The following is a 57,671-nucleotide window of genomic DNA, read 5'->3' as shown; positions in this document are numbered from 1 at the left end:
TTCCACGGCGGACCCGGACAATGCCGGTGCATATTTCGCAAACGCGGCGGCTGCGCGCGAAGAGATGGCAACCCTCTCTGCTGAAGTGAGTGCAACTCTGGAACCTGTCCGCGGAAGCAACTTCATCGTCTTCCACGATGCCTATCAGTATTTCGAAAACGCCTTCGACATCCCCGCGTCGGGTGCAATTTCGCTCAGTGACGCGTCGGATCCAAGCCCGGCGCGGATTTCTGAGATTCAGGGGCGCATTCGCGAAGAAGGCATCAATTGTGTTCTGTCGGAACCGCAATTCAACCCCGGTATCGTCGCCACTGTCTTGGACGGAACCGAAGCGAATACCGGTGTGATAGATCCGCTAGGTTCTGATCTTGAACTCGGGGCTAAGCTATACCCGCAAATGATCCGGAACGTCGCAAAAACACTGGCGGAATGTCTGTGATCTGACCGGGCAGCCCGTTTTGGCATGGAAATCCAGAACGGGCTGACCTGAATGATCGCCGGGTGCAGAAAAACCGGAGCGGCGGGATCAACTCCGCACACTCGCCCGGCGACGTGAGGTAACTGCCTTGATTTGTTGACGCAGGCTATTTGCCCGCATACGAACTTGCCCACATGCAGGAAACTCACAGCCGACGCGGCACAAATTCCGCCGGGCATCCAAGGAATAACGCCATGAGCGAACATATCATCGTCAGCACTCAGGATCGCGTCACCACAGTCACGATTTCTCGCACAGACAAGAAAAACGCGATCACTTTTGCCATGTATACCGCGATAGCTGAAGCCATCGAAGAATACGGTCAAACCGATCAAGCCCGGGCGCTGGTCATCACTGGTGAAGGCGATATGTTCACGGCCGGGAATGACCTGCAGGACTTTATGACAGGCGGTCTTCCGGCGGGTGACGCTGAAAATCCGATTATTCGGTTCCTGAATGCGATCCGGGATTGTCAGAAACCCCTGATCGCCGCAGTCAACGGATCTGCAATTGGTGTTGGCCTGACCATGCTGCTGCACTGCGATTTGGTCTATTCCGCGAACAGCGCTACATTCAGCGCTCCATTTGTCCAACTGGGTCTGGTGCCCGAGGCCGGTTCTTCGATGTTGCTGCCTGCGTCCCTCGGTATGGCTGTCGCCAATGACGTCTTGCTGGCCGGGCGGGTTCTGACGGCATCCGATGCTCTGAACCACGGGTTGGTCGCGCGCGTTTTTGCCGACGGTGAGTTGATGAACGAAGTCCAGGAGATTGCAAAAGCCATTGCAGCCTCATCCCCTGTAGCGCTCAAACAGTCAAAGGCCCTGATCCGCAATCAGCGTGACGAAGTGGCCGGACACATGGCCGCGGAAATCAAGATTTTTGCCGCGCAGCTACAATCCCCAGATTTCGCCGAAAGCGTTGCGGCCAAACTGCAAAAACGCGCACCGAATTACAGCTGAACCGCGCTTGAGCTATTACGGCTTTCCACGCTTCGAAGGCAGCACCGGTTATTTCGGAAACGGAAGCTGAGGCACAAAACGCCGCTGACGCAAACCCAAGCTGAAACCAACCGTCCGTAATTGGCCTACATCGCCAACAACGGAAGGATATCAACTTAATTTCATTACCGGGCTGGTCAATTCCGCCCGGCAATGGAATCAGTGCGCATCAACAAATTTTGATTCGCCCTGGCACGCTTTAACAAGCCGAAAAAGGGCGTGCCCTGTGGCTGTTGGATGGCGTTTCACCCGATAGCCGCGTGAAGTCAGAGGAAAAGCATGGGCCTAACCTGCTATGACGTGATGGTACCGCCTGAGGTACAAAAGACCATTCTGCCGGATGAAAGCATCGCCACGGCTTTCAACATCATCAGGGGCAGCCGGGCACGGTTTCTGCCTGTCGTGGCCGAAGACGGGACTTATGTTGGCGTCTTTACCGCCCCGACGCTGCTGAAACTGATTCTGCCGAAGGCGGCGACAATCGGTCTGAATGATGATGCGTCGCGCGTCGCGATCGACTCGCTCAGCTTCATGAACCTGACGCGGGATGATTTCGAACAACAGATGGAGCGGCTGAAGACCGAAAAGGTTCGCGACAACATGTCGAGGCCCTCGAACATCCCCGTTGCTGCACCTGATACGCCGGTGATGGAAGGTATCTTCCTGATCTACAAATTCAAACGGCACGTGATCCTTGTTGAGCCCGAAACCAACCGTTTCGTTGGCACCGTAAGCGCCAACTCGCTTTTGGATCGCGCACTCAGCTAACCCTATACAAACCGGACTAAAACCTTGGCTACGCATTCGACGTCACACGGAGAGGCCGCTCTCTCTGTTCCACAACTATTGGGCATTGATCCACTTTGGATCGCGACCGGAATTCTGATTTTGGTGTATGCGGTCCTGATCACGGAAAAGGTCAACCGCGCCATTCTGACGATGCTGGGCGCGTCCCTGATGGTCCTGTTTGGCATCATCAATCAGGAACAGGCCGTGGCGGGTGTGGACGCCAACACTCTGGCACTGCTTATCGGCATGATGGTCATCGTGGGGATCACCAGCAAATGCGGATTGTTCCAATACGTGGCGATCAAGGCCGCAAAAGCGGTGAAAGCCAATCCAACCGGCATCCTGATCATGCTGACGCTGATTACAGCGGTGTTCTCGGCCCTGCTGGACAACGTGACGACCGTTTTGCTGATCGCCCCGATTACGCTGCTGATCACTGAAGCCCTGGAAACGCGTGTGTTCCCGTTCTTTGTCGCCGAGATCCTGGCCTCGAACGTGGGGGGAACAGCGACGCTGATCGGTGACCCGCCCAACATCATCATTGGCTCGGCCGCAGGGTTGAGCTTCAACGATTTCGTGGTGAACCTGGCGCCTATCTCGGCCATATGTCTGGTTGTCCTGACCGGCATTATTTACCTTATGAACCGCAAGGAACTGGCCCGCATTCCGAAATCGGCCAGCGATCGGATTATGGGGTTCAACGAATCCGAAGCGGTTACTGATGTTGTCTTGATGATCAAGTCTCTGGCCGTATTGGCTCTGGTTTTGCTGGGGTTCACGCTGGGGCACAGCTACGGCATTCAGCCCGGTACGTCAGCGTTGGCCGGTGCTGGCCTGTTGATGCTGCTGGCCTATGGCCGCCAAAGCGGTGAAGAACAATCCGAGTCGGTTCACCACATCTTTGGTGAAGTTGAATGGGTCACAATCTTTTTCTTCGGCGGGCTGTTCGTCATTGTTGCCGGTGTTGAACATGTTGGCCTCTTGGCGTTCTTCGGTGAAAAAGTGCTGGAGCTGACCCAAGGCGACATGATGTGGACCGCGTTCTTCATCTTCTGGGCCTCTGGCATTCTGTCGGCCATTCTGGACAACATCCCCTTTGTGGCAACGATGATCCCCCTGATCGAGTCCACCGCAGACACATTTGGCGGCGAAGACGCGATTGAACCCCTGTGGTGGTCGCTGGCGCTTGGGGCCTGTCTGGGCGGCAACGGCACACTGTTGGGGGCAAGTGCCAACCTTACAGTGGCCGCTTTTGCGGAAAAGGCCAAGCAGCCCATCGGCTTCATCGCCTTCGCCAAAATTGCATTCCCGATCATGATCCTGACCTTAATGATCGCGAACGTCTATATTTGGCTGCGTTACTTCTGACCCTATGACCCTTTGAGCCAAACGTATTACAGGTTCAAAGGGCGTCCGACCCCGGACAGGTTTACTTGCCCTCATACGACACGCACTGCGCTGAGGCACCGAATTTGGTTGTCTTTCTAGCCAATCCCCCCTAGTGACGGCCTCACCTCGGGGAGCACGGCCTGCCGCGCTGAGATGCTTATCAAGCGAACCCGTAGAACCTGAACCGGCTAGAACCGGCGGAGGGAAGGGTTTCGGTTTCATCCATCCTTGCCCTCTCGCCGCAATGGAGGATGACATGAAACATCTGCTAATTGCTGCGGGACTTCTGAGTGCAACTTCGGCTATCGCCGCCGACAAGCCTCAGCTTACCGTTTACACCTATGACAGCTTTGTATCCGACTGGGGCCCCGGCCCGCAGGTCAAAGAAGCTTTTGAAGCAGTTTGCGACTGCGAACTGAACCTTGTGGGCGTTGAAGATGGTGCCGCGCTTTTGTCGCGTGTACGGCTTGAGGGTGAAAACTCTGACGCCGACGTCGTGCTTGGTCTGGATACCAACCTGATTGCCGCGGCCCGGGAAACCGGCCTGTTTGCGCCCAATTCCGTTTCTGCCGACTTCGCACTGCCGATCGAATGGACCGATGACACGTTCACACCGTATGACTGGGGCTACTTCGCCTTCGTTCACAAAGCGGATGCGACCGCGCCTGCGAACTTCCGGGAGCTGGCGGACAGCGACACCAAAATCATCATCCAGGACCCTCGCTCGTCCACGCCCGGTCTGGGTCTGCTGATGTGGGTCAAAGCGGCGTATGGTGACGAAGCACCCGAAATCTGGGCAGGTCTATCCGACAACATCGTGACGGTCACCAAAGGTTGGTCCGAGGCATACGGCCTGTTCCTTGAGGGCGAGTCGGACATGGTTCTCAGCTACACGACATCTCCGGCCTATCACCTGATCGCCGAGGATGACGGCAGCAAGGCTGCGTCTGCTTTTGACGAAGGCAATTACCTGCAGGTTGAAGTCGCCGCAAAACTGGCCGCGACGGATCAGGCCGAACTGGCGGATCAGTTTTTGCAGTTCATGGTCTCGGACGCGTTCCAGCAGATCATTCCAACAACCAACTGGATGTATCCGGCTGTAACGCCGGCAGAAGGTTTGCCGAAAGGGTTTGACACCCTGACAGTGCCGGCAAAGTCGCTGCTGTTCTCTCCCGATGAAGCCGCCGCCGTGCGGGATCAGGCCCTGGCAGAATGGCAGAACGCGCTCAGCCAGTAAGCCCATGGCCCGGTATCGGTGCGGCAGCTCTGGTCGCCGCGCTGATCCTGGGCACTCTTGCGGCGGTTGCACTGCGTGCTGAAACCAGCGGCGGGTTCAGTCCCGCCGACTGGGCTGCGCTGCGGTTCACGCTGACCCAAGCCACGCTGTCCGCATTGTTCAGCGTGGTGTTGGCCGTGCCGGTTGCGCGGGCTTTGGCACGTCGGAGGTTCCCCGGCCGACGGGCTTTAATTGCGCTTTTGGGCGCGCCCTTCATCCTGCCGGTCATCGTTGCCATTTTGGGTCTGCTGCAAGTTTTTGGCCGGTCGGGGTGGATCTCGGATTTCCTTGGCATTTTCGGCCTGCCGCCCATACGCATCTACGGCTTGCATGGGGTCGTACTGGCGCATGTGTTTTTCAACCTGCCTCTGGCCACACGCCTTGTGTTGCAAGCCTGGCAGGAAATTCCGGCAGAACGGTTTCGCCTGGCCGCACAACTGGGATGCAAAGGCATGGCCATGTTTCGGCTGATCGAGATGCCCATGCTGAAACGGACCCTGCCCGGGGTTCTTGCAGTAATCTTCGCCATTTGCCTGACCAGCTTCGCCGTCGCCCTCACCTTGGGCGGAGGGCCAAGGGCCACAACGATCGAACTGGCAATCTATCAGGCCTTCACCTACGATTTTGACCTGGGCCGCGCCGCCCTGTTATCCGCCCTGCAACTCGCCCTGACAGCTGCGACCGCCCTGGTGGCGCTGAAGTTTTCGCGCGGGGACGGTTTTGGAACAGGCCTTGATCGCGCCTTGCGCCGCTGGGACGGGGGTGCGCCGATGATAGATGTATTCTGGATCGTCGCAGCGGCCGTCTTTTTGCTACTTCCTTTGGCATCGGTCGTAATTTCGGGAGCTGCCGGGTTGTTTGACATGCCCGCAATCGTTTTTCGGGCTGCGCTGATCTCGGTCCTTGTTGCCGCTGCAAGCACCGCAGTCCTGCTTTTGCTTGCTTTGCCTATGGCCACCGCCGTCGCGAGCGGCCGGTACGGGATTGTGGAACTCAGCGGCATTTTGGGTTTGGCGGCATCGCCACTGGTGATCGGTACAGGCCTGTTCATCCTGATCCGGCCTTTGGCAAACCCGACGACATTGGCTCTGCCTGTCACTGCTTTGGTGAATGCTGCGATGGCCCTGCCCTTTGCTTTACGCATTCTGGTCCCCGCGGCGCGCGACATAACCGCCAGGCACGGGCGTCTTGCGCTTTCGTTGGATATGACAAAATGGACGTTTTTCACGCGCGTATTGCTACCACGCATGCGACCGCAGATCGGGTTCGCCGCGGGCCTTGGGGCTGCCCTGTCGATGGGTGATCTGGGCGTGATCGCACTGTTCGCCGACCCGCAAATCGCCACCCTGCCCTTGCAAATCTACCGATTGATGGGCGCCTATCAGATGCAGGCGGCCGCCGGCGGGGCATTACTGCTGTTGCTGCTGTCCATGGGCGCATTCTGGCTATTGGACCGAGGAGGGCGCTGGCATGCTGAAGCTTGACGACTGTGTGATTGAAAACGGGAATTTCACCCTAAACGCCGATATTCAGATCGGGGTTGGCAACAGCATTGCCATTATTGGCCCGTCCGGTGCGGGCAAGTCCACATTGCTGGAGACCATCGCCGGATTTAGGGACCTGAAAAAGGGCCAGATTTTTTGGGGTGGGCAACAGATTTCCAACCTGCATCCCGGTAAGCGTCCTATGGCGATGCTGTTTCAGGACGGAAACCTGTTTCCGCATCTGACGGCTGAACAAAACATCGCCCTGGGCCTGCGCCCAAATGGTCGGCTGTCAAGGGACGAAGATGCACAGGTTCAGTCCGCTCTGGGCCGGGTTTCTTTGCATGGTATGGGCGCGCGCAAACCCTCGGAACTGTCCGGAGGACAGCAAAGCCGGGTTGCCCTGGCCCGCGTACTTGTGCAGCGGCGCGAACTGTTGCTATTGGACGAACCGTTTGCAGCCCTTGGGCCAGCCTTGAAAGCCGAAATGCTAGATTTGGTGGCCGATCTGGTGGCCGAAACCCAAACGACCCTATTGATGGTCAGCCACGATCCGCAGGATGCACGCCGTATTGCCGACCAAACCGTACTTGTTGCAGACGAAACGGTGCATGCCCCCGTTCAGACAGCGGAACTCTTCGACAACCCGCCGCCAAGCCTGCGTGCCTATCTTGGCTAACGGTGATCCCGCCTCAGACGTCAACGAGGCGTTGTAACGGGTCGCCAAGCTAAATATCGTTCAAAGATGGTCAACGAAGACAAGCATACGCAGCACACTGGCGTGGTCGACAAAAGCGCCCGGGCGCAAAGCAACCGCCAGACAAAGTTGAAAATCCGGATTTCCACTCTGCTGGCGCTGACCATTGGCGGGCTGGTGGCAATATCGGCTGGCGCAGTGCTGTTGGTTTCGACATATGCCAATGTTCAGAACACGACGGAGTTGTTGAACACCTCTGCCGCGATGATCGTCGAATCCATCGAAGACGATATCTTCAGCCTGACAACACCGATTGAGGAATTGGCACAGTCTCTTCAACAAGACGCAAGCACGGGTGAAGTCGATCTGCACGACACCGATTTTCTGAAAGCCTATTTCAAAGGCGTGGTGGCTTCGGTCCCGTATCTGACCGACCTGGCCGTCGTGTATCCTGACGGCAGCCTGTTCATGTCAACACATATCACCGACGTTGAGGGGCCACGTTTTATAACGTCATACGAGCCTCCGGCTGCAGGAACGCTTCGGTATCTTAAAGATGTCAAAGGCTATGATGGTTTGTTCTGGAACGAACCCTTCTTTGACCAGGGCCGGACACATATCTCAGCGACTGTACCTGCCTATAAAGACGGTATTTTCCTCGGGGCCGTGCTCGTATCTTCTACCGTTCACCATTTCTCGGGCCTGGTCGACGAGTTAAGCGGGAAATACGGGGCAACCGGTTTTGTTCTGTACGGGGACAACCGCGTTCTGGCCCATCCCAAATTGCTGAACCTGTCTGCAAACACGTTAAGCTCAAACGCCCCCTTGCATTCGGTCGCTGCACTTGATGACGCGGTCATCTCACAAATGCTGATGCAACCACCCGAGTTTCAGGGCAACGATGGAACATTTGTCGGATATGTGGTCGAGGCGCTGGACGGAGAACACTTGGTTTTGACAAGCATCGTCAACGGCTTCGGATCTGAGCCGTGGGTGATCGGGCAGTATTCTCCACTGAGCGATTGGAGCAACCAATGGTCCCGGCTAAGTGATGCCGCCTTGGTCAGTCTTGGTTTACTGATCGCTTCGGTCATTGCGGCGCTTGTGTTGGCCAGACGATTGGCGGCACCCATTCACAGGTCGACTGAAGAGGCCATCAAAATCAGCGAGCTGAATCTGAACCAGATCGACCACCTGCCCCCCTCTCGGGTCTCAGAACTGAACCTTCAGGCTATGGCCTTCAACAAGATGCTTGACGGGCTGCGCTGGTTTCAAACTTATTTGCCCCGAACCCTTGTACGGCAAATGCTAAAGACCGGAGACCCTAACCTTGTGTTGCCACGCGAAGTCGAACTGACCGTCATGTTCGCCGACATCGTGGGGTTCACACCCGCATCCGAGGCCATGACGCCACAAGCCACGGCAGCAATGCTGAACCGGCATTTCGAGATCCTGAACCGCTGTATAGAAGCCGAGGGCGGAACGCTCGACAAATACATCGGCGACGCGGCGATGGCGTTCTGGGGCGCGCCCCAGGACCAGACGGACCATGCCGAACGCGCCTGCCGGGCTGCAATGGCAATCAAGCGATCACTAGCTGAGGCTGGCGTCGAGTACGGCGTCAAAATCGCGGTGCACACCGGGCCACTGATTGTCGGCAATATCGGGGCCGTCGACAGGATGAATTACACGGTGATCGGCGACACGGTGAACACCTGCGCCCGGATCGAAACCCTGGTAGGCGAGCTGCCAAGTGACGAGCAAACCAGGATTTTGATCAGCGATGCCACAGCCCGACTGATCAGCCCGGCTTTTCATCTGATCGACTGTGGCGAATTCACTGTCAAAGGACGTTCAAGGAAAGTGAATGTCTACCGCCTTTGCGATGCAGATAAGACCCTTGGCCCCTCAGCATAACCTGCAAGAAATTCCAGAGGCCATATAAAGGTCACTCCGTGCGCCGCAGTTGTTTTGGTGTTTTGCCGTATTCGGCCTTGAATGTCTGGGCAAGCGTAGAGGTTGATGCAAAACCGCAGGCAATGGCGATGTCAATAATCGGCATTTGCGAGTTCGAGACCAGGGTAAACGCTTTTTTCAACCTGATCTTTCTATAAAATTTTCCAGGCGATGTGCTCAGGTGCAGCATGAACTGACGCTCTAACTGCCGGGTGGATACGCCCACACGGCGGGCAAGGCTGGCCGTTGGCAACGGGTGTTCGGTGTTTTCTTCCATGATGCGGATCGCGTTTTGCAGCCGCTTTTCCAGGAAGTTCGGGTTCGCGCTCAGGCCTTTGGGTTGCTCTTGCGCGTGGCCCCGAACGTCGTTCAGCATCAATTGACAGGCCAGTTCAGCCCTGTCTTGAGGCTCAAGAACCTCGGCCAGAATGCCGATGATCGCCTCGGCGGTATGACCGTGCCCGGCGCAAGTCAGCACTGTTCCATTTCGGGCAACAAGACTTTCAGAAAGCATGGGGTAATCCCCAATCTCACGCAGCAAACCTATGTCGCGCCAATGTGCCGTGACTGGCCCGGATTGTTGCACTGTCGCCTTGATGTATTCGCGTGCCGCGTCCGAAAACAAGGCAACCGGTCGTTTGTGTTTTTGCATTGCCCGGACGCGTCGCAACCATGTGCTCACATCTCCCAACTGACCGCCCACGACACACAGGCAATCGCTCAGATACTGGTCAGAGATGGCAGGCGTTGCACGTACAATCAGGTCTGAGCAGCTGGACACCAGACCGGGCGTGTCCGACGTAATCTGCCACCGAAAGAGATCGCGGTTGAGAACATCGTTTGCCGTCTGCAAAACGGCAATGATGGACGACAGCTCCAAGTAAGCAAACTCCGCCTGAACAAAAATCTCGAAAGTTATCTGCTGTTCGGTCTGCGATTTGTCTGTGGGTGCTAACATTCGACGAGATCTTGTTGTTCTTTATCAGCGCGATAGCCCCTTATTAGACCCGCTTCGTCTTTAGGGCAGCCGAACATCAATTGGCGAGGGCTTAGTTTGAACCGATCACAGGAATGAAAGCAAGGAGCAAGTCCGCGTGCCCGATCGCAGAGGCTATCGCGACCGAACTCTTCCGACCACAACGGTACGCACCGAAATGCAGGAGCCGGATGGCTTCCGTGACAGGTGTGACCGGAGCAGCGAGCAAGGCGGGCTTGGAATTTCGCGACTTGGCGGTCGACGCGGCCATCCAACGTGGGGAACACTTCAGTTGGAAACAACAAGTTTTCAGCAGTCGGAATTGATAAATGGTGACGTTGCCGATCCTGCCGTTGGAAACGGTCGCCATAAGTCGAAGGTTTTTCGCGACACGCTCACACGGCACCAACGGATACAACATTCAACGTCGGTAATCGGCCAAAGCATAGGGTGCCATCGTAACGAGAAGTTTGTGTCCCTCATGGTGCGTGGCGCACCCATTTTTGGTGCCTAACCATATGCAATTCGCCGATGCTTTCCCAAGTATGTCATATTGATGGAAGACCGAGTTTTGGCGGGCAGTTAGCTTCGCTGCTGGATCGATTCGTGATCTAGTTTCTGACGAATTGGATTGCTCAGCCTGGAAACACTGGCAGCGATGCGCGGAATCCTTTGTGTCCGAATGGGAAACAGTTTTAGCCCAAATTCCCACATTATTCTGCGCCCCTAAGTTGAACGTCAGGTTCGGACACCGCCTTCGGGTGAAACCCGTCGGGACGAAGAGTTATTTTACCATTATTTTTCAATGCAATACACCTCAACCGATTTAGATCGACAGCCGTCAATCCGCGCTGATCCCGCCCCGGCATAGCCAAGAGTCGACAGCCTCGCAGGCATGCAATACCCTTATCTCAATCGAATTCGTTAATTTTTGCCGACGTGTTTCGCCTGAGGGGGTGTTTTGAAAATTTCGTAGGGCAAGTGTCGAAGGCGTGGAATTATCGCGTCTTGCGCTGCGAAATCCCCTCTGATTGTTGTGTGGGGTTGTTATGTTAAATAGTGTTGCTGAAAGCTCTTTGCGTTCATTGGAATTTGATCCGGCGCTGGACCTCTATCAAAGCCTTCTGCGGGTATGTGCAATTGTACCAGACTCTATCGCCCTTATGGGGGATGGTCGGCAGTATACGTATGCGGAAATGGCGGATGCGGCAGACAGGATTGCCTGTCACCTGATGGCTCAGGGCGTACAGCCGGGCGATAAAGTAGTCATGATCACGGGCCGCACGCCAGAGGCCATCCTGACGATGTGTGGCATAATGCGAGCGGGGGCAGTGTATGTACCATTGGATCCTGCCTGTGATTCAAAGCAGTTGAGTTATGTGGTGGCGGATTCAAAACCTTCGACACTCCTGTGGGAAAAGCCCTACGAAGACTTGGCAGTCGAGCTTGCATCAGTCGACATTCCGCGCCTGAACATTTGGGAAATGTTGAAATCTGACCCCGCAGCCAGTTACGACTTTCCGATCCGAGCAGGCGGAGATTCCTGCTGCGTTATGTACACGCCCGGATCAAACGGACAGCCAACAGGTTTGGTTCTGACCCACAAGGCCATTTTCCGCTTGGGATTTGACCAACCGACCGGCCAGATGAAACCCGGTGATGTGTCTCTGGCCAACTCGACCATTGCTTGCAACGTTTCGACCTGGGAAATCTGGGTGCCGCTTTTGAACGGTGGAGCGGTTGCCGCTGTCACCGATCCGAAACCTACTCTGGGCGTTCTGGCGGAAGCAATCTCGCGTTACGATGTCAACGTCGCCTATTTCCATACCGGGCTGTCGCATCTGATGATCGAGCATCACTTGGATGCGCTTGGCGCGTTGCGACAGTTTGGTGCCGTGGGCGATGTCCTGTCTCCTTCGCATGTGCGTCAACTGATGAATGCCTATCCGGAAATCGAAGTCATAAATGGGTATGGGCTGACTGAAAATTCCGTATTCACAACGATGCATCTTTTGACATCGAATGACCTTGACGATCGGCCCATTCCCAATAACCAGCCAACCGGCCATTGCGAGTATTTTGCGCTAGATGGGATCGAACACCGCCTGCGTGAATTACCGATGCTGGTCGATGCCACAGTTGGTCTTGTCACCGCGAAAACAGGTGATAAGCAGATCGCCGCATTCCTGAAACCTGCGGAGGGAATGCCCACTGATCATCAGGCCTTTATCCGCGATGTGATGGATGAGCTGGCCAAAGTCGTACCCGATGGTTGCCTGCCACAGGTAAACCGGGTGCTGACCGAATTTCCCTTGACCGTCGACGGCAAAATCGACCGCGAAGCGTTGGCGCGAAGTGTCGAGGCACTTGAGGACGAAGCCCAAACCGATACCAATGTTTCGTTCCGCTCGAGGCGAAACAAGATGGACCCGGCCGAAGTACAGGCTGTCATCGCCAAGGTCTATGATGAACAGCTTGGCTGCGGTCCATTGAACGATTCTGCAACTTTCTTCGAAGCTGGCGGCACATCACTGCAACTTATCAGCGTAAGCGCTGAAATCATGAAGCGCTTGGGCGTGACATTTGACGTCACCCTGATGTTTGAGACACCGCGATTGCGGTCGTTATCTCAGGCTATTGCGGACTTCGCGGTGAAAAGTCCTGCGGTTGCGGCGAATGCAGATCCTCAGCCGGAACAGCCGGAGAAAACCTCTGCCCAACCAGACCTGCCGGAAGATGCAATTGCCATCGTCGGCATGGCTACAAAGATTCCCGGCGTGAACACGCTGGATGAGTTTTGGACCCATATTCGAAACGGCGACAATTTGATCAGGCCCATCCCGGCAGAAGAGCTGGACGATAGCTTCTCGGTCGAAGAACGAGCGAAAGACAATTATGTTTCTGTCCGCCCAAGCCTTCCCGATGCAGGAATGTTCGATGCCAAGTTTTTTGGCATGCATGCCCGCGAGGCCGCCGTCACCGACCCGCAGGCGCGTATTTTCCTGGAGATCTGCTATCACGCGCTAGAGGACAGTGGGCACGATCCTTGGCGCATGGACCTGCCAGTGGGGGTTTATGCGGGGTGTTCGATGAACACCTATCTGATTCACAATGTTCTGGGTGACCGCAAGGGATCAGAAGACTTTACATCGAGTTTTCAGACCGGAAAATTTTCTGAAGTGACCGGTAATCTGGGCGACTGTCTGGCGACCCGTGTGTCTTACAAGCTGGACCTTAAAGGCCCTTCTATGACGGTTCTGACAACCTGTTCCAGTTCATTGACCGCGATATCCCAGGCGATGATCGCCCTTCGGTCCGGTCAATGCGACATGGCATTGGCCGGCGGGATCTCGATCACCTTTCCGCAAAATCGCGGTTACTTCACGCAGGAAGGCGGGCTTTCGTCTGATGATGGGATTTGTCGTCCGTTTGATACGCAGGCCAGCGGAACCGTATTCGGACATGGCGCCGGGGTCGTTGCCTTGCGGCGCTTGAAAGATGCCGTCGAGGACGGGGACCATATCCACGCCGTGATCCGCGGTGTTGGCATCAATAATGATGGGGCCGACAAGATCTCGTTCACTGCGCCCACCGTAGTCGGACAGGCGGACGCCATCCGCCGCGCCCATGAGGATGCCGGCATTGCACGGGACAGCATCTCGTATATCGAATGCCACGGAACAGCGACGCCGCTTGGTGATCCGATTGAAATCAAAGGTCTGCGTCAGGCCTTTGGGGATGCGCATCCCGAAGGTTACTGTGCGCTGGGATCGGTCAAAGGGAATATTGGCCACCTCGACGCGGCGGCAGGGGTGATCGGTGTGATCAAGACCGCACTGATGCTGACCCACCGCACAATCCCTCCGGTGGCGAATTTCAGCAAGCTGAACCCCAGGATCGAACTGGAAGGATCGGGGTTTAGAGTCCCGGATTCTGTTTCTGAGTGGGCCCCGAACGGCCAGTTGCGGGCGGGCGTCAGTTCATTCGGAGTTGGTGGAACCAATGTGCATTTGGTGATGGAAGAAGCACCGGACCTTCCGCGTGATGCACTGGAAGGCTGTATTCAGTCTATTGTTCTGTCTGCCAAGACCCCGGACGCGCTGGCTGAGATGCAAGAGCAGCTTTTTGACGCGCTAGAGCAGCCCAACGCGCCGCACTTAGCCGATGTCGCCTATACGCTACAGGAAGGACGCGCCGAATTTGAATACCGTCAGGCCGTGGCCGGATCTGATCGGGCAGAGGTGGTGAAAGCCCTGCGCGCGGCCCCGGTCGTGCGCAAACCAGTATTGCAGGGGAACCCGTCGGTTGCCTTCATGTTTCCGGGTCAGGGCTCTCAATACCCGGGCATGGGCAGTGGGCTGTATCGGTCCGAACCGGAATTTGCCCGGTGGATTGATCGGGGTGCGGAAATCCTGCGACCTGTTCTTGGTCTGGACGTCAAGACCATGCTTTGCTTTGGCGATCCCGACGATCAGGATCTAGCGCGCGCGCTGCGCGAAACCCGACTGACGCAGCCCGCTTTGTTCTTGACCCAATACGCCTGCGCACGTTTGTGGATGGATCGCGGAGTAGTCCCGGCGGCGATGATCGGGCACTCGGTTGGTGAGTTCACGGCGGCGGCAATTGGTGGCGTGATGGACTTTGAAACCGGCCTGTCGATCATCGCGAAACGTGGGCAGTTGATGCAGGATCAGCCCGAGGGCGCGATGTTGTCGGTTCGTGCGCCGCTTGACGAACTTGAGGCGCTTTTGGACGGATCTGTCGATATCGCTGCGTGCAACGCGCCGCGCCTGAATGTGCTGGCAGGGGATTTTGACGCGATTGCCACGATGGAGGATCGACTGAAGGCAGCCGACATACCCTGCACGCGCCTGCACACGTCTCATGCGTTCCATTCGCGCATGATGGATCCGGTTTGCGACACACTGAAAATCACGATTTCAGATTTTACGTTGCGACCAACGCAAATTCCTTATGTCAGCTGCGTCACTGGCGACTGGGTCACCGACGGTGAATGCACCGATCCGGACTATTGGGCCAATCAAGCACGGGCTGCTGTAAACTTTGGTGTGGCTGTCTCTAAACTTGCGACCGACGAACCGATCGCTTTGCTTGAAGTCGGTGCGGGGAACACGCTTTCGGCATTCAGTGCGCAAACCTTGTCCCGTGACGCATCAATTGCGATCGTTCAATCCCTGCCGGACCATACAAGGCAGCAAACCGACGAAGTAGCGATGGCAACAGCAATGGGCCGGCTGTGGAGCAGCGGTGTAACCGTGGAGTGGGACAAACTCGGCCCGCGCAGCAACAGACGTGTGCCACTGCCCACCTATCCGTTCCAGCGCAAACTGCATTGGGTGGATGCACCCGCACCAACGAAAATTGAGCCGCAAATCGCTGTCGCCACTCAGCACCCGATTCCAGTAAATTCTGTTTCCAGTTCCAGTGAGATATCCACAGTGTCAAATTCTACTCCTGCTAATCCGATTGACCGCAAACCGCGTTTGACCGACGAAATTCTGGCCATTTTGAGCGATGTGTCAGGTGAAGATCTTGGGCCGGACGATGCGTCGGCTACCTTTTTGGAACTTGGATTTGATTCACTATTTCTTGGGCAAGTCACGCAGCGCCTAAATGCGGACTACGGGGTCAATCTGACATTCCGTCAGTTGCTGTCCAATCACCAGTCAACCGCAGCTGTGGTGGATTATCTGGATAACTTCATGCCGGTTGAAACTGTTGTTTCGGAACCTGACCCGGTTATTCCGGCACCGCCTGGTGAAGCAGCGCCTGTCGCTCCTATGGCCGCAGCAACTTTGATCGAAGGTGCACTGCCGCCCAGCGATGGATCCGTTGCCTCAGTCCTGCAGGCACAGCTTTCTGCGATGCAGACGCTGTTTGCTCAGCAGCTTCAGATGCTGTCCAAGGTTCAGACAACAGCATCGGCAAATGCTGCCAGCGTGACACCGGCCCCACCCGCGACGCAAACCAAGGCCGTCGCCAAAGCGTCTAATGAGCCCGAGGTTAGTTCCGGATTTTCGATCGGGCGCGCGACCAACGTATCCGGCGGAGAATTGTCGCCTGAGCAACTGGCTTTTGCGAAGGACCTTGCAACCCGTGTCAGTGCGCGGCACGCCAATTCCAAGGACTACGTTCAGAGATACAGGCATGTCATGGCTGATCCACGGTCGGCTGCGGGTTTCCGTTCCGAGTGGAAAGAGATGGTGTTCCCGATTGTCGGCGACCGATCGAAAGGCGCGCGGATTTGGGACATCGACGGGAATGAGTTCATCGATCTGGTCAACGGATTTGGGCAAACGGCGTTTGGCCATTCTCCGGACTTTGTTGTCGAAGCTGTGGCCAAGCAGATGGAGCGTGGTTTTGCGATTGGCCCCCAAAGTGATCTGGCCGGTCCGGTGGCAGAAAGATTCGCGAAAATCGTAGGCCACGAGCGAGCGACCTTCTGCAATACAGGCTCCGAGGCGGTGATGGCCGCCATGCGTTTGGCCCGCGCCGTCACAGGTCGGGACCGCATTGTTGTCTTCGGCAACGACTACCACGGCCAATTTGACGAGGTTCTGATCAAAGGCAAAAGCCGGGGCGGTGACAACCCCGCGGCGCTGCCCATTGCGCCTGGCATCCCGCGATCCAGCCTGTCCAACATGGTTGTGCTGCCCTATGGTGCTGCAGAAAGCGTCACGTGGATCCGCGAAAACATCGACGATATCGCAGCCGTTATCGTTGAGCCGGTGCAAAGCCGACATCCCGAACTTCGTCCAAAAGACTTTGTGCGCGATCTACGCGAGATCACGGGTCAAAACAGTACGGCACTGGTGTTTGACGAGGTTGTCACCGGTTTCCGTGTTGGCCCCCGAGGTATGCAGGGCGACTGGGATATTCATGCGGACATGGCAACCTATGGCAAGGTGATCGGGGGCGGTATGCCCATTGGAATGCTGGCCGGTTCCGCCCGGTTCATGGACGCACTGGATGGTGGCATGTGGCAATACGGCGACGACTCGGTGCCCGAGGCGTCTCCGACCTTCTTTGCGGGAACATTTGTGCGCCATCCATTGGTGGTCGCTGCGGTCGATGCCACACTGGATCACATCGAAGCGCACGGCCAGGAGCTGTGGCAAGCCACGGCCGCACGCACAGCCAAGGCCGTCGATCAAATGAACGACATTCTCGAGGCACGCGATCTGCCGCGCTTACTGGAAACGTATTCCAGCTGGTTCGTTCCGAACTTGACGGATCACGATCCAAACGCAGCGCTGTTCTTCCCGCTGATGAGGATGGCGGGTATTCACCTGCAGGTTGGCTATCCAGGCTACTTTACGACGGCCCATACCGAAAAGGATTTCGAGGCGGTTGTGGCTGCGTTCGAAAGCAGCATTGATACGCTCAGATCTGTCGGGATCCTGACCAGCGATGGCGAAGCAATAGCCGCCCGGCCTGCGCCCAAAGCCGGATCGCCGACGAAGGCTATCCCGTTGACCGAAGCGCAGCGAGAAGTCTGGATGACCAGCCAACTTGGCGCGCGCGCCTCTTGCAGTTTCAACGAGAGCACATCTCTGCGACTCCAGGGACCGCTGGACTCAGCGGCGCTGCAGCACGCGTTGAACAGGGTGATCGAACGACATGACGGGTTGCGCATGGTCTTCGCCAAAACCGGAGAAACCTTTGACATCCTCGATCCGTTCGAATTGCCGATTGTATTAGAGGATCTGAGTACGCAGACAGATCCCCAAGCGGCTTTAAATGACCTTCTGAAACGGGATTCGTCGACTGAGATCGACTTGATTTCTGGGCCGCCTTTGCGCGCCTTTCTTGCCCGGTTGTCCCAAGAAGAACATGTGCTGGTGATTAACGCGCATCACATCGTGTGCGATGGGTGGTCGTTTAATGTGCTGGGTTCGGATCTGGCGGCGTTCTATGCCGAAAAGGTTACCGGCACACCTGCTTATCTGGCACCGGCACCCTCGTTTGCTGCCTATGCGGTTGCGCATGCCAGCACGCCAGTGCCCGCAGCAACACGGGCCTACTGGCAAGAGCAATTTACAGAAGCGGTTGAGCTGCCGGAAATCCCAACCGATCGGCCCCGACCTGCCATCAAAACCTTCGCCGGCGCGTCATGCACGGCCTTCATACCAGGGGACATCTCCCAGACCGCGCGAAGGGCTGGTGCTGCGCATGGGTGCACATTGTTTGCCACCCTGTTCGCGTCGCTGCAGATCGTGTTCGGCCGCGTGACAGGGTCGCACGATATTGTCTTGGGTGTACCGACCGGCGGTCAGACGTTGCTGGAAAACAGTGATCTGGTTGGTCATTGCGTGAATTTCCTGCCCATCCGCACCGTTCAAAACCCAACCGCCCCGACGGCTGAGTTTCTGTCGCAGGTGCGCGACAAAGTCATGAATGCATTCGATCATCAGGAATACACGTATGGTACGCTTGTGCGGGACCTGGATATTGAACGCACGCTGAACCGCCTTCCATTGACCGAGATCCAATTCAACCTCGAGCGCTTAGGCGAAGCCGTTGAGATGGGACCACTGAGGGCAACCATGTCGCCCAACCCCAAAACAGCTGCGAATTTCGATTTGTTCTTCAATGTGGTCGAACGTAGCGACGGCTTGCGTGTTGACGTGGACTACAATGCCGACGTTTTTGACGAAGACACAGTCCTACGGTGGATCGGGTATTTTGAAATGGTCCTGTCCGGCTTGGCCACTGATACCGCGCGGCCTTTGTCCGAGATCGCAGTTCAGCCCGCCGAAGAATGCGACTGGATGCTGGAAACCGTCAATCAGACGGCCGAGGACTTGCCGCCGTCGCTGACACTGCACGAGCTTATTTCTGGGACCGCTAAAGCCCGTGGTGACGCGATCGCGGCCGAGGACAATGTCGAAAAGCTCACTTACAGCGAACTGGATCGGCTGAGCGATGCGATTGCCGCTGATATTCAGGCGCATGTGCATGGGTCCGACGGCCGCGTCGCAGTTGCAATGACTCGCTCGGTGCGGTGTTTGGCGGCTTTGCTTGGCGTTTTGAAAAGCGGCAACGCCTATGTCCCCATCGATTATGCCCAACCGGCGTCCCGGTTGCGTATGATCCTTGAAGCGGCAGATGTGGCAGCGATCCTGCATGATCAACCAGTGCTGCCAGAGTTTGCGCGCGACCTTGATCTGACCGAGCTCCAATTTGACCAGATCAAACCAGGTGGCGTTCCGGCTGTGATAAGGGATCAGGCCGATCCGACCGCCTATGTGATTTTCACATCAGGTTCGACCGGTACGCCCAAAGGGGTCGAGATTGGCCACCGCTCAGTTATCAACTTACTGACTTCGATGGCGCACGAGCCCGGTTTCGATCAGAACTCGGTGATGTTGTCTGTGACGACCACAATGTTTGATATTTCAGTGTTGGAACTGTTCCTGCCCTTGCTGCAGGGTGGCCGGGTTGTGATCGCAGCGCAGCAAGATGTATTAGGCGGCTTCCCGTTGGTCGAACGTCTAAAACGTGGCGATGTCACGCATATGCAGGCCACACCTACCCTGTGGACCATGTTGCTGGAGGCCGGACTGCAACCGGGCAGTGACTTGACCCTACTGGCAGGTGGCGAGCCCCTGCCCGCGGATCTGGCGGAAAAACTTCTGGCCAATGGCGCCGACCTCTGGAACGTGTATGGCCCGACTGAAACGACCATCTGGTCGGCAATCTCTTCAGTTAAGCCCGATGGGCCGATCACCATCGGCCATCCGATAGCAAACACCGAGTTGCATATTCTGGGTGCCGATAATTCGCCGTTGCCGATCGGAGCAGTCGGAGAGCTGAACATTGGTGGCGCAGGTCTTGCCAAAGGGTATTTCCGACGGGACGACTTGACCCAGACCGCCTTCCGGGACGTGACGCTGAACGGGCGGTCGCGCAAACTCTACAAAACCGGCGATCTGGCCCGCCGTCTTGCTGATGGCACGATCCAGGTTCTGGGACGCAATGATGGTCAGATCAAGCTGCGTGGATTCCGTATTGAACTGGGCGAGATCGAGGCCGCGATGCGGGCAATCACTGGCGTTCAGGCTGCCGCTGCCGCGTTGCGACCATCACCGCGCGGAGACGCTCAGTTGGTTGGATACATCGTGGCCGCGCCTGGGCAAGAACCCAAACCCGCGCAGCTGAACGATGCATTGGCGGATCGTTTACCCAACTATATGGTGCCGTCGGCTTGGGTGTTCCTACGCAGCTTGCCCAAAACCGGCAATGACAAGCTGGACCGAAAGGCGCTGCCCGATCCTGATGTGAAGGCAACGGTGACGGCCCTACATACCGAACCCAGCACGCCAACCGAAAAGAAGATGGCCAAAATCTGGGAAGCTGGATTGGAGATAGAGAATATCTCGACCTCGCAGACCCTGTTTGCCCTTGGCGCGGATTCTCTGACCGTGTTCCGGATTGCAGCACGCATGATTGACGCTGAACTGAATGTCGAAGCGCGGCACCTTTTGGAGTACCCCTCGATTGCGCGTCTTGCCGCATTTGTAGACAGCCGGACCGAGGATGACAGCGCGCCACGCAAACCGTCCCTTAAATCCTATCGGCGCGGCGCGCGGCGCGGGCTTTAATCGGGCGCAATGGGATTATTGGGGTTTTTGAATGACCGGACCCGAAATTTTGATCCGTCGGGTAGTAAAGCCGTCCCCCTTGGGGCCGGTCGGAGCGATTTCGAAGTCGAGGACATCGCCGGACTGCAAGTCCAAAGTGATTTTGGGCAGAGTATAGCGGCCCTGTGTGACGTCGACTTCTTTCAGCACAGAGTCGTTGTGGCGGATGACCAAACGCGACGGCTCTGTTTCTGCCGAGGCTTGCCACCAGCCGCTGATAGTGTGCGGGCCAGCAGTCTCGGCTGTGAACTGTTCAATGGCTGAATAAGGTTCTTCATTGAACCGGGCTGTTGTAATGCCGTTATAGCCGATACTCAGTGGGGACAAATCGGGGGCACCGCGAAAGCTGGGCCATCTCCAGTCGATGATTTCCAGAGGAACGACCCCGATGTCTGGACGCCGTGCAAAATAGCTCCAAGGTGGTTGGTTGAACTGGTATTGCGTATCCGCAAGGTTGCCCGGCGACGTCAATCGAACCTTAAGACCTTGTCCGGTGATGACCACCGGGATATCGGACAATTCGGAAATGGGGTCAATCGGTCGACCTCTTGTGTCGAAGTATTCGGCTGGGCCAGTTACTTCGATTTCCGCCCCGCTGCCCCAAGCCACGAAGCCATTCCCGCCCTCTCCGAACTCATAGACGTGGGCCGTGTCCGTCAAGTCGCGGGCGGCGGGGCGTCCAAGGGGCAGAAGCGTTCCTTGCAACAATTCAAACGCATCCGCGGCGGGTTTGCGATTTTGGGCGCTCTCGTCCAGCAACCCCATGTTTGGCCACCACTCCTCGTCCAGCAGCGCGTACCAATAGGCATCGGTGACGCCGGATGCTGCTAATTGCGAGACCATCTTGACCATGTAGTCCGGTGCATCATCAGGATCGTCAAACCAGTGGCCGAACTCGGTCACATAAATTGGACGCGCGCCGCCGTATTCCTGCATCAATAATGTTAATCGACTCAGCTCGATCAGCAGGGTATCGGGGTTGTCCCGATAGGGATGAACCGAAATTGCATCGCAAGATTCCAATCCGCCGCTTTCAAAAAAACCTCGGTAAAATCCGATGGCAATCGTGTTCAAACCCGAGCACATGATGCGGGCTGTGGGATGATCCTGATCCAGCCGGTCGCGGATCGCGCGAACCAATGCAGCAAAATAGGCGGGCGGGTCCTCGGTAAATGGTCCACTGACGAAATCATCGGCGTTTACTTCGTTGCCGATTTCGATCTGCACATTATCCACGCCATAATGGCTAAAGATTGCGCTGATCCAGGCCGCCATCGCTTTGCGACCTTCGTTGCTGTGTGGGGTGTCCCCATTGTCATAAAGCGGATTGGTGTCCGTGATGACGATCAAGGGCGTCATGCCCTGCTTGATGATCGGCAACATGTAGCTGTCGGCCACATCAAAACTGTAAACACCCGGCTGCCTCTCAGCCGTGGCCCACCCGATTTCGTCCCGCAAATGCGTGGCACCCATGTCACGGGCAAGGCGGATCGACGAATTGGCCCATCCCTGCTCCATATGAGTCTGAACGCCCAAGTGAAACGGTTCGTCTTCGGCAATTGCCGCGCTGACTAGCCATAGAGAAGGTATTACGGCACGCCAGTTCATTCTGCACCACTCCAGTCCATGACGATCTGGTCGCCGGAAACGCTCAGGTGATGCATACCGCTGACCCCTGGCCTGTCATCAGGCGTGAATTGCCGGACAAGGCGTTCTTCGTACCCGGTTTCGTCCAGACGCAGGATTTCCATAATGTTCAGGCCATAGCCATATACGCCATGGCTGTTGTTCTGGGATGGTCGGAACAACCGGTCCCCCTGTCGGATAACAGATCCCGCATTTCGTGCGGATTCAGAGCCAAATACGACTGGGTTATCCGGGTGAGGAGTGATCCTGCCCAAGTCCGGCCCGTCGATTTCAAAAAGGTAGAGCTCGCTCGAATGATCCTGAAAGGCATAATGGTCAGACAAATTGGTCAACAGCCACCAGCGCCGGTCATCGTCGCGAAACAGGCTGGATTCAGCCAGAAATTGCCCCTCAAAAGCTGTCGCATGCAGTTCCCATTCGTCTGGAAACCGGGTTGCTCGCCAAATTTCAAGCCGCCGGGCAGATTGCGTTTCGGGCATCATGTAGATGGAGTCTTCGTCCTTGAATACGAAAGGAAAAGACAGGTGGTAAGGGCGCTTTAAGGCGGTGACGGGTTGTTCAAGACAATCCCCGTTCAGGCGCGCGACTTCGATCCAGCCGTTGTGATTGTCGGCATTCATCGCTTCATAAAACACCCACCGGGTTCCTTCATGCTCGAACAGGAACGGGTCGGCCATGACAAATGTGGATCGGGACAGGGCCGTTGCCTGACGTGGATGAAAACCAGAAATGGACCCACTGCTGCTACCCAACTGCCAAAAATGACGGGCTTTGCCGGATCGGGACAGGCGTTCAGACCTGAGTTTGTCTGCAACAACAGACGCAAAGTTGCCTGCGTATGCCCATGCCGAGTCAAATTCTGGCTTTTCAGCCGCGGCTGGAAGCAAGTCATCAGCATCTGGCAGCGACTGATCCTGTGCCAATCCTGCCAACGCATGCATCAAAAACAGGACAGATTTTTCGGCGACAAAGGCCCCGGTCAACGCGGCCCCCGGTTTACGGTTGTAACTTGTTTGCCGCCACAGTTTAAGTGCGGGGTCCTCGTAGGACCGTGTGAGGATATTGACTTCAACCCGCGGGGCGCATGTCGCGCCTAACACCATGGACGCGTTGAACGGATCCGCCATGCCGCCATAGGTCACCGACCATTCGCCAAGCGTCAATTGCGCAAGCTGGTAATCCGTCAACGACACTGGACCAAGGGCCAGAGCAAGCTCTGCCCGGTCCTGCGTATACGGCAAAGCAGCGAGGTAGTCTTCAGCAGGCTGGGTATCGTAGGGCAGGATCCGATGTGCCGCCATCATGTTTTCGGCGAGTTTCACAAGCCGTGTCAGGAACGTACCCGAAGGGTCTTGCCTGTCATCACCTCCAATGATTTGGCCGGTGATTTCAAAGCGCCCGTCGCTCCGCAATCGGTCAATCAGCAACGCCTGCCAGTCTTGCAGGCGTAGCCCTTCCCGAGGCGTGACAAGCGCGATCCGCAGTTGTTTAATCCGCACGGCCGTTGTCCAATCGACCAGCTTTGGCGTCCAGCACTTTGGAAATCTTATCAAACCCTGATCGCATCAGGGAATCCCCATGCCAGCCATTGACCGGGTAAACCGCGGTATCCGCCGACAGCAAATCAGACCACCCCAAGATACCGTCCTTGGGAACCATGGCCTGAGACCGGGTCGTGAAAAGAACTACTTCGCCCTGGTACGGCTGAAACCGATAGGACCGGGTCAAGTCGACCAACACATCGACGGTGTCATCGACCAGCTCGGCAGTGTTGGTTTTTGTCGGTACGAGTTTCAGTGGCGACAGGGCGCGTTGGGCGAAATTATACTGGCCAAGCAGATCCGCCGTTCCGATCTCTCCACGCCATCTGAGGCCCAGGTAGTATCGCAGCCTGCGCATTCGAATAACCCATTTGTCGCGCTTGCGTTGGAATCCGGAAAACTGGTGAACCGCCCCCGGGGCCCAGGTGTCAATCATCGCAACGCAGCGCACAGCCTCGCCCAGTGACTGCAATTGTTGCGCCAGTCTAAGCGCGACACGCCCATCCACGCAAAGCCCGCAGAGCATAATTTCACGCCCGCCATAGCGGCTTTGGACAAGTGATGCGGCGTTTTCAATTGCCGGATCAAATCCCGACTTGGTCAGTGTCGCAAGCTGCGCCTGATGGGCAATTCCCAAATTCGCGACCGCACAATCAGAATAAATCTCGGTGCCCAATGTGTGATAGAGAAACGGTTGGTTGACAGTCAGCAGCACCGGCGCGGAATCCGAGGATGGCTTAAGTTCGGCCATATCCCAGATTTCATTGTACTCCCGAACCGACGGCGTGGGGTCGTGAGACACCAAGGTTGGCTCGATCTGGCTCAGCATGCCTGTCAAACCGTCCAAGGTCGGATCATTCAGAAACGCGTGCAGTGTGGGCCGAGTTCCGAACGTTTCACCCACGCGCGATAGCATTTGCAACGCCAGCACGGAATATCCGCCCAAATCAAAGAAATCACCGTCCACCTGATCAACAGGCAGCGCCAGCATGTCAGACCAAAGCGCCGCGAGGCGAGGTTTTATCGTGTTGGGCGGCGGCACGGGCTTTGCAAACCCCACTGTGGTGTCAACCTTCAGAGGTTCTGAATTTTTCTGGGGCGAACGAACAGACGCTATTGCCGAAATCGGCGCCGTATCGCGCTGCATCAGGGCTTGGAAAATCTCTAGCAATAGGTCGCAAAAAGCCTGAACCGTGGCCTCGTCGAACAAATTCGCGTTGTAATCAACCATCATGCACCAACCCGAGTTGCGCCCGACGATGTTGAAGTTGAGGTCGTACAAGGTACCGGGTGAATGTGATGGAATCGATACCAGTTCAATGTCACCATAGGCGCGTTCTTTCAGAAAAGCGCGCTGGAGGTTGAACATGATTGAAACTAAAGGGATCCTCAAAGGGTCCCTGGGCGGGTTCAACGTTTGCACCAACTTGTCGAATGGCAGTGTCTGGTGGGCAAGAGCACCGTTCACGATATCGCGGGTTGCCCGGCTGTGATCAATCAGGGACTTGTGTGCATCTACATCGGCACGCATGACAATCGGGTTGGTGAAGATCCCAATCAACGGTTCCAGATCAATTTCCATCCGACCGGCAACCTGAATGGCAAAGCTAACGCCGCTGCGCCCGGAAAACCGCTCGAGTGCGGCGCTAAATGCTGATACTCCCAACGCAAAGACCGAGGTTTCCAGTTCTTTCGCTGTTTCCGCGAGTTTGGCTTCAAAATCGTCGGGCAGGTCTTTGGTCAGCGACCGGTTATTGGGCTCGGCGGCCACACGCGGATGATCAAGCGGAAGCTCGAAATACTCCATTCCGCGCAGAGTCTTCCGCCAATAGGCAATTTCTTCATCCATGGCACCGCTGGCTTCGTAATCTGCAAGCCACATCGAATAGTCACCGTATTGCAGGGGCAGGTCTGGCAGGTCTGGTGCTTGCCCAGCCAGCAGCGCCTTTAGATTGGTTCCTAACTCATAACCCAGCACCCCGATCGAGAACCCATCGAACACGCTATTATGCACTGAAATCAGTAAAGCCGCGCGATCAACCTCTAACGGGACCATCGCAACACGAAACAAACATGGCGTAGATAGGTCGAATGGTTCTTCAGCGTGTGCAATCGCAATCGAGTCAATTCGCGCGTTGCGATTTTCTGCGGGCACGTTTCGAATGTCGACAAGGTCGAGTTTGAAATCAACATGGGCAACCACTTCTTGCAATGGCTCGCCGTCTTTTTCGACAAAACGCGTGCGAAAGATTTCGTGCCGGTCCACGATTTTTTGAAACGCCGCTTGAACAATGTCGCTTGTCACGGGCCCGTGCACTTCCCAGCGGACGGCCAGATTCAACCCCTTATTTCCGGGGTGTATCTGTTCCATGAACCAGCATCGTTTTTGGGTAACGGACGTTGGAAAAGTCCCAATAATCTGCTGTTGTTGTAATGCTTTCATCGTAAAAAACTCCGCAGTCCCCATTGCCCCGGACACGGAAAAATAAACGTTGCAGGCGTTAGCTGGCAAAACTTTCCAGCGTGCTGCGAACAGGGCAAATGCGGTTACTCATAACTGGTAAAGAGTTTCACCGTGGGGATCACACGAGTCAAACAAAACCGGTCAAATAAAACTTAATAATCGGGGGTCTGCCACGCGATCTGGTATTTTTTGTAGGCAAAACGATCCTGACAGACCACAATAAATCGGTATCATGAATGTCTTGTTATTTAGTTGTAAGCGATTCGATGAGTTGGCTTGAGGGTTTTAGTTTGGCCGTAGTGCGGAAAACCGTGCGTGGCGTTTGCGTGGTTTCTTTTTTTACTAGCGCAGCTTTTGGTGTGGGCGATGCCCAAGCCACCACTCCGGACGGCTATCTGATACATGTCGGCGACGAGCTCGAGCTTGATATACTCGATGACAACGACCCCCCGCAACGTTTCACTGTGGGACGCGACGGTGAGGTACAGTTGCCTTTTATCGGCGGCCTGCAGGTCGCGTCCGTCGCGGTAGGCGAGGCACGAGAGTTGATCAAACGCACCTATGTGCAGCGCGAGATATTCGTGAACCCCTCGGTCGAGTTATCTATCGCCAGTTTCCGACCAATTTCCGTTTTGGGTGACGTTCGAGACCCCGGAAATTTCGACTACCAACCCTTCATGACAGCCGAGCAAGCCGTTGGAATGGCCGGTGGGCCGTCGGTTTCCGCAAACAACGAAGAGGCCCGCGTCCTTGAACGGCGCAACCTGAAGGGGATGTTGAACAGTCTCGAATACGACCTCGCACTGGTCGCTGCACAATACGCCCGTGCGCAGGCGTTGTTGAAGGGGGAGGCCAGCCTCAGCTGGTCCAGCTTGCCCCCAGATCTGCGCCCAGGTGTGAACCGTGAATTGTTTGAAGAGCATAAGGCAAGCGAAGATCAGGTCATTGCCATCGAAACGCAAAACGCAACGGTGCAGCGCACCTCGTTGGCACAAGCCCTCAATGAGGCAGAGAACCAGGTTTCGATCATGCAGGAACGCGAAAAGGTTCAACGCCAAATCGTGAGCGTTTCGAAATTGGAAATGACGAGGATGCTTGACCTTGCCGGGCGTGGCCTGATCCCCAAGTTTGACGTAAGGCGGTTCGAACTGGGTGTTTCGCGCGCTGAAAGCGATCTGTTGGACCAACGCGAAAGGCAATCCGAGGCGATGATGGAACGGGCCTCGTTGGAAGGGCGTCTGTCCCAGTTCGACTCGGATCTCGAACAGCGGCGTCTGACCGAAACCCAGAGATATTGGAGTGAGATCAACAAGTTGATTTCTAACCGGGAATCGATCGAAGACCGGCTGGCGCTTTTGGATCAGTGGATGGCGGCTGCCTCTGGCCTAGAGACAGAAGTGTTGTTGGAATATCAGGTGCGGCGGCGCGAAAGTGGTGGAGTTCGAAAGCTAAACCTTGAACCTGATGATGAATTGTCACCGGGCGATCTGCTGGTCATCGTGATGAAGCCGCCCGAAATGTTGGGTGATCCGCAATGAATCTACGTAGAAACCCGGCCCACCCAGGAGCGCACGAAGCCCAGATTCCTACTAAAGTCGATCCCGGCTTTTTCGCATATCAGCCAATCGACGTGATGTACCTGTTCACCATACTGCGAGTGAATGCACGTTTGATTGCGGCAGTTGCGATTGGCTGCGTGATTGCAATGTACATCTACCTGCTGTTTGTTCCACCGGTCTACACGGCCTATTCACAGGTCATTCTGGACACGCGCGAAGAAAGCATCTCGCCCGCGGAAGACGTGATTTCGGACCTGAACATCAACAGTTCAGTACTGGCTGGAGAGGTTGTGACCATCCGGTCGAATGTCCTGATTGGCAAAGTGGTCGATGAACTGGGACTGTTGAACCATCCCCAATACGACCCACGCCAGCCGCGCCGTGAAGATCCGTTTTCACTGGCCAAACGTCTCATTCGGGGGGATGATCCTGCCCATGTCAAAGCGGCCACCATGTCCGAGGACATTCTGCGTTCAATGGTCGTTGATAAACTGCGCAAGGATTTGACGGTCAAGCAGATCGGTGTCTCATATGTGATTGGGATCAGCTTTCGGAATATCAATCCGGTACTGGCTGCCGATGTCGCGAACGCGATCGCAAATCAATACATCGAAAGCCAGCTTGATGCGAAATTGGACGCCACGCTACGCGCCAATTCCTGGCTGTCGGACAGGCTGGCCGAGCTGAGCAGTCAGTTAGAAACCGCCGATGCCGCGGTTGTCGATTTCAAGGCCAAGATGATCGACGTCGCCGATGGCAACGAAGAAAATATCAATCAACTTTTGGCCGAACTCAATACCAGGCTGGTCGGCAGTGCGACCGAGCGCGCTGATGCAGAGGTGCGGCTGACTCAGGTCGAGGCCTTGCAGTCGAATGGGGGTTTGCAGGCGGTGTCAGATGTCGTGACCTCACCGTTGCTGGAGACATTGATTCGACAACGGGCGGAATTGACCGCGTCTCAAGCGCAATTGGCAAGCACGTTGGGCCGCAAGCACCCGGACATGGTGCGTATTAAGGCCCAAATTGCAAACACAGACAGAACGATCGACACCGAATTGCAGAGACGCATTGAAGAAATGCGGGGCGAAGTCATCGTGACCACGAACCGCGAGGCCGCGTTGCGCCAACAAATCGCTGTGGTTTCCGAGAGAGCGGATTCTTTGGCCAAGGCATCGGTTCGGTTGAGCCAGTTGGAACGCGCGGCGAACGCAACACGTCTGGTATATGAAAACTTCCTGTCCCGGTTCAAGGAAACCAGCGCACAGGCAGATTTTCAACTGCCCGAGGCGCGGGTCATCGGCCGCGCCGAGGTACCGACTGTTCCATCCGGGCCGCGCAAGACGCTTCACATCATCGTGGCTTTTGTGTTCGGTTTGTCCGCCGCAACCGGATTTGTCTTCCTGCGCAATCTCATCCGAGCGCCGGTCAATACGGCCAACGAGTTGCAGGAGCTGACCCACCGCCGCAACCTGGCCCTGCTTCCATATGTTCGCCACTTTGGCAACAAGTACAAATGGCTGCGTAATGAACTGTCGGGCGCCGAGTATTCATCATTCATGGAGAATGTCCGAACCGTTCGGACCAGTCTGTTTGGGCTCAGCAAGACACGTCAGCCCAAAGTAATTATGGTGACGTCTTCTCTTCCTGCTGAGGGGAAATCATCGCTATGTTGCGCATTGGCGCGGACGATCAGCGCAACCAATTCATCGGTGCTATTGCTGGATGCAGATTTGCGTCATCCCGATGTGCGCAAAGCACTGGCACTGCCTTCTGCGGGCGCGTGTCTGGTCGGCTACCTGAACGGTGAAGAAAAACTGAAGGACTTGCCGGTTCATTCCGAATTGGCGGGTGCTGATGTGATTTCGCCTTTAGTGGAATGCGCCAACGCCGCCGATTTGTTATCGTCCAATTTGTTCACCGGTTTGTTGAACCGCATGCGCTCGCGTTACGACGTCGTGATTGTAAACGCGCCGCCTGTCCTTCATTTGTCCGACGCGGTGTTGCTGACCAAGCACGTCGATACAACGATCTTCACTGTGCGCAGCGGCAAAACCCCCTCCAAGGTCGTGCGAAACTCGATCATACGGCTTGAGGAAAACGGCGAGCCGGTATTCGGCACCGTGATGAGTATGGTTCGCCGCGGCGATGCAGCAGCGCGTGATCTTGGAACGTATTCCTACAAATACAATTACTAAAACAGGTTTTCGTCAAAAAGTGCGTTTATGAAGGTTGCCATTGTACACTACTGGCTGGTTGGAATGCGCGGGGGCGAGCGCGTGTTGGAAGAGTTGGTGAAACTCTATCCGCAGGCGGATCTTTTCACCCATGTCGCGGATCGCCAAAAACTGTCTGACCTGCTGAATGATCGCCCGATTACAGAAACCTTCATTGCAAAGCTGCCTGGTGCACGGAGACATTACCAAAAGTACTTGGGGCTCATGCCGCGTGCTCTCGAAGAACTGGACTTGTCCGGGTACGATCTGGTTATTTCGTCTGAGAGCGGTCCGGCCAAAGGTGTTATTGTCCCGCCTGGCACACCCCATATCTGTTATACCCACTCGCCGATGCGATACATTTGGGATCATTACGGTGCCTATCGCGCGCGGCTGTCCCGGCTTGAACAGATGTATTTTTCACACCTGTCTCACCGGCTTAGAATGTGGGATGTGAGCTCGGCCGCGCGTGTCGACCAATTTATTGCAAACTCCAGTTTCGTAGCCCAACGCATTCGCCGCTATTACCACCGCGAAGCGCAAGTTGTGCACCCGCCCGTTGATCTGACGTCCTATCACCTGCCCAACCAAGTGGCCGAGCGCGGGCACTATCTTTTTGTTTCTGAACTTGTGCCTTACAAGAAGGCGGACTTGGTGGTTGAAGCGTTCCGGGGGCTGGACCGGCCATTACTGGTTGTCGGAGACGGCGAACAACGCACCGAGCTTGAGCGGAACCTGCCACCCAACGTACAACTATTGGGCCGAATATCCGCCGAAGCGCTGCCGGGCCTTTACCAATCGGCCAGAGCATTGATTTTCCCGGCCGAGGAAGATTTCGGCATCGTTCCAGTCGAAGCCATGGCCTGCGGCACGCCGGTGTTGGCCTATTCACGCGGCGGTGTGCGCGACAGTGTTATCGACGGACGCACCGGTTTGTTTTTTGAGGATCAGTCGACGGCCTCAATAGCGGACGCAATCAAACGGTTCGAAGCAGCACAATTCGACCCGTTGGATATCAGCAAACATGCAAGCGGTTTCGGGGCTGACCGGTTTCGCCGGGAATTCTCGAGTGTTACAGATACGGTTCTGAGCGATTTGGCCCAGTGAAGGAGTTGGTAATGCGAACAAGCCATGATGAATTGAATTCGCCCCGGCAGCACAACTTCGACGCACATTACCGAGGTAAAATCGAATAAAGTTGTGTGATCGCGCACATTCTGTGTTCAGTTTGAGCATGTCTATAGGCGGGAAATTGGAGTTCGCTCGTGCCCCAGATTGACATTTGGCAATGGTCACTGGATGTCCCCGAGGCTCAGAGCCTCCGTCTCAGCCAGTGCCTGTCGGATGATGAAATCCAGCGCGCGAACCGTTTTGTGAAACCACGCGACAAACGCATGTATATAGCGGGCCGGGCCAGGTTGCGCGAAATCCTTGGGCAATACCTTGGTCTCGGCGCGGGGTCAGTCACGTTTGAATATGGCCCAAACGGAAAACCGATGTTGAAGACCGGGCCGGAGTTCAACCTCAGCCATTCTGGTGGTCGGGCAATTCTGGCTGTTTGCGAACAGACCAGTCTTGGGATAGATATCGAGAAGATAAGACCAATCGAAGAGGCGGTAGCAAGACACCATTTTTCCCCAGCCGAATACGCTGAGTTGTCAGGTCTGCCGCCGTCCAGTTGGCTGCAGGGTTTCTTTCAGTGTTGGACCAGAAAAGAAGCGGTCTTAAAGTTGCTGGGCCACGGTTTGTTTATGCCGCTCGACACTTTCGATGTGACACTCGCTCCTGATGGCCCCGTACAGCTAACCCGGATCGAAGGGGATAGCCCAGCACGGTGGTCATTGGTGCATCTCGCGCCAACGTCGGGTTGGGTTGGAGCGTTGGCCCTGCGGGATGTTGTTGAACCACTTAAGTTGGTTTGGCAGGAAGCCGATTAAAACTCCGCCTGGAGACTGCAAAAAGAAACCCATACTAGTAACCTGTCCCAATCCGGAATGCGTCGAGATCGCGTGAGTGACGCCCGAAACCTCCTAACCGCTACAATCTGGGGACGCGAAAAGTACTCGCTAACTCAGCCTAATCCGGCTTTTCGGGCTCGCGTTAGCGCTCTTGCCGCACGTAGCTTTCCACGACCGATTTCGGAGTTGTGCGGCCAGACATGGCGAAAACAGCTGAAAATTTTTCTTGATCTGTGTCCCTGAGGGCGGTGATGCTCAATTATCTGATGATAAGATTAATTGAACCAGACGGATTTAAACACAGTTTCGCGTATCCCTGATTGCGCGCTGAAACCGTGAGCGAGGACCAAAATGGCTGTCTTTCCTGCAGCAGCCGCGTTTTTGTTGCTGTGGCTTTGGCTTAGCATAAAAAATGTCGATAACGGCATCCTGATGGCCATTGCGGTGATCCCGTTTGGCATGTTCGCGGCTCTGGTTGTAGGAGATCTGTCCATCATCATGGCCAATCTGCTGGCCATCTTTTCGGTCGCACTCTTGGTGTTGCGCCGACTAGCAAGTGCCTCGCCCGCCGAACATCTGTCGCTTCCGACGCCCGGTCTCTTCCTGTTGATTTTTGCATTGTATTCTGCCTTTTCGGCGCTGGTTCTGGTGCGGCTTTTTCAAGGAAGCTTTTCGGTCTTTCCCATGAACGTCACCTTCGACGGGCCGCAAGTCAGCAACTTCTTCTCCTCTGTTATGGTTCCGCTGCAGACCTCAAGTTCGAACATCGCGCAGGCGTTTTATATATTGCTGTCCTGTGCTTTTTTTCTGGCGACATTGGCCGTTGCCAGACGGAGGGGCGTAGAATTTGTCGAAATTGGATTGGTTTGGGCCGCTTCGTTGAATGCTATTTTGGGGTTGTTTGACTTTCTGCAGGCCGATGCAGTGCTCAGCATTTTCAGGACAGCAGACTACGCCCTTCTAAACGAGCAAACCGTGATCGGAGGCTTTGGCCGGGTGATTGGGGGTTATTCCGAGGCGTCCAACTATGGCGCGGCCTCGGCCGCATTCTTTAGCTATTTCCTGATGTCCTATCTGATTGTCAGAAACAAAAGTCATGGTGTGTTGGCCGTGGCCAACTTGCTGGGTGCCCTGCTTGCCGTATCTAGTACAGGTGTGTTGGCTATCGCTGGTGGCGTGTTTTTTGTCCTTCTTCATTTCAGAATGTTCCTTGGGTTTAACATGTCCCGCGTATTCGGGCATTTTCTGGTTTTAGGATTGTCGGCACTGACGATCTTTGTGAGTGCATCTTTTTTGTTCCCGTCTGTCGCCGATGGTGTTTCGAACGTTTTGGATCAGTTGCTCTTTTCCAAACTTGACACTTTGTCCGGTCGAGAGAGAGGAGCCTGGTCAGCAAGTGCGTTGAACGCGTTTGTGCAAACTTGGGGGTTAGGGGCTGGCGTGGGATCACTACGCGGCAATGGCCTTGGATCGGTTCTTTTGGGAAGCGTTGGACTTGTCGGTACGGCGGCATTTGCGCTGTTTCTTGTTAGTGCCATTGGTTCGCCAATCAGCGGAGCTGATCGCAGCACTTTGCGGCTGTATTGTGCTGGCCGTGTCTGCGCGCTGACCTTGATGACTGCCATGCTGGTTTCGGCAACCACACCGGACCCGACGCTTTTCCTGATGGCCGTCACAGCGTTGTGCGTCGCTGCACGTGAACGCGCATATGGGCTCTATTTGTCAAACCCACAGACTCAGCTAGATACTGCGCACTCAAGCCGCATGTGATTCTGCCTCACCGCTACAGTGCCCACTCCACCTGCAAAACTGTTTCCGATTGTGCGACAGATATACAATTAGCCTCAAGTTACCCACAGGCTTTCTAACCCCACCAACTGTTTTTTTAAAAAAGTTGCGACGCAGGCCGAGAATCTTCTATACAATAACGTTATTAAGTTTCTTTCTGCGAACCGTCGTTTTCGGGTAGCAGTTGCGTGTATAGTGTTAGCGATTGGCTGTGTTATGGAATCTGATTTTCATCGGGGGGCGGGCATTGATGCTTCGCAGTCCCGAAGTTCCAAATCTGACATACAGCACAAAAATGGGGATGGTTGGTACGGCTTGGTAAAGTCGTTGTTCGACCGAATTTTCGCGTTTTCTGCGCTGGTGTTTTTTGCGCCATTCATTGCGCTGATCTCATTGGCAATCTTAATATCGGATGGCAAGCCGGTCTTTTTTGCACATAAGCGTATCGGACGAGATGGAAAGCAGTTCAACTGCCTAAAGTTCCGTACCATGGCTCGAGACGCCGAAGACCGCCTTGCCAGGATACTGGATTCAGATCCAAAGGCTCGTGCGCAATGGGAAGCTCAGCAAAAGTTGGATGACGACCCGCGAATTACGACCATCGGTGAGTTCTTTCGCAAAACCAGCTTGGACGAGCTTCCGCAATTTTGGAATGTGATCAAAGGCGATATGGCAATTGTCGGACCGCGCCCGATCGTTGCGACCGAAGCTACGCACTATGGCGATCATTTTGACGATTACTTGTCCGTCAGGCCAGGCATTACGGGGCATTGGCAAGTCAACGGTCGCAGCAAAACAACTTATTCGGAACGGGTGGCCATGGATGTCGATTACGTACGCAACAGGTCTTTTCCGCGTGACATGGCAATCATCATAAAAACCATCAAAGTGATTGTGATGGCTGACGGAGCGCAATGACACTCGTGCGCCCGATCAAAGGAATACGAATAGACCGACGATCAACCAGAATAGGAGACAGCCACCGACTACCAGCCTTCTCAGCAGCTTTGGTGAGGAAGATTCAATCAGGTTAGCAAGGGTGAAACGCAATGGTTTACTCTCGTGAGTGAGTGTCATCTGCTGTGCTCGATTTTTGTTTTTCATGATTATCTCCACCGCTACGCGGAGTCAGATTTCCTGTCAATATCGCAGGTTGAGTGGGTTAAATATCGGCAAAACTTCGTCCAAACTTGGAAAATTTGATGCTAGTTAGCGTTTCCATTTCAGCTAAAGAATTTGCCGAAGAAGAGACGGCGGCTCCTTTTGATGTGGCGCGAATGGTGTTTGTGGGTAAAAAAAGAGTTAGTCCAATCTGCGTGTACGACAAGTGGGTGATGCCACCTCAGCGGGTTTTCGCCATTGTTTCGTGTTCAAAAACCCACTCGCCACATCACCTATTTCAACGATGACCAGACGAACCCCCAGCCGAGTTGTGATCCTGAGCGATTTTTCAAAGGTTCGCGGGGGGGCCTCAAAACTGGCCGTATTGCAGGCGACGCTGCTTGCGGAACAAGGTATTCCAGTCACCTACTTTTGCGGTGATGAGGGTCATCAATTACCTCCCGGTGTCGAGGTGGTAGCCATGGCCAGGCAACGTTTACTGGATCAGTCAAAGCTATCCGCTGCCGTTTCCGGGATTTGGGACCGGGCAACTCAAACGCGGATGGCCGCGTGGATTGCGCGGCACGATCGCCCGGACACGATCTATCATATTCACGGTTATCATCAGACCTTGTCACCTTCGGTCTTGTGGCCTCTCAAAAAAGTCGGGCCCCGAACGGTGATGCACGCCCACGACTATTTTTTAAGTTGCCCCAACGGCGCGTTTTTCGACTTTCGACAGCAAAAAACATGTGAGCTTAAGGCGATGTCCACGTCTTGCATCCTGTGCAACTGCGATAAACGCAGTTATGGGCAGAAACTTTGGCGGGTTTTACGCCAGGCCTCGCAAGACCGGGCGCGGGGCAGAATGCTGCCCAATGTTACAACCGTGCTTTTGCATCCGGATATGGAGCAAAGGTTGTTTCCGGACGGGGCAACGAGCCCCATTGTTTCAATCGCAAACCCTTCTGAACCTCTGTTGCCTGATCCGGTGCCAAGTCATCGAAATAGCGAGTTTTTGTACGTCGGCGATTTGCATGCTTACAAAGGGGTGTTCTTGTTGGCCGAAGCAGGGCGGCGCGCTGGTGTGAAAATGCGCTTTGTCGGCAGCGGTCTGGATCTGGCAGAACTGAAAGCCGGTTTTCCCGAACACCAGTTCGATGGCTGGCAAGATCGCGCTGGGTTAAAGCGTGCAATGACCAATGCCCGTATGCTGGTGGCACCGACATTGGGGCCGGAACCATTTGGTTTGGCACCGGTCGAAGCCTTGTTATGTGGGGTTCCGGTTCTGGCATCGGATAGCCTGCTGCTTAGTCGGGACATTTGCACTCAAAAGATGGGTGAGAGCTTTGCTGCCGGAAACACTGATGCGCTAACTGCGACACTGGTTCGACTATCTTTGGACAATGATCGCATCGCGCAAATGGCTTCGAATGCCAGAACGGGCGGGCACCTCATTTCATTATCTTCGCAAGCTTGGTGTGACGCCTTGCTGACTCTGTATCGCGATATCCTCGAAAACCTGAGCGCAACTCCGGGGGCAGAGCACGTGCATGCCCAAGCGGCCACGTAAAGGAGGGGCGTTTTGGAAAGCATCAATTGCGATAGATTTGACGCCCGCTCTTGTCTGTATTGGCTGGGCTTGCCGTCCAGTTGCATTGACGAGAATGGTGGTGATCACCAGACCGAATTTGGCATCAGGGCTGATGCGCCCGACAGGTTGAGCCAATGACAAAGTCGACCAAAAAAGCGGATACCGCGTTGCGTGGCGGGGTTTGGACCACGGTATCCAAGATTTTTACCCAGTTGACGCAGTTTGCGATCTTCTTGGTGGCCGTACGTCTGATGACTCCTGCCGAGTTTGGTGTTTTTGCGTTGGCTGCGGCAATGGTCGTTATCCTGACACAAGTTTCAATGGCAGGCTGGTCAGAGTACATCATGCAATGGCATGGGTCCGAGGACCGCATTCGCGAAACTCTTTTTGTGGCCATTCTATGCGGTTTTACGATCGCTGCGGCGGGTGTTTTGATCGGCAGCGCTGTCGGGGGCATAGTTTCTGACCCCGTTGCCAAGCCGCTTCTTCAAGTTTTGTCGGTCGGTATGTTCTTCACTTCGATGGGTGCAGCATACAATGGCGTTTTGGTCCGGCAGGACCGGTTGACGGCCGCAGCGCTGATCACGCCCATTGCGGACGTTGCGAACCTGGCCGTTGCGATTTGGGCTCTGTATCAGGGGTTTGGTGTTATGGCGCTGGCGTGGGGACGGCTTTGCGGCGCCGTAATCTGGAGCATCAGCGGTCTTATTGTCAGTAAAACCGCACCCAAGGTCATGCGGCGTGAAACGCTTGCTGAAACAGTCGCCTTTTCAAAAAAGATCATAATGACCCGTCTGGTGGTGAATGTTCGTATCTATTTCGCAACCCTGATTATAGGTGGATTTTTGGGCGCGACCTCAGCCGGATATTATCGTGCAGCGCAGCGCATTGTCGCGGCATTTGAAGAAATTGTCAGCGAACCGACCCGTATACTGTCATGGAATCTCTTCCGCCGCAGCCGTGATGCATATGGCGATACGTCTAGATTTGGTGCACTTTCGCTGCGCTTCTTTCCCATTCTGTATTATGGGGCGGTTCCCTTATTTATCGGTGTCTTCCTCATGGCGGATACGCTGACAGCCGGGATTTTGGGACCCGGTTGGGAGCCCGCAACACCGGTGCTACGTATCCTTGCTGTTGCTGCCCTGATCCGTTGCAGCGGCAATGCCAGCGCCGCGATTTTAACGCTGGCTGGTCAAGTTCAGAAATTACCTTGGATTATGGCGCTGTATTCAGGGATCACAATTGCCGCAATCCTGTCGGCGGCGTCTTTTGGCATAACCGCAATTGCGTTGTCCGAAGTGGCGGCTTCGATCATTGTCTTTTCGATCAACGCAATCATCATGAAGCGTTATGCCGGCATTCACTGGCATGTCATCCTCTGCAGGTCTTGGGCAGTGCTACCGGCGCTTGCGTTGGCTTGCATTCCCATTTTCTTGGCAGACAGGTTAAACCTGTTTTCGGAAGCCCATGATCTAATCCGGTTTGTCTTGATTGGGCTGGGCATGATGACCTTCTTCATTCCAGCCGTTCTTCTTCTGGATGGATCTTTACGCAACGCACTGAGAAACAGAGGCTTTTCGGAACATTCAGTGGGATGAGCGGAGAGGGGCCTGCCGGCCGGTTTCGTGGTTTACATCCGCAATGCGCAATATACGTCACTTTTCAGGTTCTTTTGCGTATCATATCTGACGCTTTCTCCGCAATCATCACAACCGGTGAAGCCGTATTTCCGGATACGATTTTTGGCATGATAGATGCGTCAACCACCCGTAATCCCGACAGTCCGTGCACCCTGAGATCCGCTCCGACCACAGCAGATGCATCCGAGCCCATTTTGCAGGTGCCAACAGGGTGGAAAATAGTTGTGGCGATATCACCTACACCTTTCACAAGGTCTTCCTCTGTCTCCATCGCCGGGCCGGGCAAGATTTCCTCAGGCTGATAGGATTTCAGAGCATTCGCCGTCATAATTTTCCGCGCCTGTCGCACGGATTTCGCTGCAACGCGTTTGTCGTTTTCTGTCGACAGGTAGTTCAGGCGAATGTCTGGCTGTGCTTTGATGTCTTTCGCCTGAATATGGCAGGTGCCCACGCTTTCAGGCCGCAGATTGCAGACAGAGACGGTAATCGCCGGGAACGGGTGCAGCGGGTCGCCCAACTTATCGGTGGACAGCGGTTGCACATGGTATTCCAGGTCAGGTGTGGCCAGATCGGGGTTGGATTTTGTGAACATTCCAAATTGGCTGGGGGCCATCGACATTGGCCCTGATTGCGCCAGGCCGTATTGCAATGCAATCTTTGCTTTCCCGAGCAGTGAATTCGCCATCGTGTTCAGGGTTTTTGCGTTCCGGACCTTGAACACAGTGCGGATTTGCAAATGGTCCTGCAGGTTCTGACCGACGCCCTGACTTTCGTGATGCAAGACGATGCCATGTTCAGACAGCACATCGCCCCGGCCCACGCCTGACAATTCCAGAATTTTGGGCGTGTTTATCGCGCCCGCCGCCAGCAAGACCTCGGACCCGGCATAGGCGTCATATTGATCGCCCTTGTGCAGGTAGCGCACGCCCATCACCTGCTTGCCGTCGAACAACAGCGTCTCGGTTTCAGCATGGGTCAGAACGCGCAAGTTGGGCCGTTTCATCGCCGGGCGCAAAAAGCCTTTGGCCGTGTTCCAACGCACACCGTTGCGTTGATTGACCTCGAAAAACCCGGTCCCTTCGTTGCTGCCATCGTTAAAATCTGCGCGCGGTTGGATGCCAAATTCCTTAGCGCCCTCCTGCACGGCTTTCAGAATGTCCCATTCCAAGCGCTGTTTCGAGACCTTCCATTCCCCTCCGTGCCCATGCATGTCTGCGGGCCCGGCATGGTGATCCTCGGATTTCAAGAAATAGGGCAACACGTCATCCCAACCCCATCCGGCATTGCCCAGCTGCCGCCAATGATCGTAGTCCGCTGCCTGTCCGCGCATATAGATCATGCCATTGACCGAGGTGCATCCCCCCAGCACCTTGCCACGCGGATAAACCAGCGAACGCCCGTTCAGGCCAGGCTCGGGCGCGGTTTTCATCATCCAATCCGTTCGCGGATTGCCTATGCAATAAAGATACCCCACCGGTATGTGCACCCAGTGGTAATTGTCTGAGCCTCCGGCCTCGAGCAACAGCACCCGCGTTTTGGGATTTTCTGTCAGACGGTTGGCCAGAACGCATCCGGCCGTGCCCGCGCCGACTATGATATAGTCGTAATCCCCATCAAGTTTCCGGACGTCTGTCATGGAATATTGGTCTTTCTGATTAATATGCGACGACGAGTTTGCCGATCATGCGGCCAGATTCAATGATCGCGTGGGCTTCTTTGATCGTGGCCGCTGACAAGCCATGAAGTGTTTTTTGTTCGGTTGTCCGGATGATGCCATCATCAACCAGACGGGCGACACGTGCCAAAATCTGCCCTTGGCGCGCCATATCTGCTGTGCCGAACAGGGATCGTGTGAACATCAGCTCCCACATCAGCGCGGCGGACTTGCCCTGCAGTGCCGAGATGTCCAGCTTTTCGCTTGTCTCTACGATGGTCCCAATCCGGCCTTGCGGAGCGATAAGTTCACACATTGCGTTCCAATGCTGCGCCGTGTCGGCATACTGGGTGATGTAGTCCACGTTCTCGTGCCCTGCCGTGCGAACTTGGGCAATCAGATCGTTGTGGTTGATCGTCTGATGGGCACCCATTTCCCGGCACCAGTCAACCGTTTCCGGACGTGAGGCGGTCGCGATCAGGTGCAGTCCGGTCAGCTTGCGCGCCAGTTGGAGAGTTATCGATCCGACCCCTCCGGCCCCTCCAATGACCAATAAGCTTGAAGGCGTTTCGTTTGTCGGCACTTGCAGCCGGTCAAACAACATCTCCCAAGCCGTCAATGATACCAGAGGCAAAGAAGCCGCCGCTTGGGGGCTAACAGAATTCGGAGCCAATGCGGCAATACGATGGTCGACGGCTTGAAACGCGGCGTAGGAGCCAGGACGATTGACATCACCCGCATACCAGACCCGGTCGCCTTTGGAAAAACTGGTGACCTCTGCACCAAGGTCACAAACAATACCCACAGCGTCGTATCCCAGAATGAACGGCTCGGAGTGGTCCTGTTCAGCGGCCGTTCGAATGCGGCGCTTGGCATCCGCCGGGTTTACCGAGATTGCCTCGATCTCGACCAGCAGATCGCTGGGCTGCATGATCGGGTCGGGCAGATTGACGTCCAACAGACTATCGGCGGCTTCAATAGGAAGCGATTTCAGAAATCCCACGGCTTTCATCTTTGCTACCTTTCGATCGAACTCTGTGAAGTCTCCCAAAACCCGCGCATCGCTTCGATCAGCGCAAGGTATTGCGTGTATCGCAGGTCGTAGTGCGATTGCATGGCCGAATTCGGCAGGAACTCGGATTTGCGACGGGTCATCTGGCCAATCGCCTCTTCATATGAACCATATGCGCCGGTCGCCACCGACACACCGATGGCCGCACCTAAGGCACCGGTTTCTTGTGCTTCGGCCACGTAAATAGGGACGCCAAGACAATCGGCGAACATCTGCGGCCAGACCGGGCTGCGCGACCCGCCGCCCGAAAGAACTGTCTGATCGAAGCTGACGCCCGCAGCTTTCAAAACCTCGATATGACGTCGGTGCTCGAACAAAACGCCTTCGAATAACGCGCGCAGCATGTGACCTTCGCCATGCCAACCAGCAACGCCATAGAACCCACCCCTGAAAGACGCCCCCTGCCCCGAACCATAAAGGTACGGGTGAAAGAACGGATCATCTGCAGCTGGCTGAACCTCGGCCACCTTGGCGTTGCAGTAACCGAAAGGGTCATCGTGATGTGCGCCGCGTTCGACAAATTCGCGAACGTACCATTCCAGATTGGCAGCCGATGTGGCACTGGACTCGATATTTATGAACCGTTTCGGCCCAAAGCCAGACACCATGAACAGGTCATCATTGACAGCAGGCGCGTCCGAAAACACCTGATTGATGCTCCATGTGCCTGCGATGATCGAAGCCTCACCCGCGCGCACCACACCCGAGCCCATTGCGCTGGAGACGACGTCGAAAAAGCCCCCGATCACCGGTGTGCCCGCGACCAATCCTGTTGCAGCCGCGGCTTCGGCGCTGACGGTCCCGGCAATCTCAGCCGGATCTATCAGACGAGGCAGCATCTCACTGGCATCACTCAGCCCGTATAGCGCCAATAGACCATCGTCATAGGTGCAATCGGGCATACGCGTCAGGCCACAGCCCGACATGTCCGAAATATCGCTGACGCGCTCACCAGTCAGTTTATGAGTGATGAAGTCTTTGCACAGCATCACCGTGCCGGTCTGGGTATAGATCTCGGGCCGGTGACGTTTGATCCAAGCCAATAGAACAGGCGTCTGTGACGGCCAGGGCTTTTGCAGGCACAAGCTGTGCAGAGCATCACCTGCCGCGTCGGAAAGTTCTTCGGCCAGCCCTGCGGCGCGGGTATCCAGAGACTGAATGCCCAGCAGGGCTTCGCCTGCCTTGTCCAACAGGTAAAGCCCGTTGCCGTGGCCTGCGCACCCAACACCTATGATATCGGTCGCGTCGATACCGGCAGAGTCAATGCAACCGGCAATCACCTGCCGTGCATTAACCCACAGCTCATTCAGGTCGCGTTCCACATGCCCCGGTTGTGGGGTCGAGGATTGACCGTCCAGTGCCTGCATTGCAACCGGGCGCCCCCGCAAGTCGAAGAGAACAGCCTTGATGACCGTGTTCCCGGCATCCAGCCCCAATATGTACTGGTTTTCAGCCACGGTTATAGATGTCCCACGCTTCTTCGCCGCCCGCCCCGTTGTGGATCATTGCCATCAAAGCCGCCACAACCGCCTTCGGATTGTCATGCTGATAGATGTTGCGGCCATAGACCATACCTTGCGCGCCTTGCGCCATCAGGGCTGCTGATTTCATCAACACATTCTGCAGGTCTTCCTTGCCGCCGCCGCGCACCAGAACTGGCACGCGCGCGGCCTCGATGACACGATGAAAGTCTTCTGGGTTCTCGGTCGGATCAGCCTTGATGATGTCAGCCCCCATTTCCGAGGCCAAACGCACCAGCGTCACTATCTTCTCGGCATTGCCGTCCACCTGATAGCCGCCGCGCACGTCGTTGGGCAGCATGACCAGAGGCTCAATCATCAACGGCATTCCGTATTTGTCACAAGCCGCGCGTACCCGGCTGATATTCTCGACACATTGGCGGAAAAGTTCGGGTTCGTCAGGCAACATGAACAGGTTGACGACCACGGCCGCGGCATCCATCTCAAGCGCGCCGATGATTGGCTCGTCCGCGTTTTGCAGCATCGACCACATCACCCGATGCCGCTGATCATTATAGGGGTTGCCCATGTCGATCCGCATTACAAGCGCGGGTTTTTCCTTTTCAGGTCGTGACTGCAACAAATCGGCCTGCCCATAGGCACATTGGATCGCATCCGGCTTGGCCCCGATGAGCGTGTCCATGACCCCTGCCATATCTTCGAGCCCGACCATGAAGCTGGGTTCGTTGCAAACCCCGTGGTCGATCGCGACGTCCAGGCATCCACCGTTGGTAAACATCCGGTTCATCCGGGCTTTGGTGCTTACACGCATTCTGTTCTCCGTTCCTTGTTTCGTGCGGTCAGAGTTGCGGCTGAGACGCCAAAGAACTCGGACAATTCATGGATCAGCGTTTCTTTCTGATCGGTGATTTCTTGTGGGCTAAGCTGGCGTTGTTCGACAAAGATGCGGCACAGCCGGTCCAGCAATGCTTCGGAAATCTGTCCTGTTATGGCCAGTGCGGTGCGGCGCAGGACGATGTCGGACAGTGTCTCGACAAACTCGGTGTGCATCAGCCAGATGATTTCGGCCACCGTGTAAGGGCAGTCGACAATCAGAGGTGTGTCCAAAAACGATTGACAGAACAGCGCGACATCATCGGCCTGACTGCCATAATGTTCGATCAGGTGCTGCGCCCGGTCGGGCGTGACGTGGAATTCATCCACCAGCCGGCTTTGCCAAGTGATCGGGTCATCGGGGAACTGAACACCGCCGCCAATGGCCAGCCCAATGGTGGACGTCCGGCGTGTCGCGCCGAGTTCGGCCAGAACCTCATCGCCCGTTTGCTCTCCGAAGGCGCGGAAAGTCGTCCATTTGCCACCGATCATGCAGAACTGCGGAACTTTCCCATCCAGACGCCGCGTGTAGTGGCCGCGCGAAATCCGGCCGGTAAAATCCTGATCACTGCGTGGTAACGGGCGGATACCGCTATAGCTGAACACCACCTGATCGGCCTTGATCTCAACCCCTGGGAATACCAGCCGAAGCGAACCGAGGATGTAGTCGAATTCCTCGGGTTCGCACCGCACACGCGTGGCCTTGTCGACGCGGATATCGGTGGAACCTGCCAGCACCTTGCCTTGATACGGAAATACGATGCAGACCCGCCCGTCGGTGTTTTCGAAATAGACCATATGCCCGCCAAGCGCCTGCAAAAGAGTCGGGTTGTCGATGATCAGGTGCGAGCCTTTGGTCCCTGAGACCATTTTTTCGTTCGCGCCGCTGCCAAAGGCTTGCACCGTATCGTCAAGCCACGCACCGGTTGCGTTCACGATCACTTTGGGCTCAACCGGTATGGTCTTGCCGCTGCGCCGATCCGTGATGGTGTGGGTTTCGCCGTCCCGCGTCATTTCCGCATAGTTCAGGGCGACACAGTCCGGAGCCGCAGCCTGCATGTCCCGGATCATCTCAACGCAAAGCCGCTCCGGATGGGTGATCTGCGCATCATAATACACCGCCGACCGCGTGGCTTTGGTCGTCAATTCAGGCCAGTCCGAGCGGGTCCGGTTTGCACTATTGAAGTGATGCTTTGGCAGGACACGCCGCTTACGTGTGACCCAATCATAGAGCGCCAAACCAAGTTTGATCGGCACCGCCCCACGGCTCGAGGGCTTGCCCTGCCAACCGACAAAGCTTGCCGCTGCATTCAACACGCCCGAAAATACCGACGTAATCGGAATGACCGTCGGCAAAGGCCGCACCATATGCGGAGCGTTCCGCAGCAGAGCATCGCGTTCCCGCAGGGATTCACGCACCAGATCGAATTCACCGTTTTCGAGATAGCGCAAGCCGCCGTGGATCATCCGCGATGGGGCCGCGCTGCACCCCGAGGCGAAATCGTTCCGCTCGACCAGCAACACCCGCAGCCCCTGCAAAGCAAGTTCACGATAGACCCCTATTCCGTTCACACCCCCGCCGATCACCACCACGTCAAACGCAGCGTCTTCGCGCAACCGTGTCAGGTTTTGTTGTCTTTGATCTGACATGATGGTCCTGTTCGTAAACGGGCGTTGAGGCTTAGCTGTCCAGATCGCTCAAATGAGCCTGGGCTTGCGTGTTGATCTGGGAAATCTCGGCCTCGGTCAGGCGCAACTGCCCTGCCTTCGCGTTCTCCACCGCCTGCGCTGCATCACGTGCACCACACAACGAAAAGGTGATACCGGGTTGCTGAACCGTCCATGCGATAACGGTCTGCGCCAGGGTCGCGCCGTGCGTCTCGGCAATCGGAGCGATGGCCGCCATCAGGTCCGCCACTTTTTGGCGGTTCGCCATAGAAAAGCGTGGATTGTCCTTGCGCTGATCGTCACCCGTGAATTCGCGATCCGGCCCGATCTTGCCGCTGAGCAGACCCAGCGCCAGCGAGGAATAGCTGAGCACTGACACGCCATTCTCACGACAAACCGGCAACAACGTGCCTTCGATGTCGCGCTTGACCATCGAGTATTCTTCCTGAATGGCATCCAGCTGGCCGGCAGCAACATAGGCCTTCACCTCATCGACCGAGGTGTTGCTGGCGCCTATGGAACGGATTTTTCCCTGCTGTTTCAAAGTATCCAGCGCTTCCATCGTCTCGGCGATGGGGGTCGTCGGGTCCTGCCAATGGGTGATGTAATGATCGATGTAATCGGTGCCCAGACGGGTCAGGCTTTGCTCGACCTCATGGATGATCGCATCCTTGCCCAGATAACGATGCACCGGTTTTCCGTCATAGTCGAAGAAATGGATGCCCTTCTGCGTATGCCAGACCAGCCCGCATTTAGTCGCCAGAACAACCTTTTCGCGACGCCCTTTAAGGGCTTTGCCTACGATATCCTCGGCCACGCCCTGCCCGTAAGCCGGAGCTGTGTCGATCAGGGTCACGCCCGCATCAACCGAAGCCTGAATCGCCGCGATGGATTTGGCTTCATCCGTACCGCCCCACATCCAGCCACCGATGGCCCATGTGCCCAGCCCGATGACCGAGGCTTGGATCCCCGACGCACCTATTTCGCGTGTCAGCATGTCATGCGACATCCTCATGTTCCTTCCATTTCCTGTATGACTGCGGTCGCTGTGTCTTCGTCCAGGATCAGCGAGTTGAGAAACTTCCCGTTCAGCACCGCCTTGATTGGCAAAACCTTTTCCGCCCCGGTGCTGACACCTATTACCCGCGCACATTGCGCCAGATCGCTTGGAGCCACCGAAACCAATCGGGAATTCAGCGCATAGTTCGACACCGAGCCGTCGGTTTGGATAAGATGGGCCAGAAACTCTCCGATCACGCCCATTCCCACCAGCATCTTGCGGTCGGCCTCGGGCACCGGATGCAGATCGTAATAGCTGGAACCTTCAGGTTCGATCGAACCGATCCCCACCAACGCGACATTGGCGCGGCGGGCGATATCCAAAACCTCACGGATGGAGGACACCTGTTCCAGCATATCGCGCTGGTCGCGGCTTTCAGCAAACAGCGGCGCATGCAGCAACATGGTTTTGCCGCCCAAACGCTCGGCCATCTGCGTCGCAAGATGGTTCACGTCGGTATAATACTTGCCCTGAATGCCGCCGGTCAGAGGCACTACTGTCACATCAAATGCGCGTTCAACTTCCAGCGCCGCAACCGTTGCGCTGATGGCTTTTCCTCCGGTGATCGCGATAACGTCACCATCTCGCAGGGTTTCGACCAGATGATTTGCTGCGGCACGCCCGACCTGTTGCAAGGTCGTCTCGGCACTTCCCGCGACCGATGGGGTTACGATGGCCTCAGTCAGGCTCGTCGACCGGGTCAGATCACGCTCTATGTCCATCAGTGTTTCAAACGGGCTTTCCACGTCGATCTTGACCATGCCCATCTTGCGGCCCTGCGTGATCAGGCGATTGACCTTCGAGTTCGATAGATTCAGCGCCCGCGCGATATCGGCCTGTTTCTGTCCTTCCAGATAATGCAGCACCAGGACGGTGTGGATCTGGCGGATAAGTTCAAAGTCTTTCTTCTTGTCCAACATCACCCGCGCCTCTTGTTCAGGTAATGGTCGATGGTGACCGCTGCCAGAAGGATCGAGCCGCGAATAATGTCTTGCCAGTAGACCGACACATCCAGCAGCGCCAACGAGCTGGAAACAAGTGACAGAAGGATCACGCCGAGGATCGCACCCAGGATCGACCCCGAGCCGCCATTTAAACTGGCCCCGCCAATAACAGCAGCGGCGATGATAGTTAGTTCAAGCCCCAGCCCGAATGTGGGCTGTGCCGATCCGAACCGCGCCATGTAAATGATGCCTGCCACACCGCAGAGCGTCGAACACAAGGTCGTGGTCAGAAAGATCACCTTTTTGGTGCGAATGCCCGAATAGGCGGCGGCCTTTTCGTTGCTGCCGGTATAGAACACCTTGCGGAACATGGTCGTGCGCCGCAGCATGAAATCAAAGGCGATGACGAAGACCAAAAAGATCACAATCACAATCGGTATCGGCCCGATGGACCCCTGCCCGATGAACTTGAATTCCGGAGGAAGGGTATACAGGCCCAGCGGTCGCCCTCCGGTGAACAACAAACAGGCACCTCGTGCAATCACCATGATGGCGAGTGAGACGATGAAGTGGTGCAGGCCGACACGGGTGACAAAGAACCCCATAAATGCACCAATGGCCGTACACAGGGCTATGGCCATGGCCGAGGCCACCCACGGATCTATCCCGCTGAGAAAGAGCCATCCCGCGATCACCATCGCAAGCGCGGTGACCGATCCAACCGACAGATCGATCCCGCCGGAAATCAGCAGGATCGTCATCCCAATTACCAGCAGACCATCGACCGCAAAGGCCATGGACATCGCCCGCATATTGGCCCAGGTCAGAAAGTAGGGCGACGCGAATGACATAATCACAAACAAACCCAGGATAATGACGATCAGCCCCGTCTCACGCATACGCAACATGCGCTTTAGCAGCGGTGCGCTGTCGGATGATCCCGCTGGGGTCAGATTTACAGTGTTGTCCATTTTCGTGTCTCCGCTCATGCGACCGAGTCCTGTGCGTCCATGACCGAGGCCAGGTGCATGATGTTTTCTTCTGTCATCTCATCGCCGGTGACCTGCCCGCTGATGCGCCCTTCGCGCACCACCAGCACGCGGTCACAGACACCAATCAGTTCGGGCAGCTCTGAGGAAATCACGACGATCCCCACGCCTTCGGTCGCTAGTTCGCGCAGAATGCGGTGAATCTCGGATTTCGCGCCCACATCGACCCCGCGGGTCGGTTCGTCGAGAAAAATCAGGCGCGGGTCCACTGACAGCATTTTGGCCAGCGCCACCTTTTGCTGATTGCCCCCCGACAGGGACGACACCGGATCGCTCAGCGATCCGCATTTCAGGTTCAGCTTGTGTCCCAACGCCTTGGCTTGTGCCTCTTCCGTACCGGATTGAATCAGGCCAATCCCATTAGCCACCTGCTCCAGATTCAGAGCGGAAATATTGGCGGCAATCGGAAGATCGAGGAACACGCCGTCCCCCTTGCGGTCCTCGGACAGATACACCATCCCATGCGAGATACTGTCCTGATAATTCCGCAGGTTAAGCTTTTCACCGTTCAGCCAGACCTCACCCGTGACATCCCCCTCAAGCTGGCAAATACCCTTGACGATCTCACTGCGGCCTGCGCCGATCAGACCGGCGACGCCCAGAATTTCACCCTTGCTCAGTGTGAATGAGACATCGCGAAATCGCGTTGCTTCGGTCAGGTTGCGCACATCAAGGATCACTTCGTCTGAAGGCGCGTCTTGCTTTTGGGGATAGAGATTGTCGATCACCCGTCCGACCATGGCGTTGACCACATCCCTGGGTTGAATTTCGGCAACGCTTTGCGTGACGATATGCTGCCCGTCCCGGAACACCGAAACCCGGTCGCAATTGTCGAATATCTCGACCATCCGGTGCGAAATATAGATGATCGAGATCCCCTGATCCGCCAGTTTGCGCATGATCCCGAACAAGGTTTGGGCTTCGGCTTCCGTGAGTGCGGCTGTCGGCTCATCAAGGATCAAAATGCGGCATTCCAGTGTCAGGGCTTTGGCGATCTCGACCAGCTGCTGGTTCGAGATCGAAAGGTGTTTCACCAGGATCGAGGGATCAATGTCGCTAAGTTGCCGAAACACATCGACTGCATCGCGTTCCAGTATTCGATAGTCCATCAGCCAGGACCGGCTGACATTGGTCTTGGCCATAAAGATGTTTTCGGCCACCGACACATCCGGACACAGGGCAATTTCCTGATGGACAAAACCAATACCCAGCTGTTGCGCCATTGTGGGTGACGAGATTTTGACCGGGTCGCCGTCCAGCACGATTTCGCCGCTGTCAGGTTGCAATATCCCATCGATCACGTTCATCAGGGTCGACTTGCCTGCGCCGTTTTCCCCTGCAATGGCGTGGATTTCCCCCTTGCGAAGTTCAAAATCAATCCCGCGCAATGCTTTGACCGGGCCAAAGGATTTGCTGAGGTTCGATATCCGAAGAATCACGTCATCTTGCATGGCACCACCGTCTCGGGGACTTGTATCGGTTCGGGTAGAGAACCGCCCGCGAACTCAATAGGAATTTCGCGGGCGGTTTGTCGGAGGGGGTGCTCCGATCAGGCCGGATCGCGTCCGTCCATGTAGACATTCAGATCAAAGCTGTCGGCATTGTCCTTGGTGATGACCGCAAAGCCATTGTCCATGAACGGGATCTGAACCGGGTTGAAGCCACTGGTCTTCCAGTCATTGAAAGGATCAAAAACGTCTGCCCGGTTCGCCAGGTGCACCGCCATGAAACCCATGAAGCCTTGCACACCCTGATTGGGGTTCAGAGACATGTGGATATTGCCGGCACGGATATGCTCCAGCGTGGTCGGCGTCACATCCGCATGCATGATCAGAATATTAGATTCCGCTTCAAGTTTGGCAGCAACCGCACCTTCCGCCGAACCGGCTTCGGGGATCCAGATCGCGGCAACATTCGGGTTGGCCTGAATGATCGATGCAGTCGCGCGATAGGCTGCGTTGCTGTCCTGGTTTGTGGCCTGACGCCCAACCAGTTTCATGTTCGGATAGTTATCCTCCATATACGCGATCAAGGAAGTCACGCGCAGGTCATGGTTCGACTGACCCGGGTTTTCCAGAACCGCATACTCGGCGCTGTCACCCACCTGTTTGACAATCTCTTCCGCGGCAAACTTGGCCTCGGCATGGTTGTCTGACGTAATGTATCCGGTACGTTTAGAATTTGGGCTGTCTGCAGCAAAGGTCACGATTTCCGTGCCGTTATCGATGGCTCGGTTGATCGGCTCGATGAAAGGGTCGGATTGCATCGGGTGCAACAGAACTCCAGCAGGCGATTTCACCAGATCCTGCTCGAACGAGGCGATCTGCTTGGTGATGTCATAGTCTGGCGTGCCCGAGAACACGGTCTCGCATCCAAAGGCTTCGGCTGCCTGCTTGAAGCCCTGATAGACCGGCACCCAATAGGGATGGCCCGAGACCATGACGTTCATAACATAAGACTCACCCGGCTCGCACATTATGCCCTCGGCCTGCGCTGAGGTGGCTGTAATGCCAGCCACCGCCAAAGAAGCGGACGCGATAATGTTGTTTGCTTTCGAAAAGTTCATGAATTTCCTCCCATCGGAATGCACTTGCTATCGCGATGCGTTGCTCCTCCAGCACCACTATGCAAGAAATTTCGCCATTTGGTTTTTTTTGCACATTTGATTTCTAGAGGTGTGACGAAAGGGTCGTCAACATGCTCATGGAAAATTACCAGTTCGCGAAATAAATTTCACTTCGTGGTGCATTTTGGGATTGGCGCACTTGACCTAGGTACACCCAAACTCAATTTCTTGCCCATCTCTTGTGAGCAGCTGCAATTGCACTTTTGTGGAAAAAATAGATCGTTGGGCTTTGTCGCAATCTTTGGTCCGCATGTTGCACGTTTGGGTTGTTTGAGCCAACTGATGATTAGACCGCGACATTGTTCAAGAGTGCCAATGATCAACTTCATAGGAGCGCACCAACCACGATGGGTATTCCTGTTCGCGGTCTTTTTCCACGTTCGCGGCGACGTCTCGTACTGCGACCTGGAGGAGCACATGGCGGAACGTGGTGTGACGGTTGATCACGCGACGTTGAAACAATGGGTCTTAAAGTACTCGCCTCAGGTCGCTTAGATGGCGCAGAAAAGCAAGATCAAGACAGCTGGATCGTGGCGCATGGACGAGACCTATCTGAACGTTCACGGTGAATGGGTCTAATTGTTCCGCGTTGTGGACCGTGACGGTCAAACCCTTGATTTCATGCTGTCAGCGAAACGAGACACCGCCGAGGCCAAGAAATCTTTCGCCAATGCGCTGTATCACAACGGTATCGCAACGCGGATTTCTGTCAAAATTGACCTCGCCAGATCGAAATACCTCAACAACATCGTCGAGCAGGATCATCTTTTCATCAAGCGGGTCACGAGGCCGATGCTCGGTTTCAAAAGCTTCATCTCAGCGGCGGCGACACTCACTGGCATTGAAGTAGCTAACATGATCCGCAAAGGTCAGTTCGGATCTTTGACAATTGGATTCCTTCAATTTGCTGAGCTCTCGAAATAACTGCGTCCAATCAGAGCGCCGGATTTGACCAACGCTAAAGATTGCGACAGAGCCAGTCGGTGTATTCTGGCCCTCGAAAACCTTCTAGTGAATTGGGCTGAAAGCGGCCGTCGCCATCGGCCTCAGATAGTAAAACCAAGTTTTTCGCTATTGCGATAAAATCGAGTTTAGCAGAAAAATTCGAACAGCGCCTTCTATACTACCCATTGGAACATTCATTGTCACGCTGCGTAAGGCAGCGCCTTCTATGGTCTCAATAATAAGAGGCGCAACCAAAATCGGCTCCGAATAAGGCTTGAATTCCCCTGATGCACTACCGCGCTCAATGAGGGATGCAAGTGCTTTGACAAGCTCGTTCCGGTTCTCAAGAAAAAGCTCCCCAAGGTCTGGTTGACGGATTGCCTCGCTTCCGATTTCCAAGCCTAGGATGACATTTTCCGGCATCGCCATGTATTTGATGTAAGCATTGATGAATTTTGCGAGTACGTTGGAGGCAGGCGCGTCTTCGTTTAAAATGCCCAGGAACGGTTCCATCTCTTTGCGTTCAAGGTTGGCGATTTCCACCAGGACATCATGCTTTCCAGGAAAGTGATTATAGAGATTTCCAAGGCTCACCCCTGCGCGGGCGGCTATGTCGCGTACGCCGGTTTGGTGATAACCTTGCTCCTGAAAGCACATAATGGCCGCTTCCAGAATCTGATCGCGGCGTTTTGCGGTTGCCTTGCTGCGCGCTGTCGCTGCTATGTCTCTGACCATCTTTCATTTCACGTATTGAACGAACGAACGTTCATCGTATATTGCAGAAACTCGCGTAGCGCAAGCTTGCGTCTGATTCTGATCGAAGTCGAAAGGTCGCTCCATGTCTGCAGAGCTCGAAACACACGAGAATGCCCCACGGCGGCGCTGGCTTTGGATATTGCTTTCGATCGCGGTTTTAGTTGCAGTTGTAATGTTGCTGCTGGATATCGATGACACTGCTGACGTGCAGAAAACGGATGCACCGCCCCCGCCGCCTTCGGTGTCTGTCGTAGAGGTATTTCCCAAGGCTGCTCAGGCCGTAGTTTCAGCTTTTTCCGAAGTTCGGCCGCGCTGGGATGCAGAATTGCGATCAGCGGTGACCGGGCGCATTGTCGAGGTGCATGACGGCGCCTTGGCCGGCGCGCTGGTTGCCAGCGGGGACCCGCTATTTTCCATTGAAAAAGCACAATACGAAAGTGCGGTTGCTCTGGCTGAAATGCAGCTGGAAGAAGCCCGTTTTGCGCTGCTGCGCGCGCAAAACGATGTCACTATCGCCCGCAGGCAGTTCGAGCGAGACGGAACTGAACCCCCGACCGAGCTAGCACTCAGGCTGCCGCAGCTGAGTATTGCGGAAAAGACCGTCGCCTCAGGCAGATCGCGGCTGAACGCGGCACGGCGCGATCTTGCAGATACTGAGGTTGCAGCGCCGTTCTCGGGTTTTGTCACGCAGCGGATGGCCAGTCTTGGGCAGACCGTAAGCCCTGGCACGCCCCTTCTTCGTTTGTCCGATGACCGACAATTCGATCTAGTAGCTGAATTCAGTCAGGCGGATTGGGGCCTGCTGGACCAGCCCATCTCGGGCACGCTGGCATCGCTGACCGATCGGCGGGGCAATCCGGTGGGTCAGGCGCTCATTCGCCGGGGTGGGGGTTTTCTGGATCTGGAAACCCGGCAGATGCGCGTATTCCTTGAAATCCCGGAATCGAATGCCCGGATACTTGCTGGTGATTTTCTTCGCGTCTCAATTCCGGGTCGCACTATCGACGACACTCTGACCTTGCCTGAAGGCGCATTGTCGCGGGAAGGTTTCGTTTGGTTGGTGGATGATGATAATTTGCTGTATCGGATCAGCCCGGATATTCTGTTCCGCTCGGAAGGCACCGTGACGATTGCGATGCCTGAGGGGGAACGGCGGTGGCGCGTCGCAAAAACGCCGCTAGCCTCGTTTCTGCCGGGTCAGATGGTGACTCCGCGCATGGTCGGGGAGTAAGCTATGCATGCCCTGACATCCTGGTTTATCCGCAATCCGGTCGCTGCCAATCTGCTGATGGCGCTTATCCTGTTTCTGGGTGTGCAGACACTGCTGAGTATCCGCATCGAAGGCTTTCCCCGCATCCCGCCCGAAAGTGTAACTATTTCGATTCAGTATCCGGATTCCACCTCTGCGCAAGTGGATGAGCTTGTCACGCAAAAGGTCGAACAGGCTCTTGAGGGGCTGGAAGGTGTGCGTAGCATCACCTCGGAATCGATAAATGGACAAAGCACTGTCACGGTCCGACGAGCCGGAGGCGAGAAGCTGCAGGCAGTTCTGGACCGCGTGCGTATTCGCATTGACGGGCTGACGGACCTGCCGGATGATGCTCGCCGCCCAGTGATTGAGGCATCAGGCTACGACTTCCCCGCGCTGTATGTGAACCTGCATGGTGACGCCGATCCGGCGACATTGCAGAAGCTGGCGCAACGGCTCAAGGAAGACCTGCTGGCACAGCCCGAGTTGTCCCGCCTAAACATCATGGGCCTGATCCCGCGTGAGTTGCGGATCGAAATAGATCCCGAACGCCTGCGCCAATACAACCTGACAGTTGCGGAAATAACTCGAGCCATTCAGGAAAACTCGCTGACGTTCCAGGCCGGGCAGCTACGCACTGAAGGAGGCACCATCTTTCTGCGGGCCGATGACAGGGCAAAATACGCACCTGATTATGCAGCGTTGCCGGTCATTGAGCGGAGTTCCGGTTCTTACGTACCACTCAGCGACCTTGCCACCATTGAAGACGGTTTTCAGGAGGGAGATTTCCTGTTCCGTTTGGATGGAAACCCGACGGTTGGCATGGAAGTCCTGATCGGACAAAAGGAAAACCTGTTGGAAATCAGCCGCGTTGTGCGCGCCACAGTCGCGGAATTCAGCCGTCAGTTGCCGTCGCAGATTCAAACAGAGGTCTGGGGTGACAGCGCGGGCTACATCTCGGACCGGCTTGAACTGTTGCGATCGAACGGGGTGCAGGGGTTGATTCTGGTGACATTGATGCTGTCGGTGTTCCTAAACGTGCGGCTCGCATTTTGGGTGGCGATGGGTATCCCAGTGTCGGTTATGGGGGCCATTGCGGTCTCAGGTTCGAAATGGATCGACTATTCTCTCAATGACGTGACCACCTTCGGCCTGATCATCGCTCTGGGCATTCTGGTAGACGACGCCGTTGTGGTCGGCGAAAGCGTGTTCGAGGAACGCCGCAAGGAAAAGGACCCGATCAAGGGAACCGAGCGCGGTGTGCAGCGAGTGGCGGTTGCAACGGTTTTTGGCGTTTTGACGACAATCGCAGCCTTTGCCCCAATGCTTCTGATCGACAACCCGTTGGGCAAGGTACTGGCTGGCTTTTCCGGCATCGTGATCTTGACCCTGATCTTCTCGCTGATCGAAAGCAAGTTCATCCTGCCCGCCCACCTTGCGCATGTGCCACTGGAGCAGTCGCGGCGGTACTTTCTGACCAGTCTCTGGGGCCGTGTACAAGATGGGGCGCAGGGCGGGCTAGTCTGGTTCCGCGACCGCATTTATTACCCGGTTTTAGTCCGGGCGGTGCAACAACGCTATGCGGTTCTGATCCTGTTTGTCGCGGCTGCGGCACTGGGGATCGGGCTGATGGTTAAGGGCCAGATCAAGACTGTCTTTTTCCCCGAAGTGCCCGGTCAGGTAATCACTGTAGATCTGGAAATGGATGCGCGCGCGCCCTATGCGCTAATCCAAGACAATGTCGACAGGATGGAGGCGGTCCTTACCGAGCTGAACTCCGAACTGGCTGAAGAGGCGGGCATGGATGAACCGCCGATTCAAACCGTGTTTACGATTATCAACAGCGCTGGCAGCGCCCAAATCTATGCTGAGATGCTGCCAGTCGCCGAGCGGCCGAATGTGGCTATCCTCGACGTCGTGCGCGAATGGCGGGACCGGGTTGGCGAGGTCGAGGGTGCCATCGAACTGGCATTCACCGGGTCCGAAGAACTGGCTGGCGGGTTCCGCATCCGCCTGATGTCAAAGGACGAGGATTTGTTGCGCGAGGCCAGCGCAGACATGCGCGCGTTCCTGTCTGACATACAGGGCGTCACCAACATTCGCGACGCCCTTGTCGGCGGACAACCCGAACTCAGGCTGCGATTGCGCCAGGACGCGCGCAATCTTGGGTTCAACGCGGAATCCTTGGCCAGGCAGATCGGTTTCGGCTTTGGCGGCGCCGAAGTCACCAAAGTGCGTCGCGACGGGTCCGAGGTGCGAGTCGTCGTACAGAATGGACGTGCCAACCGGGATACAATCAAGGATCTGATGCAGACCCGATTGCGTAGCGCGTCAGGGGCATGGGTGCCGCTGGAAACCGTGGCTGATATCAGTGGTAGCTACGTTTCGGGCACAATCCAACGTCGCGATGGGCATCGCATGAACTTCGTAGCTGCCTCGATCGATCGCGACACCGTGGCACCCGAAGAAGTAGGGCAGGCCATTTTCGAACAGCTCGTGCCCGAATTGGCCGCCAAATACCCAAGCGTCAAGATCCTACCAGCTGGTGAGCTGGAAGAAATGGGTGAAATTAGCAGTGGACTGAAACGTGCTCTGCTGCTGGCCACGGTGCTGATTTACGTTTTGATGGCGGTGCCATTAAAAAGCTACTGGCAGCCCTTCGTAATTCTGGCCATTGTGCCCTTCGGTTTCATTTCTGCCGCCGTCGGTCACTTGATCATGGGGGTTTCATTGTCGCTGTTTTCGTTCTTCGGGATGTTGGCATTGACCGGTGTCGTGGTAAACGACAGCCTTGTGATGATCACTCGGTACAATCAGTCCCGGGACGTCGGCGAAGATGTCGACCGCGCGCTGCACGGTGCGGGGGTCGGCCGGTTCAAGGCCATCTTCCTGACCACCGCAACAACAGTAGTCGGCTTGCTACCGCTTCTGATGGAAACTTCGGAACAGGCGCAGTACCTGATTCCAGCTGCCGTTTCTCTGGCTTTCGGAGAACTGTTCGGTACAGCCCTAATGCTGATCCTTGTTCCCGTTCTGATCGCAATTTCAGAAGATGTTATCGGTCTTTTTCGCGCGGCACCATCCAGCTCACTAACAGAAAGACCGGAATCGTGACCGTAAGGGGAACCTGTTCTGGCTGTTTCGCAAACTGTGTCGGGCATGTTGCACCTTTGTGTTGTTTGAACCAACTGATTGATTGACCACGACATTGTTAAGGAATGCCAAAGATCGACTTCAAACGAGCACACCACCTACGATCCATAATCCTGTTCGCGGTCTATTTCTACGTTCGCTGCGGCGTCTCGTACCGCGACCTAGAAGAGACCATGGCAGAACGTGGTGTGATGGTTGATCACGCGACGTAGCTGCGAGGGTCTTGACGACGAACATGCGACGATTAAGGCGACGTTGCTGCGCAAAATCGTGTCTAAGATGATGGCCTCTACGGATCCGCGCACGCGCCTCAAAAGTCTCGCTTGAAGGACCGTATTCCCTTTTGTAATGCGGCACCGGCCTCGCTGTGTTGCAGTAAGTTTAAGTGCTGCGCGTACGCCGTAAAAATTCACCGCTCCCGAGTGGAACCCTGATCCTTTATTCACTGCCGCTGGTGTAAATGTCACATATCTGCATTTGATCTCAAACCGAACGCCTGGTGATCGATGAAGGAATGGACAGCGTGTCTCGCTGGATCAAGATCTTGGCACATGGCGATGTGCGATCCGTGTGCGTTCCATTGTTAAGGTTCGCGAAACACAAGAACGCAGCCCCAAGTGCGCTTGCAGCGAATTGGCGCTTTGCCCCGCAATCTGTAAATTGGCGATCCAATGCTCGGTGCAACGAGTACCAACGGCCGACTTATCTGCTGTGGAGCAGTGTGAGAAGCTACGCCGCCACAATATTTTCGGTGCTGCGAGCGCGCAGCGAGAAATTGTAATGGCAACCATGGGCTCATTACCGAACTCGGATGTAGTCATACACCCCCTTGAGGCAATCACGGCGAAACGGCCCAATCTGGATGAGGTGGATGGCTCCTGCACCACCGGCATCGAACGTGCCAAAGTGCAGTTGTTATCTACTGC

The 57,671-nt window shown here is 55.6% G+C and carries 34 protein-coding genes, 2 pseudogenes and 1 riboswitch (1 of these 37 running past the window's edge); of the genes and pseudogenes, 21 read left to right on the top strand and 15 right to left on the bottom strand.

Annotated elements, in window-relative coordinates; translation table 11 throughout:
• The 8 genes from AC2FIS_RS07120 to AC2FIS_RS07085 form a co-directional block, all read left to right on the top strand.
• On the top strand, nt 1-439 hold the end of the coding sequence (locus AC2FIS_RS07120; protein WP_496772579.1) for a zinc ABC transporter substrate-binding protein. The gene continues 614 nt to the left of window position 1, outside the view; 439 of the gene's 1,053 nt are visible here — the last part of the coding sequence; its start codon lies beyond the left edge, outside the window; it ends in the stop codon at nt 437-439.
• A gap of 233 nt (nt 440-672) precedes the next feature.
• Nucleotides 673-1,437, top strand: coding sequence for an enoyl-CoA hydratase (locus tag AC2FIS_RS07115; RefSeq protein WP_496772577.1), 765 nt, complete (start codon nt 673-675; stop codon nt 1,435-1,437).
• Nucleotides 1,438-1,755: 318 nt separating this feature from the next.
• On the top strand, nt 1,756-2,244 hold the full coding sequence (locus AC2FIS_RS07110) for a CBS domain-containing protein (protein WP_058272048.1): 489 nt from the start codon (nt 1,756-1,758) through the stop codon (nt 2,242-2,244).
• Between the two features lie 24 nt (nt 2,245-2,268).
• A complete protein-coding gene (locus AC2FIS_RS07105; RefSeq protein ID WP_496772575.1) occupies nt 2,269-3,633 on the top strand; it encodes an ArsB/NhaD family transporter in 1,365 nt (454 codons plus the stop codon).
• Between the two features lie 138 nt (nt 3,634-3,771).
• Nucleotides 3,772-3,877, top strand: a riboswitch (TPP riboswitch).
• Between the two features lie 33 nt (nt 3,878-3,910).
• Nucleotides 3,911-4,891 carry a thiamine ABC transporter substrate binding subunit gene (thiB, locus tag AC2FIS_RS07100; RefSeq protein WP_496772574.1) on the top strand — a complete coding sequence of 327 codons (981 nt, stop codon included), beginning with the start codon at nt 3,911-3,913 and terminating at the stop codon, nt 4,889-4,891.
• A complete protein-coding gene (locus tag AC2FIS_RS07095; RefSeq protein ID WP_496772573.1) occupies nt 4,867-6,414 on the top strand; it encodes a thiamine/thiamine pyrophosphate ABC transporter permease ThiP in 1,548 nt (515 codons plus the stop codon). The genes thiB and AC2FIS_RS07095 overlap by 25 nt, the downstream gene beginning before the upstream one ends.
• Nucleotides 6,401-7,093 (top strand): thiamine ABC transporter ATP-binding protein, encoded by a 693-nt coding sequence (locus AC2FIS_RS07090; protein WP_496772571.1) that lies wholly within the window; start codon nt 6,401-6,403, stop codon nt 7,091-7,093. The genes AC2FIS_RS07095 and AC2FIS_RS07090 overlap by 14 nt, the downstream gene beginning before the upstream one ends.
• Nucleotides 7,094-7,159: 66 nt before the next feature.
• The gene (locus AC2FIS_RS07085) at nt 7,160-9,028 is read left to right on the top strand and encodes an adenylate/guanylate cyclase domain-containing protein (RefSeq protein ID WP_496772570.1); all 1,869 of its coding nucleotides are present in this window, start codon (nt 7,160-7,162) and stop codon (nt 9,026-9,028) included.
• Nucleotides 9,029-9,059: 31 nt separating this feature from the next.
• Here the strand turns inward: AC2FIS_RS07085 and AC2FIS_RS07080 are convergent, their stop codons facing one another.
• Nucleotides 9,060-10,025 (bottom strand): GlxA family transcriptional regulator, encoded by a 966-nt coding sequence (locus tag AC2FIS_RS07080; RefSeq protein WP_496772568.1) that lies wholly within the window; start codon nt 10,023-10,025, stop codon nt 9,060-9,062.
• 1,067 nt (nt 10,026-11,092) lie between these two features.
• Here AC2FIS_RS07080 and AC2FIS_RS07075 point away from each other — a divergent pair.
• Nucleotides 11,093-20,668, top strand: coding sequence for an amino acid adenylation domain-containing protein (locus AC2FIS_RS07075; protein WP_496772566.1), 9,576 nt, complete (start codon nt 11,093-11,095; stop codon nt 20,666-20,668).
• 15 nt (nt 20,669-20,683) lie between these two features.
• On the opposite strand, the gene AC2FIS_RS07070 is transcribed toward AC2FIS_RS07075, so the two are convergent.
• Genes AC2FIS_RS07070 through AC2FIS_RS07060 form a run of 3 tightly spaced genes read right to left on the bottom strand, consistent with a single transcriptional unit; the run spans nt 20,684 to nt 26,338 of the window.
• Entirely contained in the window at nt 20,684-22,315 is a 1,632-nt protein-coding gene (locus AC2FIS_RS07070; RefSeq protein WP_496772565.1) for a glycoside hydrolase 5 family protein, read from the bottom strand.
• Nucleotides 22,312-23,853, bottom strand: coding sequence for a glucosamine inositolphosphorylceramide transferase family protein (locus AC2FIS_RS07065; RefSeq protein WP_496772563.1), 1,542 nt, complete (start codon nt 23,851-23,853; stop codon nt 22,312-22,314). Before AC2FIS_RS07065 ends, AC2FIS_RS07070 begins: the two co-directional genes overlap by 4 nt.
• A complete protein-coding gene (locus AC2FIS_RS07060) occupies nt 23,843-26,338 on the bottom strand; it encodes a condensation domain-containing protein (protein ID WP_496772562.1) in 2,496 nt (831 codons plus the stop codon). Before AC2FIS_RS07060 ends, AC2FIS_RS07065 begins: the two co-directional genes overlap by 11 nt.
• Nucleotides 26,339-26,685: 347 nt before the next feature.
• Between AC2FIS_RS07060 and AC2FIS_RS07055 the strand changes: the two genes are divergently transcribed.
• The 8 genes from AC2FIS_RS07055 (at nt 26,686) to AC2FIS_RS07020 (ending at nt 38,173) form a co-directional block, all read left to right on the top strand.
• Nucleotides 26,686-27,897 carry a polysaccharide biosynthesis/export family protein gene (locus AC2FIS_RS07055; protein WP_496772561.1) on the top strand — a complete coding sequence of 404 codons (1,212 nt, stop codon included), beginning with the start codon at nt 26,686-26,688 and terminating at the stop codon, nt 27,895-27,897.
• Nucleotides 27,894-30,113, top strand: a complete 2,220-nt coding sequence (locus AC2FIS_RS07050; RefSeq protein WP_496772559.1) for a GumC family protein — start codon at nt 27,894-27,896, stop codon at nt 30,111-30,113. The genes AC2FIS_RS07055 and AC2FIS_RS07050 overlap by 4 nt, the downstream gene beginning before the upstream one ends.
• A 27-nt stretch (nt 30,114-30,140) precedes the next feature.
• On the top strand, nt 30,141-31,238 hold the full coding sequence (locus AC2FIS_RS07045; RefSeq protein ID WP_496772557.1) for a glycosyltransferase: 1,098 nt from the start codon (nt 30,141-30,143) through the stop codon (nt 31,236-31,238).
• A 158-nt stretch (nt 31,239-31,396) separates the two neighbouring features.
• Nucleotides 31,397-32,068: a 4'-phosphopantetheinyl transferase family protein gene (locus tag AC2FIS_RS07040; protein WP_496772556.1), complete on the top strand. Its 672-nt coding sequence runs from the start codon at nt 31,397-31,399 to the stop codon at nt 32,066-32,068.
• 372 nt (nt 32,069-32,440) lie between these two features.
• Nucleotides 32,441-33,859 (top strand): hypothetical protein, encoded by a 1,419-nt coding sequence (locus tag AC2FIS_RS07035; RefSeq protein ID WP_496772555.1) that lies wholly within the window; start codon nt 32,441-32,443, stop codon nt 33,857-33,859.
• A gap of 234 nt (nt 33,860-34,093) precedes the next feature.
• Nucleotides 34,094-34,795: a sugar transferase gene (locus AC2FIS_RS07030; protein WP_496772554.1), complete on the top strand. Its 702-nt coding sequence runs from the start codon at nt 34,094-34,096 to the stop codon at nt 34,793-34,795.
• A gap of 487 nt (nt 34,796-35,282) precedes the next feature.
• Nucleotides 35,283-36,551 (top strand): glycosyltransferase, encoded by a 1,269-nt coding sequence (locus tag AC2FIS_RS07025; RefSeq protein WP_496772553.1) that lies wholly within the window; start codon nt 35,283-35,285, stop codon nt 36,549-36,551.
• A 155-nt stretch (nt 36,552-36,706) separates the two neighbouring features.
• The gene (locus AC2FIS_RS07020) at nt 36,707-38,173 is read left to right on the top strand and encodes an oligosaccharide flippase family protein (RefSeq protein ID WP_496772552.1); all 1,467 of its coding nucleotides are present in this window, start codon (nt 36,707-36,709) and stop codon (nt 38,171-38,173) included.
• A gap of 64 nt (nt 38,174-38,237) precedes the next feature.
• Here the strand turns inward: AC2FIS_RS07020 and AC2FIS_RS07015 are convergent, their stop codons facing one another.
• The 10 genes from AC2FIS_RS07015 to AC2FIS_RS06970 form a co-directional block, all read right to left on the bottom strand.
• A complete protein-coding gene (locus AC2FIS_RS07015) occupies nt 38,238-39,851 on the bottom strand; it encodes a GMC family oxidoreductase (protein WP_496772550.1) in 1,614 nt (537 codons plus the stop codon).
• 19 nt (nt 39,852-39,870) lie between these two features.
• Complete coding sequence (locus tag AC2FIS_RS07010; protein WP_496772549.1) at nt 39,871-40,881, bottom strand: zinc-binding alcohol dehydrogenase family protein; 1,011 nt, start codon at nt 40,879-40,881, stop codon at nt 39,871-39,873.
• A gap of 5 nt (nt 40,882-40,886) precedes the next feature.
• Nucleotides 40,887-42,398, bottom strand: a complete 1,512-nt coding sequence (locus tag AC2FIS_RS07005; RefSeq protein WP_496772548.1) for an FGGY-family carbohydrate kinase — start codon at nt 42,396-42,398, stop codon at nt 40,887-40,889.
• A complete protein-coding gene (locus tag AC2FIS_RS07000; protein ID WP_496772547.1) occupies nt 42,391-43,233 on the bottom strand; it encodes a class I fructose-bisphosphate aldolase in 843 nt (280 codons plus the stop codon). The genes AC2FIS_RS07005 and AC2FIS_RS07000 overlap by 8 nt, the downstream gene beginning before the upstream one ends.
• Entirely contained in the window at nt 43,224-44,945 is a 1,722-nt protein-coding gene (locus AC2FIS_RS06995; RefSeq protein ID WP_496772546.1) for a glycerol-3-phosphate dehydrogenase/oxidase, read from the bottom strand. Before AC2FIS_RS06995 ends, AC2FIS_RS07000 begins: the two co-directional genes overlap by 10 nt.
• 31 nt (nt 44,946-44,976) lie before the next feature.
• Nucleotides 44,977-45,972: an aldo/keto reductase gene (locus AC2FIS_RS06990; protein WP_496772545.1), complete on the bottom strand. Its 996-nt coding sequence runs from the start codon at nt 45,970-45,972 to the stop codon at nt 44,977-44,979.
• Between the two features lie 2 nt (nt 45,973-45,974).
• Nucleotides 45,975-46,943 (bottom strand): sugar-binding transcriptional regulator, encoded by a 969-nt coding sequence (locus AC2FIS_RS06985; protein WP_496772544.1) that lies wholly within the window; start codon nt 46,941-46,943, stop codon nt 45,975-45,977.
• Nucleotides 46,943-47,938 carry an ABC transporter permease gene (locus AC2FIS_RS06980; protein ID WP_113791949.1) on the bottom strand — a complete coding sequence of 332 codons (996 nt, stop codon included), beginning with the start codon at nt 47,936-47,938 and terminating at the stop codon, nt 46,943-46,945. Before AC2FIS_RS06980 ends, AC2FIS_RS06985 begins: the two co-directional genes overlap by 1 nt.
• A gap of 14 nt (nt 47,939-47,952) precedes the next feature.
• Complete coding sequence (locus tag AC2FIS_RS06975) at nt 47,953-49,467, bottom strand: sugar ABC transporter ATP-binding protein (RefSeq protein WP_496772543.1); 1,515 nt, start codon at nt 49,465-49,467, stop codon at nt 47,953-47,955.
• 98 nt (nt 49,468-49,565) lie between these two features.
• A complete protein-coding gene (locus AC2FIS_RS06970) occupies nt 49,566-50,582 on the bottom strand; it encodes a substrate-binding domain-containing protein (protein WP_496772542.1) in 1,017 nt (338 codons plus the stop codon).
• A 375-nt stretch (nt 50,583-50,957) separates the two neighbouring features.
• On the opposite strand from AC2FIS_RS06970, the pseudogene AC2FIS_RS06965 reads away from it, so the two are divergent.
• Nucleotides 50,958-51,566 (top strand): annotated as a pseudogene (locus AC2FIS_RS06965) (IS6 family transposase).
• A 147-nt stretch (nt 51,567-51,713) separates the two neighbouring features.
• On the opposite strand, the gene AC2FIS_RS06960 reads toward AC2FIS_RS06965, so the two are convergent.
• Nucleotides 51,714-52,322, bottom strand: a complete 609-nt coding sequence (locus AC2FIS_RS06960; RefSeq protein ID WP_496772541.1) for a TetR/AcrR family transcriptional regulator — start codon at nt 52,320-52,322, stop codon at nt 51,714-51,716.
• Nucleotides 52,323-52,425: 103 nt separating this feature from the next.
• Between AC2FIS_RS06960 and AC2FIS_RS06955 the strand changes: the two genes are divergently transcribed.
• From AC2FIS_RS06955 to AC2FIS_RS06945, 3 genes and pseudogenes are all read left to right on the top strand, one after another.
• The gene (locus tag AC2FIS_RS06955) at nt 52,426-53,574 is read left to right on the top strand and encodes an efflux RND transporter periplasmic adaptor subunit (RefSeq protein ID WP_496772540.1); all 1,149 of its coding nucleotides are present in this window, start codon (nt 52,426-52,428) and stop codon (nt 53,572-53,574) included.
• 3 nt (nt 53,575-53,577) lie between these two features.
• Nucleotides 53,578-56,706: an efflux RND transporter permease subunit gene (locus AC2FIS_RS06950; protein WP_496772539.1), complete on the top strand. Its 3,129-nt coding sequence runs from the start codon at nt 53,578-53,580 to the stop codon at nt 56,704-56,706.
• A gap of 104 nt (nt 56,707-56,810) precedes the next feature.
• Nucleotides 56,811-56,954: pseudogene (locus AC2FIS_RS06945) on the top strand (IS6 family transposase); the annotation flags it as partial.
• Nucleotides 56,955-57,671: the final 717 nt, after the last annotated feature.

The sequence above is a fragment of the Ruegeria sp. CDSB113 genome, assembly GCF_059611045.1.
The sequence above is the reverse complement of the archived record's forward strand: the minus strand, read 5'-3'. Positions and strand labels throughout refer to the sequence as shown.

What these genes read in the sequence shown, in the direction of transcription:
- AC2FIS_RS07115 (WP_496772577.1), top strand. Translation starts at nt 673, where the DNA reads ATGAGCGAACATATCATCGTCAGCACTCAGGATCGCGTCACCACAGTC.
- AC2FIS_RS07110 (WP_058272048.1), top strand. Translation starts at nt 1,756, where the DNA reads ATGGGCCTAACCTGCTATGACGTGATGGTACCGCCTGAGGTACAAAAG.
- thiB (WP_496772574.1), top strand. Translation starts at nt 3,911, where the DNA reads ATGAAACATCTGCTAATTGCTGCGGGACTTCTGAGTGCAACTTCGGCT.
- AC2FIS_RS07095 (WP_496772573.1), top strand. Translation starts at nt 4,867, where the DNA reads ATGGCAGAACGCGCTCAGCCAGTAAGCCCATGGCCCGGTATCGGTGCG.
- AC2FIS_RS07090 (WP_496772571.1), top strand. Translation starts at nt 6,401, where the DNA reads ATGCTGAAGCTTGACGACTGTGTGATTGAAAACGGGAATTTCACCCTA.
- AC2FIS_RS07085 (WP_496772570.1), top strand. Translation starts at nt 7,160, where the DNA reads ATGGTCAACGAAGACAAGCATACGCAGCACACTGGCGTGGTCGACAAA.
- AC2FIS_RS07080 (WP_496772568.1), bottom strand. Translation starts at nt 10,025, where the DNA reads ATGTTAGCACCCACAGACAAATCGCAGACCGAACAGCAGATAACTTTC.
- AC2FIS_RS07075 (WP_496772566.1), top strand. Translation starts at nt 11,093, where the DNA reads ATGTTAAATAGTGTTGCTGAAAGCTCTTTGCGTTCATTGGAATTTGAT.
- AC2FIS_RS07070 (WP_496772565.1), bottom strand. Translation starts at nt 22,315, where the DNA reads ATGAACTGGCGTGCCGTAATACCTTCTCTATGGCTAGTCAGCGCGGCA.
- AC2FIS_RS07060 (WP_496772562.1), bottom strand. Translation starts at nt 26,338, where the DNA reads ATGAAAGCATTACAACAACAGCAGATTATTGGGACTTTTCCAACGTCC.
- AC2FIS_RS07050 (WP_496772559.1), top strand. Translation starts at nt 27,894, where the DNA reads ATGAATCTACGTAGAAACCCGGCCCACCCAGGAGCGCACGAAGCCCAG.
- AC2FIS_RS07045 (WP_496772557.1), top strand. Translation starts at nt 30,141, where the DNA reads ATGAAGGTTGCCATTGTACACTACTGGCTGGTTGGAATGCGCGGGGGC.
- AC2FIS_RS07035 (WP_496772555.1), top strand. Translation starts at nt 32,441, where the DNA reads ATGGCTGTCTTTCCTGCAGCAGCCGCGTTTTTGTTGCTGTGGCTTTGG.
- AC2FIS_RS07030 (WP_496772554.1), top strand. Translation starts at nt 34,094, where the DNA reads ATGGAATCTGATTTTCATCGGGGGGCGGGCATTGATGCTTCGCAGTCC.
- AC2FIS_RS07025 (WP_496772553.1), top strand. Translation starts at nt 35,283, where the DNA reads ATGACCAGACGAACCCCCAGCCGAGTTGTGATCCTGAGCGATTTTTCA.
- AC2FIS_RS07020 (WP_496772552.1), top strand. Translation starts at nt 36,707, where the DNA reads ATGACAAAGTCGACCAAAAAAGCGGATACCGCGTTGCGTGGCGGGGTT.
- AC2FIS_RS07015 (WP_496772550.1), bottom strand. Translation starts at nt 39,851, where the DNA reads ATGACAGACGTCCGGAAACTTGATGGGGATTACGACTATATCATAGTC.
- AC2FIS_RS07010 (WP_496772549.1), bottom strand. Translation starts at nt 40,881, where the DNA reads ATGAAAGCCGTGGGATTTCTGAAATCGCTTCCTATTGAAGCCGCCGAT.
- AC2FIS_RS07000 (WP_496772547.1), bottom strand. Translation starts at nt 43,233, where the DNA reads ATGCGTGTAAGCACCAAAGCCCGGATGAACCGGATGTTTACCAACGGT.
- AC2FIS_RS06995 (WP_496772546.1), bottom strand. Translation starts at nt 44,945, where the DNA reads ATGTCAGATCAAAGACAACAAAACCTGACACGGTTGCGCGAAGACGCT.
- AC2FIS_RS06990 (WP_496772545.1), bottom strand. Translation starts at nt 45,972, where the DNA reads ATGTCGCATGACATGCTGACACGCGAAATAGGTGCGTCGGGGATCCAA.
- AC2FIS_RS06985 (WP_496772544.1), bottom strand. Translation starts at nt 46,943, where the DNA reads ATGTTGGACAAGAAGAAAGACTTTGAACTTATCCGCCAGATCCACACC.
- AC2FIS_RS06980 (WP_113791949.1), bottom strand. Translation starts at nt 47,938, where the DNA reads ATGGACAACACTGTAAATCTGACCCCAGCGGGATCATCCGACAGCGCA.
- AC2FIS_RS06975 (WP_496772543.1), bottom strand. Translation starts at nt 49,467, where the DNA reads ATGCAAGATGACGTGATTCTTCGGATATCGAACCTCAGCAAATCCTTT.
- AC2FIS_RS06970 (WP_496772542.1), bottom strand. Translation starts at nt 50,582, where the DNA reads ATGAACTTTTCGAAAGCAAACAACATTATCGCGTCCGCTTCTTTGGCG.
- AC2FIS_RS06960 (WP_496772541.1), bottom strand. Translation starts at nt 52,322, where the DNA reads ATGGTCAGAGACATAGCAGCGACAGCGCGCAGCAAGGCAACCGCAAAA.
- AC2FIS_RS06955 (WP_496772540.1), top strand. Translation starts at nt 52,426, where the DNA reads ATGTCTGCAGAGCTCGAAACACACGAGAATGCCCCACGGCGGCGCTGG.
- AC2FIS_RS06950 (WP_496772539.1), top strand. Translation starts at nt 53,578, where the DNA reads ATGCATGCCCTGACATCCTGGTTTATCCGCAATCCGGTCGCTGCCAAT.